Source organism: Acinetobacter amyesii (assembly GCF_023499985.1).
GTDB classification, from domain to species: Bacteria; Pseudomonadota; Gammaproteobacteria; order Pseudomonadales; family Moraxellaceae; genus Acinetobacter; species Acinetobacter amyesii.
This window is the reverse complement of the sequence record NZ_JAMCOU010000039.1, coordinates 54,982-112,652: the sequence shown is the minus strand read 5'-3', so window position 1 is coordinate 112,652 and position 57,671 is coordinate 54,982. Positions and strand designations below refer to the sequence as shown.

General features: G+C 42.1%; 56 protein-coding genes and 2 pseudogenes (2 of these 58 only partly in view). 28 read left to right on the top strand and 30 right to left on the bottom strand.

The window, feature by feature from the left end:
* Window positions 1–1,224, top strand: partial view of a chloramphenicol efflux MFS transporter CraA gene (craA, locus tag M5F03_RS15745; protein WP_180077089.1) — the 3' portion only. It extends 6 nt beyond the left edge of the window; the window shows 1,224 of its 1,230 coding nt (coding positions 7–1,230); the start codon falls outside the window, past its left edge; it ends in the stop codon at window positions 1,222–1,224.
* A 79-nt stretch (window positions 1,225–1,303) separates the two neighbouring features.
* Here craA and M5F03_RS15740 read toward each other — a convergent pair whose 3' ends face one another.
* The 6 genes from M5F03_RS15740 to M5F03_RS15715 form a co-directional block, all read right to left on the bottom strand.
* Complete coding sequence (locus tag M5F03_RS15740; RefSeq protein WP_078189335.1) at window positions 1,304–1,603, bottom strand: DUF3817 domain-containing protein; 300 nt, start codon at window positions 1,601–1,603, stop codon at window positions 1,304–1,306.
* A gap of 142 nt (window positions 1,604–1,745) precedes the next feature.
* Window positions 1,746–2,315: a hypothetical protein gene (locus tag M5F03_RS15735; RefSeq protein WP_249708851.1), complete on the bottom strand. Its 570-nt coding sequence runs from the start codon at window positions 2,313–2,315 to the stop codon at window positions 1,746–1,748.
* A gap of 15 nt (window positions 2,316–2,330) precedes the next feature.
* Window positions 2,331–4,481, bottom strand: coding sequence for a YccS family putative transporter (gene yccS / locus M5F03_RS15730; protein ID WP_372491159.1), 2,151 nt, complete (start codon window positions 4,479–4,481; stop codon window positions 2,331–2,333).
* Between the two features lie 124 nt (window positions 4,482–4,605).
* Complete coding sequence (sodC, locus tag M5F03_RS15725) at window positions 4,606–5,154, bottom strand: superoxide dismutase [Cu-Zn] SodC (RefSeq protein WP_249708849.1); 549 nt, start codon at window positions 5,152–5,154, stop codon at window positions 4,606–4,608.
* 116 nt (window positions 5,155–5,270) lie between these two features.
* A complete protein-coding gene (locus M5F03_RS15720) occupies window positions 5,271–6,392 on the bottom strand; it encodes an AI-2E family transporter (protein WP_180175907.1) in 1,122 nt (373 codons plus the stop codon).
* Window positions 6,393–6,542: 150 nt separating this feature from the next.
* On the bottom strand, window positions 6,543–7,187 hold the full coding sequence (locus tag M5F03_RS15715; RefSeq protein WP_078192493.1) for a ParA family protein: 645 nt from the start codon (window positions 7,185–7,187) through the stop codon (window positions 6,543–6,545).
* A gap of 132 nt (window positions 7,188–7,319) precedes the next feature.
* Here M5F03_RS15715 and M5F03_RS15710 point away from each other — a divergent pair, with 132 nt between their 5' ends.
* Both M5F03_RS15710 and M5F03_RS15705 read left to right on the top strand, forming a co-directional pair.
* On the top strand, window positions 7,320–7,790 hold the full coding sequence (locus tag M5F03_RS15710) for a Holliday junction resolvase-like protein (RefSeq protein ID WP_078192492.1): 471 nt from the start codon (window positions 7,320–7,322) through the stop codon (window positions 7,788–7,790).
* A gap of 55 nt (window positions 7,791–7,845) precedes the next feature.
* Window positions 7,846–8,439, top strand: a complete 594-nt coding sequence (locus M5F03_RS15705) for a hypothetical protein (RefSeq protein ID WP_180116001.1) — start codon at window positions 7,846–7,848, stop codon at window positions 8,437–8,439.
* A 47-nt stretch (window positions 8,440–8,486) separates the two neighbouring features.
* Here the strand turns inward: M5F03_RS15705 and M5F03_RS15700 are convergent, their stop codons facing one another.
* Window positions 8,487–9,113 (bottom strand): class I SAM-dependent methyltransferase, encoded by a 627-nt coding sequence (locus M5F03_RS15700; protein WP_180161334.1) that lies wholly within the window; start codon window positions 9,111–9,113, stop codon window positions 8,487–8,489.
* 304 nt (window positions 9,114–9,417) lie between these two features.
* Here M5F03_RS15700 and M5F03_RS15695 point away from each other — a divergent pair, with 304 nt between their 5' ends.
* Window positions 9,418–9,978 (top strand): hypothetical protein, encoded by a 561-nt coding sequence (locus M5F03_RS15695; protein WP_078189325.1) that lies wholly within the window; start codon window positions 9,418–9,420, stop codon window positions 9,976–9,978.
* Window positions 9,979–10,041: 63 nt separating this feature from the next.
* Window positions 10,042–10,482, top strand: coding sequence for a protease inhibitor I42 family protein (locus M5F03_RS15690; RefSeq protein ID WP_249708847.1), 441 nt, complete (start codon window positions 10,042–10,044; stop codon window positions 10,480–10,482).
* A gap of 89 nt (window positions 10,483–10,571) precedes the next feature.
* On the opposite strand, the gene M5F03_RS15685 is transcribed toward M5F03_RS15690, so the two are convergent.
* Entirely contained in the window at window positions 10,572–10,904 is a 333-nt protein-coding gene (locus M5F03_RS15685) for a HopJ type III effector protein (RefSeq protein ID WP_078192490.1), read from the bottom strand.
* Between the two features lie 169 nt (window positions 10,905–11,073).
* Between M5F03_RS15685 and crcB the strand changes: the two genes are divergently transcribed.
* Window positions 11,074–11,457, top strand: a complete 384-nt coding sequence (crcB, locus tag M5F03_RS15680; RefSeq protein ID WP_180126876.1) for a fluoride efflux transporter CrcB — start codon at window positions 11,074–11,076, stop codon at window positions 11,455–11,457.
* Between the two features lie 120 nt (window positions 11,458–11,577).
* On the opposite strand, the gene M5F03_RS15675 is transcribed toward crcB, so the two are convergent.
* Together M5F03_RS15675 and M5F03_RS15670 are read right to left on the bottom strand one after the other, a co-directional pair.
* A complete protein-coding gene (locus M5F03_RS15675) occupies window positions 11,578–11,832 on the bottom strand; it encodes a type B 50S ribosomal protein L31 (RefSeq protein ID WP_078189321.1) in 255 nt (84 codons plus the stop codon).
* Window positions 11,833–11,939: 107 nt separating this feature from the next.
* Window positions 11,940–13,238 carry an ABC1 kinase family protein gene (locus tag M5F03_RS15670; RefSeq protein WP_078192488.1) on the bottom strand — a complete coding sequence of 433 codons (1,299 nt, stop codon included), beginning with the start codon at window positions 13,236–13,238 and terminating at the stop codon, window positions 11,940–11,942.
* A gap of 201 nt (window positions 13,239–13,439) precedes the next feature.
* On the opposite strand from M5F03_RS15670, the gene M5F03_RS15665 reads away from it, so the two are divergent.
* Window positions 13,440–13,652 carry a DUF1737 domain-containing protein gene (locus M5F03_RS15665; protein WP_078189319.1) on the top strand — a complete coding sequence of 71 codons (213 nt, stop codon included), beginning with the start codon at window positions 13,440–13,442 and terminating at the stop codon, window positions 13,650–13,652.
* On the opposite strand, the gene M5F03_RS15660 is transcribed toward M5F03_RS15665, so the two are convergent.
* The 3 genes from M5F03_RS15660 to M5F03_RS15650 all read right to left on the bottom strand — a co-directional run bounded on the left by M5F03_RS15660 (window position 13,649) and on the right by M5F03_RS15650 (window position 16,063).
* Complete coding sequence (locus M5F03_RS15660) at window positions 13,649–14,080, bottom strand: hypothetical protein (protein WP_249708845.1); 432 nt, start codon at window positions 14,078–14,080, stop codon at window positions 13,649–13,651. The genes M5F03_RS15665 and M5F03_RS15660 overlap by 4 nt on opposite strands.
* Before the next feature lie 124 nt (window positions 14,081–14,204).
* Window positions 14,205–15,563, bottom strand: a complete 1,359-nt coding sequence (locus tag M5F03_RS15655; protein WP_306670494.1) for an MATE family efflux transporter — start codon at window positions 15,561–15,563, stop codon at window positions 14,205–14,207.
* 41 nt (window positions 15,564–15,604) lie between these two features.
* Window positions 15,605–16,063, bottom strand: coding sequence for a DMT family transporter (locus M5F03_RS15650; protein ID WP_180084595.1), 459 nt, complete (start codon window positions 16,061–16,063; stop codon window positions 15,605–15,607).
* A gap of 124 nt (window positions 16,064–16,187) precedes the next feature.
* Between M5F03_RS15650 and hemW the strand changes: the two genes are divergently transcribed.
* Window positions 16,188–17,342, top strand: coding sequence for a radical SAM family heme chaperone HemW (gene hemW, locus M5F03_RS15645; protein ID WP_249708843.1), 1,155 nt, complete (start codon window positions 16,188–16,190; stop codon window positions 17,340–17,342).
* A gap of 133 nt (window positions 17,343–17,475) precedes the next feature.
* Window positions 17,476–17,883 (top strand): hypothetical protein, encoded by a 408-nt coding sequence (locus tag M5F03_RS15640; protein WP_111884191.1) that lies wholly within the window; start codon window positions 17,476–17,478, stop codon window positions 17,881–17,883.
* 43 nt (window positions 17,884–17,926) lie between these two features.
* Here M5F03_RS15640 and M5F03_RS15635 read toward each other — a convergent pair whose 3' ends face one another.
* Together M5F03_RS15635 and M5F03_RS15630 are read right to left on the bottom strand one after the other, a co-directional pair.
* Window positions 17,927–18,229, bottom strand: coding sequence for a hypothetical protein (locus M5F03_RS15635; RefSeq protein WP_249708841.1), 303 nt, complete (start codon window positions 18,227–18,229; stop codon window positions 17,927–17,929).
* Window positions 18,230–18,546: 317 nt separating this feature from the next.
* Window positions 18,547–20,370 carry an acyl-CoA dehydrogenase C-terminal domain-containing protein gene (locus tag M5F03_RS15630; protein ID WP_180077081.1) on the bottom strand — a complete coding sequence of 608 codons (1,824 nt, stop codon included), beginning with the start codon at window positions 20,368–20,370 and terminating at the stop codon, window positions 18,547–18,549.
* A 230-nt stretch (window positions 20,371–20,600) separates the two neighbouring features.
* Between M5F03_RS15630 and M5F03_RS15625 the strand changes: the two genes are divergently transcribed.
* Complete coding sequence (locus M5F03_RS15625) at window positions 20,601–23,108, top strand: hypothetical protein (RefSeq protein ID WP_249708840.1); 2,508 nt, start codon at window positions 20,601–20,603, stop codon at window positions 23,106–23,108.
* A gap of 86 nt (window positions 23,109–23,194) precedes the next feature.
* On the opposite strand, the gene aroE is transcribed toward M5F03_RS15625, so the two are convergent.
* From aroE to hemF, 3 genes are all read right to left on the bottom strand, one after another.
* Window positions 23,195–23,983, bottom strand: a complete 789-nt coding sequence (aroE, locus tag M5F03_RS15620; protein WP_249708839.1) for a shikimate dehydrogenase — start codon at window positions 23,981–23,983, stop codon at window positions 23,195–23,197.
* Window positions 23,984–24,085: 102 nt separating this feature from the next.
* Window positions 24,086–24,307: a hypothetical protein gene (locus M5F03_RS15615; protein WP_078189308.1), complete on the bottom strand. Its 222-nt coding sequence runs from the start codon at window positions 24,305–24,307 to the stop codon at window positions 24,086–24,088.
* Window positions 24,308–24,556: 249 nt separating this feature from the next.
* Window positions 24,557–25,498 carry an oxygen-dependent coproporphyrinogen oxidase gene (hemF, locus tag M5F03_RS15610; RefSeq protein WP_249708838.1) on the bottom strand — a complete coding sequence of 314 codons (942 nt, stop codon included), beginning with the start codon at window positions 25,496–25,498 and terminating at the stop codon, window positions 24,557–24,559.
* Window positions 25,499–25,775: 277 nt separating this feature from the next.
* Here hemF and hemN point away from each other — a divergent pair, with 277 nt between their 5' ends.
* Window positions 25,776–27,149 (top strand): oxygen-independent coproporphyrinogen III oxidase, encoded by a 1,374-nt coding sequence (gene hemN / locus M5F03_RS15605; RefSeq protein WP_249708837.1) that lies wholly within the window; start codon window positions 25,776–25,778, stop codon window positions 27,147–27,149.
* Between the two features lie 95 nt (window positions 27,150–27,244).
* Here the strand turns inward: hemN and ribA are convergent, their stop codons facing one another.
* Window positions 27,245–27,847 carry a GTP cyclohydrolase II gene (gene ribA, locus M5F03_RS15600; protein WP_168379100.1) on the bottom strand — a complete coding sequence of 201 codons (603 nt, stop codon included), beginning with the start codon at window positions 27,845–27,847 and terminating at the stop codon, window positions 27,245–27,247.
* Between the two features lie 311 nt (window positions 27,848–28,158).
* Between ribA and dxs the strand changes: the two genes are divergently transcribed.
* From dxs to M5F03_RS15560, 8 genes are all read left to right on the top strand, one after another.
* Window positions 28,159–30,069, top strand: a complete 1,911-nt coding sequence (dxs, locus tag M5F03_RS15595) for a 1-deoxy-D-xylulose-5-phosphate synthase (RefSeq protein ID WP_180121430.1) — start codon at window positions 28,159–28,161, stop codon at window positions 30,067–30,069.
* Window positions 30,070–30,181: 112 nt separating this feature from the next.
* A complete protein-coding gene (locus M5F03_RS15590) occupies window positions 30,182–31,012 on the top strand; it encodes an inositol monophosphatase family protein (RefSeq protein WP_078189303.1) in 831 nt (276 codons plus the stop codon).
* A 456-nt stretch (window positions 31,013–31,468) separates the two neighbouring features.
* On the top strand, window positions 31,469–33,280 hold the full coding sequence (locus tag M5F03_RS15585; protein WP_078189302.1) for a DEAD/DEAH box helicase: 1,812 nt from the start codon (window positions 31,469–31,471) through the stop codon (window positions 33,278–33,280).
* A 407-nt stretch (window positions 33,281–33,687) separates the two neighbouring features.
* Window positions 33,688–34,506, top strand: a complete 819-nt coding sequence (locus M5F03_RS15580) for an ABC transporter ATP-binding protein (protein WP_078192847.1) — start codon at window positions 33,688–33,690, stop codon at window positions 34,504–34,506.
* Window positions 34,503–35,282: a lipid asymmetry maintenance ABC transporter permease subunit MlaE gene (mlaE, locus tag M5F03_RS15575; protein ID WP_078189301.1), complete on the top strand. Its 780-nt coding sequence runs from the start codon at window positions 34,503–34,505 to the stop codon at window positions 35,280–35,282. Before M5F03_RS15580 ends, mlaE begins: the two co-directional genes overlap by 4 nt.
* On the top strand, window positions 35,282–35,962 hold the full coding sequence (gene mlaD, locus M5F03_RS15570; protein WP_249708836.1) for an outer membrane lipid asymmetry maintenance protein MlaD: 681 nt from the start codon (window positions 35,282–35,284) through the stop codon (window positions 35,960–35,962). The genes mlaE and mlaD overlap by 1 nt, the downstream gene beginning before the upstream one ends.
* A gap of 17 nt (window positions 35,963–35,979) precedes the next feature.
* Window positions 35,980–36,615, top strand: a complete 636-nt coding sequence (locus M5F03_RS15565) for an MlaC/ttg2D family ABC transporter substrate-binding protein (protein ID WP_078189299.1) — start codon at window positions 35,980–35,982, stop codon at window positions 36,613–36,615.
* 12 nt (window positions 36,616–36,627) lie between these two features.
* The gene (locus M5F03_RS15560) at window positions 36,628–36,915 is read left to right on the top strand and encodes an STAS domain-containing protein (RefSeq protein ID WP_249708835.1); all 288 of its coding nucleotides are present in this window, start codon (window positions 36,628–36,630) and stop codon (window positions 36,913–36,915) included.
* A 76-nt stretch (window positions 36,916–36,991) separates the two neighbouring features.
* Here M5F03_RS15560 and M5F03_RS15555 read toward each other — a convergent pair whose 3' ends face one another.
* Window positions 36,992–38,005: a CorA family divalent cation transporter gene (locus M5F03_RS15555; protein WP_078189297.1), complete on the bottom strand. Its 1,014-nt coding sequence runs from the start codon at window positions 38,003–38,005 to the stop codon at window positions 36,992–36,994.
* A gap of 155 nt (window positions 38,006–38,160) precedes the next feature.
* Between M5F03_RS15555 and M5F03_RS15550 the strand changes: the two genes are divergently transcribed.
* Together M5F03_RS15550 and M5F03_RS15545 are read left to right on the top strand one after the other, a co-directional pair.
* Window positions 38,161–38,769: an LOG family protein gene (locus M5F03_RS15550; protein WP_249708834.1), complete on the top strand. Its 609-nt coding sequence runs from the start codon at window positions 38,161–38,163 to the stop codon at window positions 38,767–38,769.
* On the top strand, window positions 38,766–39,173 hold the full coding sequence (locus M5F03_RS15545; protein ID WP_078192470.1) for an NUDIX hydrolase: 408 nt from the start codon (window positions 38,766–38,768) through the stop codon (window positions 39,171–39,173). Before M5F03_RS15550 ends, M5F03_RS15545 begins: the two co-directional genes overlap by 4 nt.
* Before the next feature lie 46 nt (window positions 39,174–39,219).
* Here M5F03_RS15545 and M5F03_RS15540 read toward each other — a convergent pair whose 3' ends face one another.
* Together M5F03_RS15540 and recG are read right to left on the bottom strand one after the other, a co-directional pair.
* Window positions 39,220–39,852, bottom strand: a complete 633-nt coding sequence (locus M5F03_RS15540; protein ID WP_249708833.1) for a ComF family protein — start codon at window positions 39,850–39,852, stop codon at window positions 39,220–39,222.
* A gap of 140 nt (window positions 39,853–39,992) precedes the next feature.
* The gene (gene recG, locus M5F03_RS15535) at window positions 39,993–42,038 is read right to left on the bottom strand and encodes an ATP-dependent DNA helicase RecG (RefSeq protein ID WP_111885404.1); all 2,046 of its coding nucleotides are present in this window, start codon (window positions 42,036–42,038) and stop codon (window positions 39,993–39,995) included.
* A 59-nt stretch (window positions 42,039–42,097) separates the two neighbouring features.
* Here recG and M5F03_RS15530 point away from each other — a divergent pair, with 59 nt between their 5' ends.
* Window positions 42,098–42,877 carry an NAD-dependent epimerase/dehydratase family protein gene (locus tag M5F03_RS15530; RefSeq protein WP_249708831.1) on the top strand — a complete coding sequence of 260 codons (780 nt, stop codon included), beginning with the start codon at window positions 42,098–42,100 and terminating at the stop codon, window positions 42,875–42,877.
* Between the two features lie 151 nt (window positions 42,878–43,028).
* A pseudogene (locus tag M5F03_RS15525) lies at window positions 43,029–43,624 on the top strand (class I SAM-dependent methyltransferase).
* A gap of 86 nt (window positions 43,625–43,710) precedes the next feature.
* On the opposite strand, the gene plsB reads toward M5F03_RS15525, so the two are convergent.
* Window positions 43,711–46,284 (bottom strand): glycerol-3-phosphate 1-O-acyltransferase PlsB, encoded by a 2,574-nt coding sequence (plsB, locus tag M5F03_RS15520; RefSeq protein ID WP_180092998.1) that lies wholly within the window; start codon window positions 46,282–46,284, stop codon window positions 43,711–43,713.
* Between the two features lie 287 nt (window positions 46,285–46,571).
* Between plsB and M5F03_RS15515 the strand changes: the two genes are divergently transcribed.
* Window positions 46,572–47,444, top strand: coding sequence for an acyl-CoA thioesterase (locus tag M5F03_RS15515; RefSeq protein WP_078189289.1), 873 nt, complete (start codon window positions 46,572–46,574; stop codon window positions 47,442–47,444).
* 248 nt (window positions 47,445–47,692) lie between these two features.
* A complete protein-coding gene (locus M5F03_RS15510) occupies window positions 47,693–48,952 on the top strand; it encodes a dicarboxylate/amino acid:cation symporter (RefSeq protein ID WP_249708829.1) in 1,260 nt (419 codons plus the stop codon).
* Here M5F03_RS15510 and M5F03_RS15505 read toward each other — a convergent pair.
* The 7 genes and pseudogenes from M5F03_RS15505 to M5F03_RS15475 all read right to left on the bottom strand — a co-directional run bounded on the left by M5F03_RS15505 (window position 48,949) and on the right by M5F03_RS15475 (window position 55,909).
* Window positions 48,949–49,374: pseudogene (locus tag M5F03_RS15505) on the bottom strand (VOC family protein). The gene M5F03_RS15510 and the pseudogene M5F03_RS15505 sit on opposite strands and share 4 nt — an antisense overlap.
* Before the next feature lie 220 nt (window positions 49,375–49,594).
* Window positions 49,595–50,539: a metal-dependent hydrolase gene (locus tag M5F03_RS15500; RefSeq protein ID WP_180021608.1), complete on the bottom strand. Its 945-nt coding sequence runs from the start codon at window positions 50,537–50,539 to the stop codon at window positions 49,595–49,597.
* 157 nt (window positions 50,540–50,696) lie between these two features.
* Window positions 50,697–51,557 carry a ribosome biogenesis GTP-binding protein YihA/YsxC gene (gene yihA / locus M5F03_RS15495; RefSeq protein WP_180103010.1) on the bottom strand — a complete coding sequence of 287 codons (861 nt, stop codon included), beginning with the start codon at window positions 51,555–51,557 and terminating at the stop codon, window positions 50,697–50,699.
* 85 nt (window positions 51,558–51,642) lie between these two features.
* On the bottom strand, window positions 51,643–52,086 hold the full coding sequence (locus M5F03_RS15490) for an RrF2 family transcriptional regulator (RefSeq protein WP_078192461.1): 444 nt from the start codon (window positions 52,084–52,086) through the stop codon (window positions 51,643–51,645).
* Window positions 52,087–52,203: 117 nt separating this feature from the next.
* A complete protein-coding gene (locus M5F03_RS15485; protein ID WP_249708828.1) occupies window positions 52,204–52,962 on the bottom strand; it encodes a globin domain-containing protein in 759 nt (252 codons plus the stop codon).
* Window positions 52,963–53,108: 146 nt separating this feature from the next.
* On the bottom strand, window positions 53,109–54,692 hold the full coding sequence (locus M5F03_RS15480; protein WP_249708827.1) for a helicase HerA-like domain-containing protein: 1,584 nt from the start codon (window positions 54,690–54,692) through the stop codon (window positions 53,109–53,111).
* A gap of 14 nt (window positions 54,693–54,706) precedes the next feature.
* Window positions 54,707–55,909, bottom strand: coding sequence for a PLP-dependent transferase (locus M5F03_RS15475; RefSeq protein WP_249708826.1), 1,203 nt, complete (start codon window positions 55,907–55,909; stop codon window positions 54,707–54,709).
* Window positions 55,910–56,067: 158 nt separating this feature from the next.
* On the opposite strand from M5F03_RS15475, the gene M5F03_RS15470 reads away from it, so the two are divergent.
* The 3 genes from M5F03_RS15470 to rplC form a co-directional block, all read left to right on the top strand.
* The gene (locus tag M5F03_RS15470) at window positions 56,068–56,805 is read left to right on the top strand and encodes a type 1 glutamine amidotransferase (protein ID WP_249708825.1); all 738 of its coding nucleotides are present in this window, start codon (window positions 56,068–56,070) and stop codon (window positions 56,803–56,805) included.
* Window positions 56,806–57,073: 268 nt separating this feature from the next.
* Window positions 57,074–57,385, top strand: coding sequence for a 30S ribosomal protein S10 (rpsJ, locus tag M5F03_RS15465; RefSeq protein WP_000070912.1), 312 nt, complete (start codon window positions 57,074–57,076; stop codon window positions 57,383–57,385).
* A gap of 59 nt (window positions 57,386–57,444) precedes the next feature.
* Window positions 57,445–57,671: the start of a 50S ribosomal protein L3 gene (gene rplC, locus M5F03_RS15460; RefSeq protein WP_078189280.1), read on the top strand. Its footprint extends 412 nt past the window's final position; the window shows 227 of its 639 coding nt (coding positions 1–227); it begins with the start codon at window positions 57,445–57,447; its stop codon lies off the right edge, out of view.

Below are 57,671 nucleotides of genomic sequence, written 5' to 3'. Positions count from 1 at the left end.
AACGTACAAACCACAAAATTAAGTCGTGCTACCTTAATGTTTCCCTTGGCACTGGTTTTATTTGAATTTTCTGTCTATATCGGAAACGACTTAGTCCAACCCGCCATGCTTGCGATTACCCAAGAGTTTGGCGTGAGTAGTGCATGGGCACCCTCGTCGATGTCATTTTACTTATTGGGAGGTGCCTGTGTCGCTGCGATATTAGGCCCCTTGTCAGACCGATTAGGCCGTAAAAAAGTCTTGTTGGGTGGTGTGGCATTCTTTAGCTTATGCTGTTTAGCGATATTGCTCACGCATAATATCGAAAGCTTTTTAACTTTGCGTTTTTTACAAGGTTTTGGTTTATCGGTCATTTCAGCTGTGGGCTATGCTGCTGTTCAGGAAACTTTTGAAGAGCGAGATGCCATCAAAGTCATGGCGATCATGGCGAATATTTCATTACTAGCGCCACTGATCGGACCCGTCCTCGGTGCTTTTATGATTGATCATGTGTCATGGCATTGGGGCTTTATTGGAATCGCATTTTTATCTTTTCTGAGTTGGTTTGGTTTAAAGGCCAAGATGCCGACTCAACACATCAGCATCCCCAAGCAACCGGTGGGTTATATCATTGATGACTTTAAACAGGTGTTAAAAAACAAGCGCTTTTTGGCACTGACACTGGGTCTACCGATGGTGGCAATGCCACTGATGCTGTGGATTGCGCTATCTCCAGTCATATTGGTGGAGCAGCTAGGACTGAGTAGCATGCAATATGGCATGGCACAGTTTCCCGTTTTGGGCGGTCTGATCATCGGTAATATTGTCCTGATTAAAATCATCGATAAATTGCCTCTAGGTCAGTCTGTGATGATCGGGCTACCGCTGATGTTACTCGGGACGAGCCTCGTGGTGATTGGGACGATGACTGAAAGTTATTTTCTGACATTGCTCATTCTTGGTATGAGTTTGGTCAGTTTTGGTGAAGGGATTAGCTTTTCTGTGCTCTATCGTTTTGCCTTAATGTCGTCTGAAATGTCGAAGGGCACAGTGGCTGCGGCAGTGTCTGTGATCATGATGCTGACGTTCTTTGCTGTGATCGAAATCGTGCGCGTGCTATATGAAAACTTTGGACTTTGGGCCTATAGTTTGGCGGGTTTTACCCTCATTATCTTGTGGTTCAGCCTACCACGCTTGGTGGTACGAGATATTATGCGACAGCGTAAATTGACGGGTGAATTTTAAATTCGAGTCCATGCCATTATAGAAAAAGCCCAATGCTGTGTAGAACAACATTGGGCTTTTTTATTTGTTGTATACCGTCTTAATTTGATGTTGCAGGTTGTTCTGCATTTTTTAATTTACGATCGAAAATAAATGGACCAAAAGGCAAAATCGATGCAATTAAGCCCATTAGAAATACGCTAAGCGACCATTTTTGCTTTTCACAGACCACAAATAGCACCACCAAGAAGGCAATAAACAAGACGCCATGTCCCATACCGACGTATTTGACCAATATTGGATTATCCATCAGGTACTTCATTGGCATAGCAATGAACAACAATAATAAAAAGGAGATGCCTTCGAGTAGGCCCACAAAGCGTAAGGTCTTGATATTCATGCGAAGTCTAAATTCAAAGTGATTTCAGCCTTGAGTCTACCTGAAAGCACTGCAGGAACGAAGCATTCCCGTTGAAATAATTGATCCGCATATTGAATCTAAGTTGATGTTTTCAAAGTTAATTCTGAGTCGTCTGCTCGGATTAATTTTCTAGATCCGCTAAGGCATCCTCAATTGAACCCTGATCAAATTCATAGTTACAGCCGAATAAAATCATCGGGCTTTTTCCGGTCATTTCAGACAGGCTTAGTTTGTGATTGATCGCATGCAGATCATCCGTTTCAGCTTCCGTACGTAGGATTTTTTCACCACGGAAAAACGGCATATTGGCAAACATCGGATGCTGTTCAATACCATATTTTTGGGCAAGTTTTTTCACATCGGCTTGGCGATAGATCGCGAATACGGCATTGGAAGACAGGCCAATTTCTTGGGTCGGCATGCCAAAAAATTCAACAGGCTGCTTATTTTTATAGATATAAATAAACGGTTGATGTGGGTCATCATGGCGTTTCCAGCCCAATTGCCCCAGAGCCTTTTCATAATCGAGCAAAGTGTCATGATAAGTGTCGTAATCGGCCTGACATTCCAAAATACGCTTCAAATCTTGTGCTGTCGGTGCTGCAAAAACAGAAGACGCAGCTAAACATGAGGTCGCCACAATAGTAGGTAATATGAGGCGTCTAAAACCTAAACTAAGCATTTTCATCATGAGTCTCAAATGATTCTATTTTATTTCTGCCTGAATCAGCTGTGTTCGAAGCTGAATCAGTTCGGCTAATGTTTCTAATAATAAACTGATCTGCTTGAGCACCAGTTGTAGGTGATTAGACCGCATTTCTTCAGTGCTGAGTGTTTGAATTTCGAAAAGTTTTTGCTGAATTTTCTCAGGGTTGAGCGGTTTTTGCTGAATTAAGACGTCGTCTAGGGTGCTTTGACACCATTGCAGCAGTTCAAGGACTTGTTGGTCTTGTACTTGTTCACGGTGGCTCCCCAGTGCCGAAATATAACTGAGCTGACTATGGCTATACACCAAATAGCGAAAGGCGTGTTGTATTAGGTTCTGGTCAGGATCAGGTTCCGTACTTAAACTTGAAATCATGCTCGATAGTTCAGTTTGAGCATTATGGGCTGAACGACGGGCACGCCGATAATCAATGCTATTGGTTTTCCCATGGAGATATTGCTCAACTACGGCATCAAAATAATGCAAGGTCGCAGCAGAGCTTTTTTGAATGGTCTTGGAAATATTGCGAAAGTCCCAATCTGGCCAGATGACATTCACTGCGAACCATGCAATAAAACAGCCGAGTAGGGTATCAACGATACGCGGTAAAATAACCGCATAACCTGCGCCTTTTAAATTAAAAATCAGCAAGACCATTAAGGTTGCCATGAGGGTCGCCATGGCATATTTTTTGGCACTCAGATAGAAAAAGCATACGCCAAAAATAATTGTCAGTAGCAATTGACCTTCGACACTTGGCACAAAATACAAAATAGGAATGCCAAGTAAGACCCCTAATATGGTTCCCAAAGTCCGCATTTTTAAACGACTTTTGGTCGCAAAATAGCGCATCTGACAGACAAATAAACTGGTCAATAATATCCAGTAGCCATTTTTTGCAAAGGGCAGTAGCGAAATGGCATAGCCCATAGCAAAGACAAAAGCGATGCGAACAGCATGGCGAAATAAGGCAGATTCTGGACTCAAATGCTGTTTCAGTTTGAGCCATAAATCGTGCAAACCGTGAATGTCGTCGTCGAGTAAATTGAGGTTGTCGATATGCTGCTGATAGGCCTGTTGCTGTGAATGATCTAAATCCTGCACATGCGAAAAGCGTTCTTGCACACTGTCCAAATTACTCAAGATCAGCTGTAGATTTTTCACTTCTATATTTTGCGGATTATTGGCCATCCACTCCTGCAAAGAGGCATGCAAATGTGCCAGTGCTTGCGCAGTAATCGGATCAGGCTGATAGGGCTGTCGATGCAAAATGCAGTAGGCCAACTGTTGGCAAGCCTGCGCTTGTAATCGAATATTTTTTTGAAAACGGAAAATTAAATCGGTACGGCTAAAATTTTGATGAATTTGTTCATAGTGTAAATAATTCGCACTGGCCTGTTCGTGAATATCTTGTGCTAAGAAATATAAATTCAGCCAGTAGATGGTGTTTTTATTGGCCCTTGAGGCTTTTAAACGGGTGAGTAAAGAAGCTTTAGTCGTGTTTAAACTCGGGATGACATCACTGTTTTTGAGCGATAATTCATACAGTAAGTGTTCTACATTGTTGACATTATCTGGGTCGAATAAGCGTGCTTTTGCATTCAGTACTTCGGCGATTTGTAAAAAACAACGCGAGAGATTGTCTTGTACGGGTAGGGTGGGTTTAATCAAGTAAAAGAGAATCGAGGTGAAGCCATACCATAAAGCCCCTAGAACAAAGCAACTGGGTTGAAAATACCAGGTCTCATATTCGCCCAAGCCGAACATGGTATAAATCGATAGTAAAATCGTGCCAAAAGATATCGTGGCATAGCGTTGCCCCAAAGCCCCCAATAAAATAAATCCTGCACTGGAAAGTGAAAGATACAAGATAAACAGCAGCTTATAGGGATAGAGAAAATCTAAAATACTACTGACACTAAAGAAGAGTACGCAGACATAGAGCAAATTACGCAGTCGGATGCTGAGTCGGTCATCAAAGTCGGTGAGTGCAGTGGCAATCGCACCTAAGGTGACGGGCACAATAAAACTATGAAAACCGAGAAAATATAATCCGAGCGTGGTGCCACTCAAAACAATACAAATTTGCAGGCAATACATAATGATTGCACTGGATTGAAACTGTTGAAACCAAGAGAGTCGCGTGTTCACAGAGTTATGAAGTATTCGAATGATTTTGTAAATTAGACTGAGCTTTTTTCTGTGAACTGTCAATTTTTATTCAATAGAAAAGCGGACTTAAAGTCCGCTTGTTCAAATCTATGTGCAAGGTCGATTATTGAATCACACCACAGGCAATACGGTCACCGCCACCGCCTAGAGGTTTAGGGTCGTCAGAGTAATTATCACCACCAGCATGGATCATGATGGCTAAGCCTTGTACATCCGCCAATTTCAAACGTGGTGCAATTAAATTCACTTTTGCTGTGCCATCGGTTTGAACTTGAAGGATCGGTAAGTCACCCAAGTGACCTGTTAGCGGCGTACCGTGGTGAGGTGCAGCTTTAGGGTTAAAGTGACCACCTGCAGCAAGAGCAGCACCTGCTTTTCCATCTTTTTCAGCTGGGGCACAAGAGCCTTTTTCATGAATATGGAAACCGTGTGGACCCGGAGGAAGCTGGGTTAAATTGGTATGAATAACCAAGCCAGCAGGGCTATCAACCAAGTTAATTTGACCGATGCTTTGACTAATACCTTGAGCAGTCACGGCATTGACCGTCACGGTTTTTGCATTCAGACCTGTTGAAGTCGAGGTACTCGCACAGCCTGTAAACATCAGGGCACTGACCGCAGCAAGCGCACCGAATTTAAATAGTGAAGACATGTTTGGCATCCTGTCTGTTTTTATGGAGTTTCAACCATTGAAACAGATGCGGATACAGGATGACAGATAATTTAAGTATTTGATTGTAATATTTGTTTAATGAATTCAAGCCTGAATTAAGGTTGTTCAGGCTTATCATCTATATTGTCTAAGTCATGTGCCAATGTTGCTTTGGGCATCATGACGGCTTCAATTTGGGTTTCATGCAACCATTCACGCCAAATGGCTAACAATACTGCCAAAATCACTGGGCCGATAAATAAACCGACAAGACCGAAACTGGCGATCCCACCCAAAACACCAAACATGATTAATAAGAATGGAATCTGCGTTGCCCCTGAAATCACTAAAGGACGAATCACGTTATCGGCCGTACTCACCACACAAACACCCCAAGCCATGACGCCAATGGCTTCAATGGTTTGACCTTGTGAAAATAACCACAACGACACAGCGGTATATGAAATTGGTGGTCCAAACGGAATCAGTGCCAACATGAAGGTAATGATGGTTAATAACATCGGGTTAGGCACATCGGCGACAAAATAGCTCACACCGGCAAGTAAAGCTTGGGCAATGGCGGTAAGACCGATGCCATATACTACGGCACGTGTGGTATCCGAGATGGTGGCAAGATAATGATGAATACGTGGCCCGATCACCATTTCGAGGGCTTTACTGACCTGACTTAAAATGGTTTGACCATCACGATAAAAGAAAAATAAAGACATCACGGCAAAACACAGCTTAAAGATATTTTTACTGACTTCGCCGACCAAAACTTTACCGTAGTTCAAATGCCCCTGAATCCAAATTTGTACCGATTGAATAATACTGTTTGGGTCATTGTTCAGTTCATGCAGGGTACGACTGACTTCTTTACCAATAAACGGCAGTTGGCGAATAAAATCAGGCACATTGACATGACCTGAGAAGACCTGCTTTTGTAATTCAAAATACAAGTTACGGCCTTCATGTTGTAGCAAGAAGATCGCAAAAATCACCGGCAGACCCACCACGAGCACCACCAGTAAGATCATCAGCGCCGCACTTAGATTTGCACGATTGCCACAAAAACGATGCACCGATTGATACAGCGGCCAAGTCATATAAGCAATAATCGCTGCCCAAACAACGGGCACAATAAAGTATTTGAGTACGCTAAAGCTCAAAAAAATCAGGATAAAAAATAATCCGAACAATAAGACTTTTTGTAATGTAGGTGCGAACGTTGGCAATGCGTGCTCTGATTTTTTCATCATGTTGTGTTCAATCTTAACCGAAAAAAAAGCTCCCGAAAACGAGAGCTTGTTAACTTATGGTGAATATCTTTCAGGCTAGATCCTTGCAAGATTGGCCTTTATATCAACAAAATGTGGAATGATGGGTTAAAACCACTCGGCTTCGTCTTCAATAATGGCATTGAGCACAGGTTGCCATTGTTGTTGCATACCGAGGTACAATTTTTGCGTTTTGTCAAAAACCGAAAGACCTTGCATGGCAAGTTGACCATAAGCAGTGCGTTCAGAAATCCAAGCAACAGGCTGTTGTTCCACTTTATTGAAAAAATCTTGAATTTCTTTGGAATGAGCAGAATTGGGTTTGACACGATTGGCCAACAATAGGATTTGGACTTTACCTTTACGAATCCGCTTAATTTCTTGCAAATGCTTTAAAAAACGACGGGTCGAGTCGATGTCGAAGAAAGATGGTTGTAGCGGGGTAATGATGGCATGAGCTTCACTGACCAACTGATCTGCATGTTCACCCGATAACGCACCCGGTGCATCGATAATCAGATATTCAATCCCTTTTGGCACATCACCAATCGACTTTTCATGACGCCAATCTAGGCTCTGAATTGGGGCGGCAGTCTCTGGGCGCTGTTTGAGCCATTGACGTGCAGACTTTTGATTGTCAGCATCTGCCAAGGCCACTTTATAACCTTTTTGCGCAAGTGCAGAGGCTAAACTGATTGCTGTGATGGTTTTGCCACAACCACCTTTTTGATTGGCAATTAATATCGTTTTCATCGACCTAAATAGATTTTATTCTGCTCATCCCTAGCATATCATTGTTTAATGCGGGGAATATGACAAAGAACCAAAGTCTAAGTTTTTTCTATACGTTTCGCTGTAATATATTAAAAAGATTAGGAATTTTAAATGTCTGTCTGGATGGCCATGCTCATTGGCGCGTGTATTGGGATTGTACTGACCACCTTAATTTTAAGTGGCAGTCGCAATGGAAGGATTAAGGCAGAATACGAGCAATATATTGCAGAACTAGAATTGGAACATCAGCAGGCATTGGCCCATGCACAAAAACGCAGTGTAAATACCAGTCGTGCTGTTTTAAAAGGCAAAATGGCCGAACAAATGGCGCCGATCATGCCCGAATTTCAATATTTACCTAGCGATGCAAAGTTTCTCGGTGACCCGATCGATTATGTGGTTTTTGATGGCTATACCGACTTTCGTGATGGCGATGGACTCGCTGAAGACATCGAAGTGGTGCTGATTGATATTAAAAGTGGTGGGGCACGTTTGACCAAAGGGCAACAAGCGATTGCTCAAGCCATTGCCGAAGGGCGAGTGCGTTTTGAAACCATCCGAATTGATTTTGAGCACATTTAAGCTCGCGTGACTCAGCCTCAGAACCGTCGAAAAGTAATAAGGACAGAATATCCACATGGAAAAACTCTTAGCGACTGCAGCCGTTTTTGCGCTCATGCTGTGGATATGGTCTGAATATTTTCGTGCCATTCCACATTTAGAGCAAACTGGTGTGCTGAAAAATTTTCAGGTCACACCGACTCAGGCATTTTCCGGTGAATATTTGCTGTTGGATAAACGCTACTACAGTGCGAGTAGTCGTACATTACATCCGGCCGCACCGACCGTGGTGGGTGGCTTTCAAGACTTGGCCTATGTCAGCAATATTGATCTGCTACTGGGTTCAGGCGCAAATGATTTCCAGTCTTTAAAATATCATCTTGAATGGTCGCAGCAGAACCGCTGTTTTAACGTACAAGCGAAAAATGTACCCTCGACACAAGTTGAACAGCTCAAGTCTGAATTGCAAAATGTCAGTGTGATTGCTCAATCCGAAGACGTTGCAAATCGTATTCGTCGTTTAAAATCAGGGGATCGTGTGGAGATTTTGGGTGCATGGGTGGATGTACATTCCATCAAAACAGGGAAGTCGTATAACACCTATAATGTGTTGAATAAAAAGCCCTGTCATATCCTAAAAATTAATGCCATTCGATTAATCAAAGACTAGGTATTTTTATCTAGATTTGATTGTGCTTAAACATGGCCTTGGACGCTTTAACTCAACTTCCGTGCGCGGGCGAGCAACATGCGCTGACCAATTTTTGGAATGCCTTCAGCATCAAAATACTGCGTTTCAAAACATTCAAACTGGGCATCTTCAAGCAACTTTTGCATATTACGATCCAAATGACAGCCATCCGCGACTTTCTTTTGAATGGGCGTCAGTAGGTGTTGTAACTGCTTAATTTTCCCATTTTCATTGTGTTGTACATGCTCAACCAAATGAAATGTCCCTGTTGGTTTAAGGACGCGGTAGATTTCTTCAAGCGCAGTTTCAATATCGGCAATGCTGCATAAGGTCCATGTACTCACGACATGATCTAGACTTTCATCTGCAAAGGGTAATTTTTCAGCACCGGCTAAAATATGCTGTACCTCAAAGGGCGCTGCATGTACACGTTCAGCAGCTAAATGAAAAATATCAGGATTGGGTTCTAGGGCAAAAACCGTATCGACATTTTGATAAAACGCTAAATTTAAACCTGTACCAAAGCCAATTTCGAGCACCTCACCAGATACGGCTAACAGGAGTTCGCGTCGTTTATCCATCAAGCTTGGTACTTGCATGACTTGATTTAAAAGATGAGGAAAAATGTGTTGTTGATAAAATTTATAAATCATAGCGAGTATTGTTGTTGGCTTTTTTTAAAGTGTAAATCATGTCTTTTTAATTTTAAATCATGTGGTAGGGCGTGGATATGGACCAATTGACTGAATAACAGCATTTTGTTACCAAGTTCATAAGGTTTATGCAGACTGTGTGCGTAATATAGAGTTACAACTAGTGAAAACGACATTCATCATGCTCAACTGACGTGATTTTAAGCTCATGTTCAGGTTGGGGCATTATGAATAGATGAAGTCGGCTCAATTGCAGAATTAAAATTGAGTAATGTGAAGTATTACAGGGTAAGAGGATAACGCGATGATCAAGCGAATTGCATTAAGTACTGTGCTTGCAGGCTTTTTATTGAATGTCGGTGTCCAAGCGTCTTCAGATTATAATATTGCCAAAGGCTTAGCACCTGCTGCCAAAGGCCAGTCGATTTCTACCTTGAAAGAATTTAAAGGTGATTTCCGAATTTTAGGTTCTAAAACCTATCAAACAGATGAACAAGCAAAATTTTCTCCGATCGATTATGCGGTCAGTTGGGGTTTATTTGCAGAGCCAGAAATTGCCCGCACGATCTCAGTCAATCAATATGACCGTTTCTTAAATTGGAAAATGGATCGCGTTCCTGTACCGCAAAAGCAAGCCATGATGATGGTGTCGAATATGCACATCATTCCTGCAAACCCGCAAATTGCGAAACAAATTACTCAAGTGAAACGTGGCGATCTTGTGCGTTTAAAAGGGGATTTGGTTGAGGTGAAAGACAAAGATTTGGTTTGGACTTCATCTTTGACCCCAACAGACACGGGTGATGGGGCTTGTGAGGTTTTTCGTGTAAGTTCGATTCAGTGGATTGAAAAAGTCAAAGGCTAAACTTCGATTGCATCGAGATCGTATTGAAATCGGTGTGCATTAGATTCAAGGTAAAATAATTTGATGATGAAAATGACGATAAAGAAAAAGCTTATTTTGAGTCTAATGATGGCGAGTGGTTTGGCGCTTGGTGGATGTACCAGTATGAGTTCAACTGTAGATGGGAAAACCCATGTATTTACTGAACAGCAAAGTTGTCCGACCTTGCTTGAGATGGATCGTGGACAAACTTTAGAAGTACTGTTAAACGAAAATCCAAGTACCGGATATGTATGGTCTTTGGCTGAGCAACCGAAACTTTTTAAAGTTGAAGAAGTGTTTCAATCAGCTCAACAACAACAAGCTGCTGCTGCAGATGCGACACCAGTGCTAGGTGCCGGTGGTCAAAAAACTTATCGTTTTACCGCATTGACTGCCGGTGAAGAATTACTACATTTGAAGCATGCACGAGCTTGGGAAAAAACCGCGATGGCTGAATGGACTTGCAGAGTTCGAGTATCTTGATTTGAACCAATGATGAAAAGATAAAAAAGCCAGTATTTATACTGGCTTTTTTATGGCAGACGAACTGATTTAAAACGTCCACGTATGTATTATTTCGCGCTCAGCGCTTGACCGTCAAATTGAATACCTTCCCAACCATTTTGCATAAATTGGCGAATGTTTTGGTGGTCAGTTGCGTCTGGTGTCGCCAAAACAGCAGCATAATGTTCAGCAAAAAGACTTAAGGTTTCAGCTTGGTTTAGACCATTCAATTGGGCAAAAGAAAATACTTTGGCACTGCCTTGGTTTTCAGTCGCTGCATTGGCTTGTTTGCCATTGGTAAAAGCAGTTGGTGTGTGGTTATAACGCGCTTCAATAAATGCAATCACATCTGAAAATTTCGCAGTCCCTGCTTGGAGTTGATCTAATAATTCCTGAGCCATAATGTCCTCTTTCAATAAAAAAATACCGCAAAGTGTTGCAGACTATAGCAAGCTTTGGCCCAAACATTTAACACTATTTGCGTAAATTAAATGCGTGTATATTGAAGGGCGACCTTAGGCAGTCTGTTGCCTAAATTGTAGATACCAATGATGTTGAAGTAGGACAAATATGAACTGGCTTTTGGTCGCATGTGGCGGCGCAATTGGGGCAACACTTCGCTATGCAGCAGGACTGTTATTGGCCAAGCCAACCGTGCTCTTTCCGTGGGCAACATGGTGGGTGAATATTTTAGGTTGCTTTTGTGCAGGTGTGTTTTTTGCATTTAGCCAAAAATATCCCGTTCTACAAAATGAAGCACGCTTATTGCTTATGGTCGGGATCTTAGGTGGCTTTACCACATTTTCGAGTTTCGGCTTAGAAACCTTTCAACTACTTAGACAAGGGCAAAGTGGGCTGGCATTTAGTTATGCCATTTCCAGTGTGGTGATTGGTGTCATCGTATTGGGGCTGGGATATTACTTATTTCATTCGATTTTAAAAATAGATGTTTAAAACAACGCTTGAAAACCACAAAATTTCAGACATAAAAAAAGAAGCTCAGGCTGGAGGAGGGGAACCCTGAACTTCTTTAATGTTTTAATTTTAAAAGAAAAAACTTAATCTAAACTGAACTTATTGTGAGCGTTTGAAACGCGCAAAGCGTTTATTAAAGTTCGCAATACGTCCTTCGTTATTCACTTGACGTTGTTCACCTGTATAAAAAGGATGTGATGCACTTGAAATATCGAGTGTCACATACGGATAAGTTTTGCCTTCAAACTCTTTGGTTTGATTGGTACTTAAAGTACTGCCAATCACAAAAAAGGCATTGGCATTGGTGTCATGAAAGAGCACTTCACGGTATTCGGGATGGATGTTGGCACGCATTCTTCTGTTCCTTAAATTTATTGATTAAAGAAATGTTATAACATAACAATTAAAAATGCAAATATTGCCCGAAATTCATCGGGCAATCATCAGCGCTTTACGCTCCCTTAAGCGCTAGGTGGGACCAACTCATCAAAGAGATCATTGAGATTGTCATTCACTTTCAAATGAATCAAATTCCAATAATGCCCTGAAACAGTCCGGTTCACCATCAGGGTGTCTGGCGACGGTTTAAACACATCCCAGTATTTAAGAGATGGCTTAATTAATTCTACCCCGTCATGGTGCGCTGAATTTTCAGCAAAGTCGTATTGTGTGGTCAGCGGACGCATCAGTACTTCAAGCCATTGCTCATACAACTCTGTAGGGAATTTACCGAGTTCATTGAGGGAATGTAGGGCATCCAGTTGCTGTTCCATCAGTGGAATATCGTGCTTGCGTGCAGCATTGATCAATTGCTTAAAGTGCGACACGATTTCAGGAGATAGGGTTTTCACACCGCCGTAGTCATATACGATGACTGAACCATCTTCACGAAAGGCGAAGTTGCCCGGATGCGGGTCACAGTGGAAACGTTTAAGGAAGAAAATTTCACGGCCTATAGCACGGAATAAGCGTCTTCCCAAGGCATTTCGGGTTTCTTGTGACCACGTACTGGCAGTTTCTATACTGTCGCCAAGCTCTAGACTTAGAGTCAAAATATGACGTGAAGAATAATCTTTATAGACCTGTGGAATAATGATTTTGTCATCCAGCGCACTATGAAAAGCACGGGCTACATCTAAGTTTTGCGCTTCAATTTCATAGTTCAATTCGTTGTCTAAACTGTCCTGAATTTCACGAAATAGCTTGTCTTGTAACTTCCGATCAATTTTTAATACGCCCATCAGACGAAGTGCAAGGCGAACTTGTTTTAAGTCACTTTCACAGGCTTCTTCGACACCCGGATATTGCACTTTCACCACCACCTGCTGACCATTAGGTAACACGGCTTTATGCACCTGCCCAATGGATGCAGCGGCAAAAGGTTGTTCTTCAAAACTTTTAAAAATTTGCGCGAGGGGTTTGCCGAGTTCTTGTTCTACTTGGGCCTTAATTTCAGCAAAGGGCATTGCTGGCGCTTGGCGTTGTAATTTACTAATGGCTTTTGCGACTTCAGGTGGAAAAATGTCTTTGTACTGCGAGGCAATTTGTCCGACTTTCATCACCGCACCCTTCATTTCACCCAAAGTGTCTGCAATTTGCAGACCGATGTCCTGAAAAAGTTTACTGCGAGATGCATTTTTCTGTTCTTCATCGGCAGTGATATTGCGGATGGAATTGGAAACGGTTTTAGTAGCAATGCTTGCCGTCATACTGGCAAGTTTCATAAAGCGACGACCCGGTGTGCTAGCCGTTTTTGCCATGTGATGTTCCTCAAGATCATCATTTATTATCTAATACCGATCATAGGCGACAAAACACAAACTGCCTACTTTAAATTGTTAAGACTTTATTTGCATTGATAAAATGATGGGCAAAAATGTAAATACTGAAAATAATTCAGGCAAATTTAAGCCACGCGCTGAATGGTTTAAAATATCGCGTCGCTAGAAGAGAACTGAACGATGAAAGTGTATCGCTATTTAACCGGTAAAGATGATGTCAATTTCTGTGCTCGTGTGACCAAAGCTTTAAATGAAGGCTATGAATTGTATGGCTCACCAACCATGAGTTTTAATGGGACAGATGTGATCGTCGGGCAGGCGATCGTGAAAGACGTAGAAGACGACAGCCAAGTGCCACAAGGTTTAAAAAATGCCATCGAGGCGCTTAATTAGTTGGCTTTTGCTGCTTCGCTAGATTCAGTTTTTTCCAGTTCTAAATGTGGACCGAGATATTTACTGCATTGGTTATGGTGTAAATTTTCATTCAATGTGATGAGGTTTTGCGTCACGATAAAATCCTGATCGTCCGCAGAGGCAAACTTTTGATTGGCCTTGATGAAGTCTTGATAGGTATACGCCATACCAGACTGCTGACAACTTAATTTTAAACGTGCGGTATATGAGTCCGCCTGTTGTTCATGATAAAAGCGAAAGGCTGTCCAAAGTGCTTGATTGATGTAATCAAATTCGGGTTGTGATTGAACTTTGATGGGTGCGTAATATAAAGGAAATTCATGTCGGTTGATTGACTGTTCAGCCTGTAGTGACATGGAAAAGCCTAAGCTCAGACAGAGACTGATCAAGCGAAATACATGGGACATGTTTATTTTCCTCTTCTTCGTGCTTTTTATTTATGGCGTTGCTATGCAGCGTGTTAATTTGCATTAATCTTCTGCATAGCCTAGCCGTCTTTTTTAAGTAACTTTTTAGATGATTTTTAAGGGCTTATCCCGCTTGAGCTAAACGTTTATTCATCATAAATAAACGTGTAAGTAGCAGTATACAGGCGACAGTCAGACCCACAATTAGGCCAATCCAAACGCCTGCAGCACCAGTCGTGGTGAAGCGTGCAAGATAGATCCCGACAGGGAAGGCAATGATCCAATACGCGATCATAGTGATCCACATTGGTCCTTTGGTATCTTGCATACCACGTAAGCACCCTGCGGCACTCACTTGCCATGCATCCATCAATTGATAGGCAATCGCGAACAACACCAAGTACACCGCAAGCTGAGTCACATCATAGTCATTGGTATACAGTGACACAATTTCATTACGTAAAAGCCAAAGCAGCAACATGGTAATTAGGGCAAATACCGTCCCTGTCAACATACCGACTTTCTGGACTTTTCGCATAGCTAGCCAGTTTTTTTCCCCATAATAGGTACCGACCCGAATGGTCAGCGCAATCGCCAGTGACATGGGAATCATAAACAATTGCGAGGTAATCGAAATGGCGACTTGATGCGCTGCAATGGTGACTTCGCCCAAGGGACTCAACACAATAGCGGCTGTACTAAAAATACTGACTTCAAAGAAAATAGCTAAGCCAATGGGAAAGCCGAGTTTTAAAATACGTTTGATCCATTCACTGTTCATTTTTTCAAAAGCAGCGAAAGGTTGGGTTTTTTGATAGGCCGATCCTTTGAAAACGTACATCGCCAAAGCAAAGAACATTAACCATTGCAAAATCGCGGTGGCAAAACCACATCCAGCAGAACCCAATTCAGGGACTGGGCCTAAACCATACATAAAAATAAAGTTCAGTGGAATTAACACCAATAAGGCCAGCAGACTCAGCACAGTGACTGGACGTGGATGCCCCAATGCTTCTGAGTAACCACGTAAAGCTGCGTACATGGTGACAGCAGGCATACCTAAACTAATGGCGTGTAAGAATAAGCTCGCCTTCGGAAGTAATACTTCAGGGACACCCAATAACGGTAAAAGCAGCGGCATTGCCTGTAAAACCAGTGCAGCGATAATGCCAAGAAACAACGCAACCCACAAAGACTGACGGGCGATGGTGGCAATTTTTTCAGGCGTGCGAGCACCATTGGCTTCTGCCACTAATGGGGTGGTTGCAATCATAATGCCGCTGAACAGCAGCATGACCGGTATCCATAAACCGACCCCGACCGCAATGGCTGCAAGGTCATTGGCGGACATGTGTCCAGCCATGATGGTATCAATGAGACCAAATCCCGCTTGCGCAAACTGCGTAATCAATATCGGGATCATTAAATGAAACAGTTGTTTTAATTCATACTTGCTGCTTGTTACAGCCGTGACAGTAGACACAGAATGTACTCATTTCTTGTGAGGTGCTTAGGAATGAGGTCTTAGCGTTGGAAAGTGAGAAGCACACCAATAAAAATCACCACGCCACCCAATAAGCGTTGCCAGTTAATCGGGGTTTTTTCAGTGCCGAGCAAGCCAAAATGGTCAAATACCATCGACATTAAGATCTGTCCAAAAATAATCAGACCGGAGAGGGATAAAAAACCCAGTTTCGGTGCGGTATAAATACTGATACTGATGGCATAAACACCCAAACATCCCCCCAGCCATAAATACCAAGGGATTTGAGCAAAACTTGCAAAGTCCGGTTTTTCGGCCGATTGAAAAAACACCATAAAGGCGAGGACTATTGTACCAATCAAAAAAGAAAAAAGGGCAGCTTGCAGCGGTGAATATAAATATTCACGCAATTGGCTGTTGATCGCTGTTTGAATGGTCATAGCGATACCAACACCCATCGCGAGCGGCAGTAAGTACAATAAATGGCTACTTATTTTCATCTTCTAATCATCTAATTCTTCTTAAATTTATTAGTCTACTGTATTGTGGATGAGATTTCATAAGCGCTCTGATGCAGTCATGTTAAAATGTGCTTACTTCTTTTGTTCCTTTTGAGCATTTTCCTTGGTTGAATTAAATCCTGCAGTTGTTCCGTTATCTTTATACATTCACATGCCGTGGTGTGTGCGCAAATGTCCATACTGTGACTTTAATTCGCATGCAGTGCCGAATGGTGAATTGTCTTTAGACTTAGAACAAGAATATTTACAGGCGTTGGTTGAAGACTTTAAAACGCAAGTCGATTTTGCTCAGGGTCGCCTGATTCATAGTGTATTTATTGGTGGGGGTACACCATCGCTCATTTCATCCAAAGGCTATCAATGGTTATTTGCTCAACTCAAAGCGTTAGTGCCATTTGAAGCGGACTGTGAAATTACCTTAGAAGCCAATCCGGGCACGGTTGAGCACGATCCTTTTGCGGGTTATTTAGACGCAGGCATTAACCGACTTTCAATTGGTGTACAAAGTTTTAATCCAGAGCATTTACAAAAACTGGGTCGTATTCATTCCAATGATGATGCGATTCAAGCCATTCAGCATGCGCGAGAAGCAGGCTTTGAGCGAGTGAATGTTGATTTAATGCATGGCCTTCCTGAGCAAAGTCTAGAACAAGCACTGTTGGATTTAAAACTTGCTGTTGAAAATGGGGCAACCCATGTGTCGTGGTATCAATTGACGATTGAGCCGAATACGGTTTTTTTCCGCACCCAGCCGATTTTACCTGTCGATGATGTGCTTGAAGATATTCAAGAACAGGGCGAAGCCTATTTAACAGCGCAAGGCTTTATCAATTATGAAGTATCGGCATGGCGTAAAGAAAAGCCGTCGGCACATAATTTAAATTATTGGCAGTTTGGCGATTATTTGGCGATTGGCGCAGGCGCACATGGCAAAGTGACCATGCCAGACGGGGTGTATCGTTTCCAAAAAACCCGATTGCCGAAAGACTATTTAGCCAAAGTACCTGCTGAACATCTTCAGTTTAAGCGCATCGAAGCAGCCGACATGCCTTTTGAATTTATGATGAATGCACTTCGTTTAAATCATGGGGTGGAAGCCAAGCTATATAGCGAGCGTACAGGGGAAAGTTTAGAGCCGATTGCCGAGTTATTGAACTCATTACGTGAACGTAAATTGATGGTCAGTGATCCAACACTTTTGTCTTGTACCGAGCAGGGACATATCTTTTTAAATTCAGTATTGGAAGAATTCCTGTAATGAAAGCTATGTCAAACTTGTTTTAAAATTTGAGCGACAAGTAATTTTTCATATTTCGAATGTAATTTGCAGAATGTGTATGAAATTATTCAGTTGATAATTGAATTTACATGGCATAAAGGAACTTCAGAAAATGAAATATATTTTAACTGCGACGTTATTAACTATAGCTTTGGTGGGTTGCACCGATAAAAAAGCACCATCAGAACAAAATGTTGCAACAGAGGCAACGGCCACAACTGCACAAACAAACGATGTTGCAGTAGCTCAAGATGAGCAAGTGATTCACTTTACAGGGCCACAAGATCTAAGCCTTGAGTTAAAAACCAAAGATAATTTTGAAACCGCACAATTGACTGATAATTCTGATCGTGTGTATGAATTGAAACGAGGAGTTTCAGGAAGTGGTGTACGACTTGCCAACGACCAAGGTGTTTCAATTCACTTTAAGAACTTTAATGGTGTGAATGAAGGCACAGTTGAGTTGGTAAAAGATAAACCCATAGAGATTAAAGAATTTATTGCTGATAAAGCAAAGTAAATATTAAAAAAAGACCGCATGAGCGGTCTTTTTTTAATTTAGCTTAACGATGTTTCGGTGGCATTGGCGGTAATTTATGCTGCGAAACAGGTTTGTGTTGATTGCCTTTAAAAGCTACGGCCTTATGATTTTGTTTGGCAAATTTTGCATGAGCTTGTTGATGCTCTTTTTTCACTATTTGCGGCCCAGCAGGTTTGTGATGTGTTGTTTTAGGCGGTACAGGTTTTTTATCGAAGTGTGCAGCAGGTGGCGGATTTTTATGATCGAATGCAGGCGCTGCCATTGCAGACATTGTCGCAGTTGTTGCAATTAGACCAATCATTAATGAAGACATCAGTTTTTTCATGGTTACGCTCTTTATGAATCAATGAATTCATCATAGGGGGAGGCTATGGAGAAGATATGAAGTTGTATGAGATACAAATGTAAAGCTAAAATCATCGAGTGAAATTTAATTTAAGTATTTAATATTTATTAAATAAAATTATTTTTTTGAAAAATACAACAATATTTCTCCATATAAAGTTCATCTTTATACATTGTTATTACCTCATGAAGAAATTAAGAATGCTGCTCATTATCGCTATAGATGAAAATTAAAAGAGAAGACAAAAAGACCGCCGAAGCGGTCTTTTTATAGAGTCATTTAACTCGGTTTAAAGCTTAGTAGTCAAAGCTAAAGTGTTCAGGAGCCAAAGAAGTCATGGTCTTCGATGGGTTAACCATTGCTTCAGCGTGACCTTGTGAGCGTGGTAATAGGCGTTCAAAGTAGAAGTCTGCCACTTTGATTTTTGCTTTATAGAACTCAGGAACTTCTGCACCATTGCCTTCTGCTAATTTTTCAGAAGCTACGGCAGCTTGTTGTGCCCAGAAATAAGCCATCATCACGTAGCCAGAGAACATTAAGAAATCGACAGAAGCAGAAGATACGATGTCACGGTCTTTACGTGCTGCAAGCATGATACGAACCGTTAATGCATTCCACTGTGCGCAAAGCTTCGTTAAGTCCCACGCAAAACGACGCATGTATTTGTTACGTGCATGTTGACCACAGAACTTCAAGATTTCAGCTGTGTAGTCACGAATCACTTTACCTTTAGAGGTCAACAGAACTTTACGACCAATCAAGTCTAGTGCTTGAACACCAGTTGTGCCTTCGTAGAGAGTAGAGATACGTGAGTCACGAACAATTTGTTCCATGCCCCATTCTTTAATATAACCATGACCACCGTATACTTGCATACCATGGTTTGCAGCTTCATAACCCATTTCGGTTAAGAAACCTTTGAGAATCGGGGTGTAGAAGCCTAAGTGGTCATCATGTGCTTCAAACGCTGCTGTATCACCGCGGGTTAAAGCATCAGTCATTTTGTCCGCAATTTGAGCTGCATAGTAAATCATTGAACGGCCGCCTTCAGCGATCGCTTTTTGAGTTAAAAGCATACGACGTACGTCTGCATGGTGAATAATCGCATCGGCTACTTTTTCAGGATCTTTTTTACCTGAAAGTGCGCGCATAGACATACGTTCTTTCGCGTATGGAAGTGCGCCTTGGAATGCCAATTCAGCATGTGCAATACCTTGAATTGCTGTACCAATACGTGCAGTGTTCATAAAGGTGAACATTGCATGTAGGCCTTTGTGTTTTTCACCGATCAAGTAACCAATGGCATTGTCAAAGTTCAGCACAGCTGTTGCCGAAGCACGGATCCCCATTTTGTGTTCAATCGAACCACAAGTCACTGGGTTGCGTTCGCCCACTGAACCGTCTGCTTTCACAAGGAATTTTGGAACGATGAACAATGAAATCCCTTTAGTACCTGCAGGAGCATCTGGAAGACGAGCAAGTACGATATGCACGATGTTATCTGTTAAATCATGCTCACCCGCAGAGATGAAGATTTTTGTACCAGAAATTGCATAGCTACCGTCAGCTTGAGGTTCCGCTTTGGTTTTTACCTGACCTAAGTCGGTACCGCATTGAGGTTCAGTTAAGCACATGGTGCCTGACCAAGTTCCAGCAACAAGGTTCGGTAAATATTGGTTTTTCTGTTCTTCTGAACCAAATTGTAAAATGGTGTTGATACAACCTACGCTGAGACCCGGATACATTTGGAATGACCAGTTTGCTGTACCCATCATTTCAGATTTGATGAGATTCAACGACTGTGGCAAGTTTTGACCGCCAAATTCTTCAGGGAAAGACAGACCTTGCCAGCCACCCTGTACAAATTGGTCATAGGCTTCTTTAAACCCTTTTGGTGTTTTCACATCACCATTTTCAAAATGACAGCCTTCTTCATCACCCGTTTGGTTTAAAGGTGAAAGGATGTTTTCACAAAAATCCGCTGCACCTTCTAAAATCATGTCGACAGTATCTGCATCAGCAGCTTCACCATTAGACAAAGTTTTGTAGTGTGCTGGGTAATCGAGCACTTCATTCATTAAGAAACGAATATCGTGTAAAGGCGCTTTATATGCAGGCATAGTCTTAATCCTAATATCTAAATTTTTTTGGATTATCTGTATTGATGATTTGATTATTCATAATTTCATCCAAAAAACATTGATGAATACGCCCTTAAAAAATGTCAGAAAGGCGAATTGTAATATTTAACCAACATGTGAAAAGTAAACTTCTGATAGACTGGGTGTTGATCTTTTGATCATTTTTTTCTTTTAATAAATCATAAAGAACTTAGGTCTTTCGTACAATTATGCGATTAAAATATATAACACTTTGTTTACTGGGTTTGAGTATTACTGGGTGTGCTCAACATGTCATAAAAACCAATTCAACAGAGCAGTCTCTCGGGCAACAAGCCACTCAAGGCTTAAACGCAATGTTTGAAAATGCCAGTTATGACATGAAAGGGCAATTTTCAATTCAGACCGATATTCAGTTTGATGAAAAAAAGCCTGAAACCAAGTCAAAGCCTGCAACTATTACACAGCCAGAGCTGGATCCTAAACTTAAAAAACAACTGGATCAGTTGATTAAAACCCAAAATATTCCATTTAGCCAAAAAGAAAAGAAACAGCTCTATCAAGCTATTGCCAATGAATCGATCCCACCATCAGCGCGCTATAGCGATGAAGATGATGGCGTTTCTCCGCAATCTAAAATTGCTCAATCACTGCTGAATGTGTTGAATGATTTACAGTTTAGCTATAGTGGTTCAGTACATTTTAGAGAAAAACTTGCTGCCTTAACCTTGCAATTGAGTTATCAAAAACCGACTTTGCAGGTGAATGCACAGTTGCCGATGATCATTGATTTTAATCAACATAAATTTTATACCAACTACTTTGCGTTCATGCCGTTTATGGTAAATCGTGAAAGCCAAAGCAGCTTGGCTTATGTGGATTTTTCAAAACATAAAGAGACGATTGCTCAGTACGATTTGAAAAAATTTGCTGACTATTTAAAACAAATGAATGCTTTGCCCTATGTCTTGGCAGAGCCAAATCAAGTGCAAAATATTGCTTTAACACGTGATGAAAAAAATGCAGGGCTGACTAAAAAAATCCGCTATGTGGGTGATCTTAATGCGCTATACACCCAGCTTGAACTTTTCGATTTTGTGAATGCCAACTATTACACCACGCAAATCAAAGGTCAGCGTAATAGTGACGCCGAGCAAGATGAATCTGTGGACGCTGCTGTGCATCACAGTGCTTCCGAAGAGGCGATGGCTGCGGCTGAAGCGGCGGGAGGTGCAGTAGCGGCAGCAGCTGAGGATGAAGACTATGATGCGGCTTATGCATCTGTAGAACGTGTGAATGAGCTGCTCAATGCGAAAATGCATGGCCTGATGTATCACCAACATGAAACGGAAGAAGAACAAACGTCTTCTGCCGCTGAATCTGCTGAATACGCGATCGATACTGCAAGTGCATATGCGGAGGCGACCGCGGGTGATGATGAAGAAGCCTATAGTTCGGATACTGAAGTAACCGAAGCTTATGCGGCTTCAGAAGAAGATGATGAAACAGCGAATTTATCTGAGGAAGTCTGTCAGGCCTTGATGAACACCAAACAGGTGCCGATTGGTAAAGTCACACTGTGTCAGGATTATCAAGATGTTCGGGTGATACCGCTGCAAGAAGATGCTGTACCATCGGCCTCTGCTGCGGACGCATCCAATACAGATTCAGAGATTTCGGATGCTGTTGAGCAATTAAAACCAGTATTCCAGCAATATCAAAGTGAACAACTTATCGATGTAAAACAATTTCAGCAATTATGGCAAAAGCATCAAGCTGAAATTGCGCAGGTGCTGAATACACAGGATAAATCATCTTCGAATGTCGTGATGGATGTAGGCTTAGATCATAAAGGCCGAGTCAAAGTAATGGACTATCAATTGGCCTTTAATGAGCCACGTTTAGGTCAATTAAAGCTGAAAAGTAGCAACCAAATCTTGAATTATGGCAATGCGACTAAAATTGATCGTCAAGCCATGAAACAGGCAAAATCCATTGAGGAAGTCAGTAAAGATTCACTCTTTGAAAATATGTTGAAAGGCCTGCTTGCGCCGATCACAGGAAATGATCCTCTGCTTGCTGAAGCAGAAACTGCATCGGTTGATGATGTCCGTGCTGCAAATGAAGAAATCGAACTTCCTGAATATCTCAGTACTGTGGCATTGCAAAGTTATAAACGTCATCAATCTGAAGTGAAAGCCTATCAAGCGGCATTTGTCGTGGCATTTGCTAACTATCGCGCTCAGTATGTGCGTTATTACTCAGCCAATGATTTGAATGAAATTGCAGAAGTTTATGCATATCGATTTGTTGATGGCTTAAAAGAGCCAACAGGCAATGCGCTGAAACGTTTAAATCAATTACGTGATAAGCATGCTTTGCATCGCTATCAAGACTTTGATGACTTAGGTTCTTCGGTCAATCATTATGTGCAGTCGGGGATTGGTGAGTACAAAGCTCAGGTTGAGTGGAAACAATTGCAAAAAAACTATAAGACTGATCAGGCGATATTTGCACATTTATATCAACAAAACTTTTTAGCCAGTTATGAACTGGAAGGAACTGAAAAAGCGCATTTGGTGAAAGCATCAAAAATCTATGCGCAAGCCTTTGCTGATGATATCAAAGGAAAATTATCAGAAGCGTCATTGCAAGGCCTAGCAGCAGAACACGAAGAGTTGTTCAGCCAATCGGCTTATTATGAGACCTATAAAGCCATACAAAAACATAAGAAGTAAGTTGGATCAAAAAAAGAACCTCAATTGAGGTTCTTTTTTTAGGTGTTTCGACTGCTCAGAAAGTGAATTGAGCAAATCATTTTGAATTATAGAAAGTCTTTTAGATCAGGTTTGACGCCATTCCAAATGGAAAAAGATTCAATCGCTTGACCAACCAACATGCCAAAACCTTCTGAGGTTGGAACATGGCGTGCTTTGGCTAGATCCAAAAATGTCGATGGTTTGCCATAGGCCATTTCATAGGCGTGCGTGAATTGTAAAGCTTCAGGCAAAATTAGCGGATCACCCGTTAAGCTTGCCGATGTGGCATTAATCACCAGATCAAATTGACCTGCTAATTCGGCGAGGGCAATGGCTGCAAGTTCGGCATTGGGGACGGCAGTTTTTAAATCAGCGACCAATTGCTCAGCACGCGCTAAAGTACGGTTGGCAATGACGATTTTTTTGGCCCCGGCTTGTACCAGTGGGTAAATCACGCCACGTGTCGCACCACCTGCACCAATAATTAAAATATCGCTCTGTTCTAAATTCCAATCTAAGGCACGGATGGCATCAACTAGGCCTTGTCCATCGGTATTATCGCCATGGAGTACGCCATCTTGCATCCAAAGTGTATTGACCGCACCTGCAATTTTGGCACGTTCAGTAAGCACGCTACATTGTGCATAGGCTTGTTCTTTAAACGGAACAGTGACATTCATACCGATGCCACCTTCGGCAAAGAAGGATTCGACACTGTGCTGAAAACCATCGAGTGGCGCAAGTCGTTTGCTGTACTGAATGTCGAGGCCTGTTTTTTCAGCGAAGGCATGATGAAGTTCAGGTGAGCGTGATTGTTCAATCGGGTTGCCAATCACGGCAAATTGTTTGCTCATTGCACAGCGTCCATGTAGATGTGAAAGAGCAGACAATATACGCCAAATGTGATGATGGCTAAAGTTCGGGCAGTCTTAAAATCGTGAAATAAGGGCGGAAAATTAAGGATTACAAATATCTAAGACGCTTTGAATCAAGATGCTGGCAGCACTGATGACTAAACCAATCAAGGCAACCACCATGAAGCCAATAGCCAAATTGTCATTCAAAGACGTTTCGGAAAAAATATTAGTACTGATAGCGCTGATCAGCACAACAGCAAAGCTCCAAAACACCAAGGCAGTAAGACTGACTGCTTTTTTATTGAGTGTTTGATGTGTCATGTGCGTTGTACTCCGTACAAGAAAGTTACAGCCATGAGTTTATTGACACATTGTGCAATGACATAGCGTAAAGCTGTTTAAAAGATGTGTCATTGTTGAGCAATATGATTACAAAGTAAATGCTTAAAAAATTTATTTATGCATCAAGATATTACCTAGAAATATAAATACTTTAATTAATATAAATACTTTAATTAAAAGGCAATGAAAAGCCCCTGATGGACAGAGGCAAATACATGTCTATCTATTTTATTTCAATATATTAAGCCAATCATGCGGTTTTAAATAAAAGTCGGTGAGCTTTTTCTCTGGAGAATTTTCTTCCCATTCAGGACGATACGACCAGCCCGCCAAAGGTGGCATACTTACTAAAATGGATTCAATACGCCCACCAGTTTGTAAACCAAATAAGGTGCCACGGTCATACACTAGGTTATATTCAACGTAACGACCACGACGGTAAAGTTGGAAGTCTCGTTGTGCTTCGGTATAGGCTTTGTCTTGGTTTCTTTGGAAGATTGGTAAAATCGCCTCTAAATAACCATTACCCACGGCCTGCATATATTTGAAACAGGTTTCAAAGTCCCATTGGTTGAGGTCATCAAAGAATAAACCGCCCACACCACGTTGTTCATCACGGTGTTTGAGATAGAAATAGTCATCACACCATTTCTTATGTTCATCATAGAGTGTATCGCTAAATGGGGCACAAAGATCATGGGCAGTTTGATGCCAAGACAAGACATCTTCATCATTTGGATAAAATGGAGTGAGGTCAAAACCACCGCCAAACCACCAAATCGGATCTTGTCCTTCTTTTTCGGCGACAAATAAACGCACATTGGCATGTGAGGTTGGGACGTTGGGGTTTTTCGGGTGAATTACCAACGACACGCCCATGGCTTGTGCTTTTGCACCTGCAATAGCGGGATGGCGTTCAGTCGCAGAGGCGGGTAATTTTGAAATATTGATGTGCGAGAACATCACACCGCCTTTTTCAATCACCGTTCCATTTTGAAGAACACGTGAGCGACCACCACCACCTTCAAGGCGTTCCCAGTCATCGATCGCAAATTCGGCACTTCCGCCACCAGCACGTTCTTGCTGTTCCAATGCGGCACAAATCCGTGCCTGTAAATCGCGAAGGAATTCATCTACACGTTGAATATCGGCTGAAGTTGGATTCTGCATGGTGACCTTTATTAAAATAATTTAAAGATAAGTGTCATCAAAGCATAAATTACGTGAAAACTTAAGGCATTTTTCCCGATACTCAGCATCGGATCTTTGCTTTAAATTTAGATATCTAGTGATTAAACCAAAAGATCATGCAAAGTTAGCAGCAATTGCTCTGGCTGAAATTGGGCCTATTCCGACAAATTTGCTAGGTTGAATTCACTTCTGAAGCTCAGCACAATAATCATAAGGTAGATTTAAATTGAATCTCATTGATTGAAATGGTGCATCGATGTCTCAGCGGGCGAGTTCTTTAATTCAAAAATATAATGTACCAGGTCCACGCTATACCAGTTATCCAACCGTGCCGTATTGGGAGGAAGCTGAGTTTTCATTGCAACAGTGGAAACAGGGATTGAAGCGTTCATTTGATGAGACCAATCACAGCGAAGGCATCAGTCTGTACATCCATTTACCATTTTGTGAAAGCTTATGTACGTTTTGTGGCTGCCATAAAAAAGTCACAAAAAAACATGAGATGGAGCTGCCTTATATTCAGGCGGTGCTGAAAGAATGGGGCTTATATTGTCAGCTCTTGGTCGACCGGCCAATAATTAAAGAAATTCATTTGGGCGGGGGAACGCCTACTTTCTTTTCTCCTGAGCATCTCACCCAGTTGATTCAAGGCATTCTAGTGCATGCTGATATTGCCGATACACATGAATTTAGCTTTGAAGGGCATCCGAACAATACCACACGTGAGCATTTACAAGCTTTGTATGATGTTGGTTTTCGACGCGTAAGTTATGGAGTGCAGGATTATAATGAGAAGGTGCAAAAAGCCATCCACCGTATTCAGCCCTTTGCACATGTTGAACAAGTGACACAGTGGGCACGTGATATTGGCTATACCTCTATTTCGCATGACTTGGTTTTTGGTTTGCCATTTCAGGATTTAAACGACGTGTTGCATACCATTGAACAGACCAATCGTTTGATGCCAGATCGTCTAGCCTTTTATAGCTATGCACATGTACCATGGATTAAGGGCAATGGTCAGCGTGGTTTTAAAGATGCCGATGTCCCGAAAGATGATTTAAAGCGTCAATGCTATGAAGAAGGTAAAAAACAGCTACTGGCGCAAGGCTATCATGAAATTGGGATGGATCATTTTGCATTAACCCAAGATCCGATGTATCAAGCTTTTCAGCAGGGCAGTTTGCACCGTAATTTTATGGGCTATACCGCATCGAAAACCCAACTGATGATTGGTCTCGGCTTATCTTCGATCAGTGATAGTTGGTACAGCTTTGCACAAAATGAAAAGAAAATTGAAGACTATTATTCACGTTTAGAGCAAAACCAAATTCCTGTTTATCGAGGTCATGTGCTGACTGAAGAAGACTTGATTATCCGTAAACATATTCTGAATTTGATGTGTACATTCCATACTTCGTGGGCAAATACAGACATGCAATTTCCAGAAATTGATGAAGTGGTGGCACAATTAACAGAAATGCAGGCGGATGGATTATTAGAGTTGGGTGATCAGAGCATCCAAATTACCGAAAAAGGCAAACCTTTTGTACGTAATATCTGCATGGCTTTTGACTTAAGGTTAAAACGCCGTGTGCCGGAAAATCGTATTTTTTCGATGACGATTTGAATTTCCCCTAACCCCTCTTTATTTAAAGAGGGGAAAGCCTCCCTTTTGTAAAGGGAGGTTTGGAGGGATTTATAGATGGAGAATTTAAAGGACTTTTAAAAATCGTCCTTTTGATACATATGCGACATACGATCATGTTTGGTTTTTAAATATTGTTCGTTGAATGGATTTAAACCCACAGTCAGCGGAACACGATCAACGACATTCACGCCTTGCTCTTGGAGCGCTTCAATTTTTAATGGGTTATTGGTAATGAGACGCACAGCCGTAATGTTGAGATGATTCAACATGATAGGGCACATATCATAACGACGTGCATCGGCAGGAAGATCCAATAATAAATTGGCATCCACTGTGTCATGGCCTTGGTCTTGTAGGGCATAAGCACGGATTTTATTGGTTAAACCAATACCACGACCTTCTTGGCGCAAATATAAAATCACCCCTTGACCCGCTTCATTAATTAATTTTTGGGTGGCTTGAAGTTGTGGGCCGCAGTCACATTTGAGTGAAGCGAAGGCATCACCAGTCAGGCATTCGGAGTGGATGCGAACTAAAACAGGTTCAGTGGGAGCTTGTTCTAGTCCTTTAGAGAGTGCGACGTGTTCTTCACCGGTTTCAGGATCCTGAAAAACCGTAATATTGAATTCACCAAAAGCGGTCGGTAATCTTGACGTTGCGACAAATTCTATAGGCACTGCTTAACCCGTTTATTCGATTATAAATTGGCTAAAGTATAGCGTAATGCTTGGACATTGGTAGAATTGCAACGACGAATTTATGCAGAACATTTTCTTTTTTGTATAAAGCGAACGATAATAGTTGATAAATAGGAAGATTATTCAGGATAATCTGACTCATTCAAAATCTCCCCAACGAGATCATTGCTAAAAATTACATCGCTACAAGTTTGGCTGATTGTAAGGTGATACAATTCGACGATATGATCGAGTTACCCATTTAGACCGAGCTTAGGAATTTGCCAGGCTTTAGAAGGCTTTGCCACATTATGCTGTATAAAGAAATACCATTTCAACGCCCTGTAACACCGTTGCTGGATACGATTAACCATCCTCAACAACTTCGTTTACTCGAGCGCAGCCAATTAGAGCAAGTGGCGGATGAGTTACGTCAATTTATTTTGTATGCGGCCGGACAAAGTGGTGGGCATTTTGGTGCCAATCTTGGGGTGATCGAATTAACCGTGGCATTGCATTACTGTTTTGATACACCACGTGATCGTCTGATTTGGGATGTGGGTCATCAAGCCTACCCGCATAAAGCCTTAACGGGTCGTCGTGAACAATTAGTGACGATTCGTGCTAAAGATGGTTTGGCAGCGTTTCCTGCCCGTGAAGAATCTGAATTTGACACCTTTGGCGTAGGCCATTCATCAACAGCGATTTCTGCTGGTCTTGGGATGTCATTGGCACGTCGCTTCAAGCAAGATCCCTGTCATGTGGTGGCAATCGTGGGTGATGGCGCGATGACAGCGGGCATGGCTTTTGAAGCCATGAACGATGCGGTGGCACACAATGCTGACCTCATGGTGGTATTGAACGACAACGATATGTCGATCTCATGCAGTACCGGTGGTTTTGCTAAGCATTTGGCTGCGATTTGGGAAAGTGGTCAATCGGTGAATATTTCTGAAAATGGCGAAGCTTATATTCAACCTCATCCTGAATGGGCGTATAACTCACGCCTACATTGTGCTGCTACCGATGCTGCAGACAACCTATTTAAAGCCATTGGCTTTGACTACTTTGGTCCTTTTGATGGGCACGATGTTGAACAATTAACACACGTGTTTGAAGCCTTAAAAAAACGCAAAGGCCCACGTTTAATGCATGTCTATACCAAAAAAGGTAAAGGCTTTGCACCTGCCGAAGCAGATCAAATTAAATACCATGCCATCAGTAAACTGAATGCACCTGCTGCTGTGGCAACTGCACCGAAATATTCAGATGTTTTTGGTCAGTGGTTATGTGATGAAGCTGTACAGGATGATCGTTTATTAGCGATTACTCCTGCGATGTGCGAAGGCTCAGGCATGGTGCAATTTGCAAAGCAGTTCCCTGAGCGTTTTTTTGATGTTGCCATTGCAGAACAACATGCGGTGACTTTGGCTGCGGGTATGGCCTGTGAAGGGGTAAAACCGGTTGTTGCAATCTATTCAACCTTTTTACAACGTGGTTATGACCAACTGATTCATGACGTCGCTTTGCAAAATCTTGATGTGACATTTGGTATCGACCGTGCAGGTTTGGTTGGTGAAGATGGCCCAACGCATGCCGGTGCATATGATTATGCCTTTATGCGTACCGTGCCGAACATGGTGATCATGGCGCCGAAAGACGAAAATGAATGTCGTCAAATGTTGCATACGGCTTATTTGTATAAAGGCCCAGCGGCAGTACGTTACCCACGAGGTAATGGACTAGGTGTTGAGATTCAGCAAGAGATGACCGAGCTTGAAATTGGCCGTGGTGAAGTTCTTGCAAACTTCAATGTTCAGCAAGATGCAACAATTTCGATTTTAGCATTTGGTAGCCGTGTTCAGGCAGCGGTTGAGGCGGCTGAAGTATTGGCTGAAAAACTGGATGTTGCAGTTCGTGTGCTAAATATGCGTTTTGTAAAACCATTAGATACACAGTTGATCGATCAAATCGCGGCAAGCACGCAACTATTTGTGACAGTTGAAGAGCATGCAGTGATGGCGGGTGCGGGTAGTGCGGTAAATGAATATTTAGCGCAGGCTAGTATTGTTAAACCGATGCTGAATTTAGGTTTGTCAGATGAATTTATGCATCAGGCGACACATGCTCAAATGCTACAACAAGCTGGACTAGATGCTGAAGGCATTATCACTTCTGTGACACAAAGCTGGATAAAGCATAAGTCAACTGTAGTTTGCTGAATTTCTAATTTTTAGAAACATTTTTTCCCTAAAAGCCCTTATATTTGATAAGATATAAGGGCTTTTATGCATTATTCTTTATCAGTATCTTCAAATTTGTAGTGGGTGTTCAATGGAACCTATGGTGGTTATGGCTGCGCGTGCGGCTCAATTAGTTGGTCAAGAGCTTTTAAAAGCGCATCAAAATCGTCATAAACTCGATCTACAAGTCGAAGAAAAAGGAATTGATGGTCCAGTAACGCGTGTAGACCGTTATTTGGAACAATTGACTATCGATACCCTACGTAAAAGCTATAAAAATCACAGTTTCCTAGGCGAAGAGTTTGGTCTTCAAGAAGGTAAAGGTCATGACGCTGATTGGTGTTGGATCATCGACCCACTTGATGGCACATTAAACTTCGTTAATGGTGTTCCACATTTCTGCATCTCTATCGCAGTTCAACATAAAGGTGTAACTCAGCACGGTGTTATTTATGACCCTGTGAAAGATGAGTTGTTCTCTGCAAGCCGTGGTCGCGGTGCGATGATGAACCAACGCCGTATTCGTGTAAATGTAAAAGACAGCTTAGAAAACACTTTCCTTTCAGTGGGTCATGCGTATCGTAAAATTCGTAATGGCGAAGTGGTTTCTTATGCGAAAAACCATTTCAACTCATTGTTAAATGTGACTGAAGCCGGTGCTCAATACCGTCGTTCAGGTTCTGCTGCTCTTGATCTAGCATATGTTGCTGCAGGTCGTTTCGATGGTTATTTCGAACTTGGTTTGAAACCATGGGACATCGCTGCAGGTGAACTTATTGTGAAAGAAGCGGGTGGTACTGTGGTTGATGCTCGTGGTGGTAACGACTCAATGGACAATGGTCAAGTACTTGCATGTTCTATGAAAATGCTTAAACCACTTATGCAAGCTGTTGTTCCAGCTTGGGGTGAAGCTGCTAAATAATAGAACACTTAGTTCGAGTTTATTGACAGAATAATGAAATAAAGCCCTCTTTATGAGGGCTTTATTTTTGTCTAATCGGTCAAAAATAAAGGCTTAAACACCTATAATTTAAAGCTTCTTACAAAAATATTCAGAAGTTGACTAAAACAGGTGACATTTAAAAACTTTCTGCTATAATCCCCGCACGCACTAAATTTCGTTCATTACCTGAACATTCTCTTCTATCATTGTGTATGCGCGTTCCGGTCCAAAGAGAGGACGATATTTCGCGCCCCACCCAATCGCTAAGCGATTCCTTCAGGTTGCGGCTGTAATCATGTGTGCGTTATACACATCGTCGTTCTCGGATCGCCGCTGATTCTATATTTTCAGCGTTTTTTGCTGTGCCGCTTTTTGCCGATGTCCATCTGAATTTATATTTTTAATGGAGCACCCATTTTTGGGGTGAAATACTCTATGAGCAAAACTTTTGCTGATTTTCCTTTACATGAGTCGTTACAACTAGCATTACAAGGTCTAGGTTTTACTACTCCGACTCCAGTGCAAGAACAATCAATTCCAGCTGCATTAGAAGGTAAAGACCTTCTTGTATCAAGCCAAACTGGTTCTGGTAAAACTGCTGCATTCTTACTCCCAACTGTGAATGCTTTGGCTGGTCAAGACACTTTGATGTCTTTCAAAGAGCGCATGAAAGCGGTAACTGCACCGTCTATTCTTGTACTTTGCCCTACACGTGAATTGGCTCAACAGGTTAGCCAAGACGCAATTGCTTTAGTACGTCATATGAAAGGTGTTCGTATTGCTGCAATTATGGGTGGTATGCCTTTCGGTAAACAAATTCAACAGCTTAAAGGTGCACAAGTTGTCGTAGCGACTCCAGGTCGTTTACTTGACTTGGTGAACCGTCGTCAAATTAAACTAGACAACGTTGATGCGTTAATCGTTGACGAAGCTGATCGTATGCTTGACTTAGGTTTCTCTGAAGACCTAGAAGCGATCAGCGACTTGGCTGCTAACCGTAAACAAACATTAATGTTCTCTGCAACATTTGCGCCGCGTATCATTACACTTGCAGAACGCATGATGAATGATCCACAGCGTATTGCGATTGAAACTGGTCACTCTACAAATACTGACATTACTCAGACTCTTCACTGGACTGACGGCTTCGAACACAAGAAAAAACTTTTGACTCACTGGTTATCTGATGAGTCTGTAGATCAAGCAGTTGTATTCGCATCTACTCAAGAAGATACAGATATGTTGGCTGAAGAACTTGCAGAAGCAGGTCACTCAGTTGTCGCTCTTCACGGTGCAATGCCACAAACTGTACGTAACCGTCGTTTACGTAGCATTCGTGAAGGTCGTGCAAAAATCTTAGTTGCGACTGACGTTGCTGCACGTGGTCTAGACGTACCAACAATCTCTCACGTAATTAACTTCGGTCTTCCAATGAAGAACGAAGACTATGTACACCGTATCGGTCGTACAGGTCGTGCGGGCCGTACTGGTAACGCGATTACTTTAGCGACTTACCGTGAACGCGGTAAAATCCGTGCTTTAGAAGACTTCTTAGACGCACGTTTAAATGTATCTGAAATTGAAGGTCTTGAGCCATCTCCACCTCCTGCACGCGGTAGCCGTGATGGCGGTCGTGGTCGTCGTGATGGCGGTCGTGGTGGTCGTGGTGGTTTCGGTGGCGGTCGTCGTTTTGAAGGTGAATCAAACTTCAAACGTCGAGAAGGCAACCGTGATGGCGAACGTCGTTCATTCGGTGGCGAAGATCGTCCACGTCGCGAATATAACAACGATCGTCCACGTCGTGAAGGTGGTTTTGAAGATCGTCCACGTCGCGAATTTAACAATGATCGTCCACGTCGTGAAGGCGGTTTCGAAGATCGTCCACGTCGCGAATTTAACAACGATCGTCCACGTCGTGAAGGTGGTTTTGAAGATCGTCCACGTCGCGAATTTAACAGCGATCGTCCACGTCGTGAAGGTGGTTTTGACCGTCGTTCTAACGATGACAACCGTGGTAACCGTGTAGATTACAAACCAGCTCGTGAAGGTTATGGCGATCGTCCAAAACGTTCATTTGGTGAGGATCGTCCACGTCGTGAATTCAACGGTGACCGTCCTCAACGTTCATTTGGTGAAGATCGTCCAAAACGTTTCGGCGATGACCGTCCAAAACGTTTCGGTGATGATAAACCGCGTGGCGAACGCACTTTCGGTGAAGACCGTCCACGTCGTAAATTCAATGACTAATTGAATTTCGAAAGAAATATCGAAAAAACCGGTGGAAACACCGGTTTTTTTTATGGTTTTAAATTAGCTTTTTAATCAGAAAAATGTATACTTGATCAAACTTTATGTGTTTAATGATAATTAATATGAACGGAAACGCGTTGGCAAATATGCGTACAGTGATGATCGAGGTACTTATGCCTTATATCGGTTTGACACTCTTATTGTGTAATATCGTTTACTATATATACAATTATTTTAACTAAATTCTTCTATTGGGTTGAAAACACCCTCTATAAAATCGCATTAATAATAAAAAACAATTTACCTGATGGAATGCAGGGATATGCGCTCATGCAATGGTAACATTTTAAACTTCAATCCTTTATAGTATGCATGCTGAAAAAAATGCAGGAAAATCCTCAGCTATGAATAATCAAACGTCTTCTCAGACTCAGGCACTGATCGAAGTGAAAAACCTGAGTTTTAAGCGAGGAGAGCGCGTCATTTATGACAATGTCAGTTTAAAAATTCGTCGTGGTCAGATCACTGCAATTATGGGTCCATCTGGTACAGGTAAAACGACTTTACTCCGTTTAATTGGTGGTCAATTGACTCCCGATAATGGAGAGGTGTTGCTTGATGGGCAAAACATTGCACAAATGTCACGTCAGGAGCTCTTCACTGCGCGTGCACGTATGGGGATGTTGTTCCAGAGCGGCGCATTATTTACCGATATGTCGGTATATGAAAACGTAGCCTTTCCAATTCGTGCCCATACCAAGTTGCCAGAGCATTTGATCGCTGAAATTGTTGCGTTGAAATTAGAGTCTGTTGGTTTACGTGGCGCGGAACAAATGATGCCCTCTGAACTATCGGGTGGTATGAATCGTCGTGTGGCTTTGGCCCGTGCAATTGCACTGGATCCTGAGTTAATCATGTATGACGAACCTTTTGCAGGGCAAGACCCGATTGTGATGGGGGTTTTAACCCGCTTGATTCGTTCGCTACGTGAAGCTTTAGATTTAACCACGATTATTGTCTCGCATGATGTGGCTGAAACATTATCAATTGCAGATTACATCTATGTGGTGGCTGAAGGGAAAGTGCAGGGCGAGGGAACACCTGAGCAATTAAAAGCACATGCTTCGCCTTTTGTGAAGCAGTTCTTGACGGGTTCGGTAGAAGGTCCAGTCGATTATCAATTCAGTCATCAGCCCTATTTAAATCATGAGGTTCGTTCATGAATGCTATTGCCGCATTAGGTAGACGCGTCATTGAACGTGTTCGAGGAATCGGCGTAGCAACCATTATGTTGCTGCAGATTCTTTTTTCCATGCCGACTTTACTTGGCGTGAAATTGTTTATTTATCAGATGTACCGTGTTGGTGTGCTTTCATTACTGATTATTGTGGTATCTGGCTTATTTATTGGCTCGGTACTGGGTTTGCAGATGTATAGTATTCTGTCGACCTTTGGTAGTGAAGCGATGCTCGGCACCGCCGTTGCACTGACGTTACTGCGTGAACTTGCACCTGTGGTTGCGGCTTTACTCTTTGCAGGTCGTGCAGGTTCAGCTTTAACGGCTGAAATTGGTTTGATGAAAGCTACTGAGCAGTTGTCGAGTATGGAAATGATCGGGGTCGATCCATTAAAACGGGTGATCTCGCCTCGACTTTGGGCCGGTATTTTTAGCTTGCCAATGTTGTCGGTGATTTTCGCTGCAGTCGGCATCATGGGCGGTAAATTGGTGGGTGTTGATTTTCTGGGTGCAGATGAAGGCTCTTATTGGAGTGGCATCGAGAACAGTGTGCAATTCTTTAAAGACGTCTTTAATGGCACCATCATCAAAAGTTTTGTTTTTGCATTAATTTGTACTTGGATTGCGGTCTATCAGGGTTATGCCTGTGTCCCAACTTCAGAAGGTATTGCAACGTCGACCACACGTACTGTCGTGTATTCTTCGTTGTGTGTTTTAGGTTCAGATTTCGTGTTGACTGCGGTCATGTTCGGAGGTATTTAATGAAATCACGTACGATTGAACTGGCCGTCGGTTTTTTTGTCATTCTGTTTGCTATCGCTATTTTCTTCTTGGCGATGCGTGTGAGTGGTTTGGTCGGCAATAACATCGAAGACAGTTATGAATTGACCGCGACATTTGAAAATGTAAACGGGATTAAACCCCGTGCCAAAGTTACCTTAAGCGGTGTTAAAGTTGGTCAAGTGGAATCGTTGAAACTCGATCCTGTGACGCGTTTAGTGACAGCACATCTCATTATGGATGGCTCATTAACTTCTTACAATGCAGAACAATTAAAAGAAGTGCAAAAGAATGCACTCGAAGAACTGCGTTACACATCAGACTATGAAGCAGCAACACCTGCGAAACAAAAAGAAATGGAACAGCAACTGATTGCTAACATGAAATCCATCACCAATATCGATGAAGATGCTTACATTATGGTGGCAACCAATGGTTTATTGGGCGAGAAATATTTGAAAATTGTACCGGGTGGTGGTGTCAACTTCTTAAAACGTGGTGACCAAATTGGTAATACCCAAGGTACGATGGAAATCGAAGATTTGGTGTCTAAATTTGTGACCGGTGGTGCAGGGAACAAATCTGACAACACAGCAGATGCTGAACAAAAAACAGAAGCTGCTGACACAACAACGGCAGAAGAACCTGCATTTGTTGAATAATTTTTAGGAGAAATTAAGTGAACACATTGTTAAAACATACGCTTACAGCAAGTATCTTATCAACTATGATGGCAGGTACAGCTTTTGCTGCTCCAAGCGAAGCACCACCTGCATTTGTAAAAAAAGTGGCTGATGGCCTCATTACACGTTTAAAAGCAGACCACGCAAAACTACAAAATAACCCTGCGGCTGTGAAAACGATTGTTCGTCAAAACTTAGACCCGTATATCGATTCACAAGCGTTCACACGTATCGTGATGGGTACGTATGCAACGAATCAATACAGCTCAGCGGCTCAACGTGCGCAGTTTGAACGTAACTTCCGTGCAACACTGATCGAAAACTATGGTTCAGCTTTTGCCAAGTTTAGTAACCAAACATATAGCATGCGTCCATATAAAGCATCGAACAGTAAGAACCCTGTTGTAACGATTGATTTCCATAACAACGGTGAAAAAATTCCAGTCTCTTTCCAGTTGGCGGATAAAGGTTCACAATGGAAAATCCGTAATATCAACGTTTCGGGTATCGACCTAGGCTTACAATTCCGTAATCAGTTTGCGGCGACTGTAAAACGTAATGGCGGTAACATTGATAAAGCAATTGCGAACTTCAAACCTGATGCTGATGCTGCATTAGACAAGAAAAAATAAGATAGGTGATGTGTGATTAAACTTCATCAACAAGAATTGATGGTTTCAGGCAAAATCCATTACAACAATGCCGAATTGTATTATCAAGACGGCTTGAAATTGATTCAACAACAGCAAGCTTTTCCCTTGGTGGTCAATCTTGCTGAGCTTGAGCATGGCAGTACTTTGGCTTTAGCTGTTTTGGTCCGTTGGTTACGTCAAACGCCAAAAGCGCAAGGTTTACAGTTTAAAGCAGTCCCTGAAAAAATGATGAAGATTATTCAAGCCTGTCATCTTGAGCATGACTTGCAATTGATCTAAAAAAAAGCACCGTAAGGTGCTTTTTTTTATTTTAGCGGGACAAGAAACTCTCGCAAGTCTACGCAATAGGAACGGATTAAATCCATTTCTTCCAGCGGAAGTACATCAATGGGCCAATAAAGAATGCCACGATGATTAAGCTGACCACGATAAAACTGGTTGTACCATGCGCGAAGGGCAGTACATCGGTGTTCATTCCATAGACGCTAGCTACTAACATCGGTGGCGCAAGCATACTTGGTAAAATCGAGAATCGACGAATTGTATCGTTCTGTTCGGTGTTAATGAACCCAGAAGTAGTATCCAGTAAGAATCGAACCTTTTGGAACAAGAAGGCATCATGCTCAACAAGAGAGCGCACGTCTTCACTGAGTTCTCGGATGTCGGCATCATAAATATGACTGCCCAAGGCGCGAGGACGTGACAGGAATGTGAGAACACGACGTAAGTCGATCAGACACAGCTGAGCTTTCCCGAGCATATCTTCTAAATGCGCAAGTCGGGTAATCATGTCATCTAAGTCTAAAATCATCTCACGATGACGGTTATTCAGCACTTCTGTGGAATACTTTTCTAAATCCTTGTGGATATCTTCCAAGATATCCGCAAGCTCATCGAGTTTGGCTTCTAAAAGACCCAATAAAATCCAAGTTGGATCTTTATAGTCAATTTCATAGTCATTACGACGCGCACGGGCACGAAAGGCACGGAAAGCCACCAGCTTTTCACCCCGTAAAGTGAATAAGCGCTCTTTATGCAAAATAAAGGCAACTGTCTGCACGGTAGCTAAGGTGCTGGCATTTTCTTCGGGTTCGCCATCGACCTGAAAATTTTTATTTTTCGTTAAAAAATAGGTGCTGATGTGCAAAATACCATCGTCATCACGGTAGAATCGTGCACTCGACGAAATATCTTCTAATGATTTTAATGTAGGTAAATTCTGATCATAGGCATCCATAATCCATTGCTGCTCTTCCTGAGACGGGGCAATGAGATCGAGCCAGACTAAATCCTGATGTAAATCGAAGTCACCATTGATGGTGACATCTTCTAAGCTACCGCGCTCTGTGGCGTAAAAGGCTTCAAGCATGTTGTCTTTTCCCCTTACGCAGTAAGTTAAAAATGAATGGGTGTATTTTAGACAAGGATTTGCTTAAAAACACTGTTCTAATGATTATTTTATGAAAAAATCTGTTTAAAGTTGATTTTTCCAGCATAGTACTCCTGATCTGATGGTGATTATAAATGAAATCTATCGCAATTTTCTGTGGTTCCGCCCTTGGTAACAATCCTATCTATTTACAGGTTGCTGAAAAAGTCGGTCGTCATTTAGCGGCCCAAGGTATTACATTAGTCTATGGTGGTGGCCGTTCAGGTTTGATGGGTGTCGTGGCAGATAGTGCTTTGCGTGCAGGTGGGCAAGTCATTGGGGTGATTCCAAAAGTCTTGGTCGATAAAGAATTGGCACATCCAGATTTAACCGAATTGCATGTGGTAGAAAATATGCAACAACGGAAAACCAAAATGTCTGAACTCTCGGATGGTTTTGTGGCGATTCCAGGTGGAGCAGGGACTTTAGAGGAAATTTTTGAGCAGTGGACGTGGGCTCAATTGGGCATTCATTTAAAGCCATGTGCCTTTCTCAATGTAGATGGTTTTTATGACGATTTATTGAATTTTCTAAAAACAACTGCAGAAAAAGGCTTTACCCATCCGCGTTTTATCGAAGGCTTAATTGCAGAAGATAATATTGAAACGATTGTTGAGCAGTTTCAACATTTCACTGCGCCAGAGCCGAAATGGGGCATGGTTGAACGTACAGCCTTTATCGCCGATTTGGAACAAGATAGATGAAAATTATCACTGTTGCCGCAGCCATTATTTTAAATGAACAGCATGAACTTTTAGTGGTTCGTAAAAAACACACGGCATTCTTTATGCAAGTAGGTGGAAAATTAGAACCCCATGAAGCTCCTGAAATCACCATGCTACGTGAAATTCAGGAAGAAATTGGCTGCGCTGCGCAGATTGAACAATTCATTGGCCGTTTTGAAACGGCCGCTGCGAACGAAGCAGATCATCTACTGGTGAGTTATGTCTATCTTGTTCAGTTGCAAGGTGAACCGAAAATTGATGCGGAAATTGCAGCGATGCAATGGGTCAGCTTGGATGATACACAAACAAAACTTGCACCTTTAACACGTGAGGTGGTAATTCCTTGGGTGAAGCAGCAGGCGCGATCTCTTGCTGAAAGCTAAACCGCTTCGCTTGCTCAGTTTCTTTATTAGTGGTTGATGTTTGAAACTAAGTCTGTGCCGCAGCAATGCATGCGGCATATACCTGCGTGCAATGTAGCTGATGTAACAGCTTACTTAATGCATGGATTGAACTCCCCGTGGTCACCACATCATCGATAATGAGGACTTTACGGAAACGGCGTTTTTCAGTTGGGTCGATAATAAATTGCTGTTCGATATTTTCTAAGCGTTCTAGCCGACTCAAGCCTTTTTGAGCGTGCTGTGCTTGACGAATCACTGGTTGCCAAACAGGGATGCGCAATTGCTTTGCCATCATGTGTGCAACGAGCAGCATTTGGTTGTATCCACGGTCTTTGAGGCGTTCTACTGAAATAGGCATGGGAACAATGGCCTGAACTCGAGCTAAGCGCATGCTTAAAAGGCTCTGTGCCAGTAAATTTTGATAGTGCAATTGTTGCTCATACTTATAGCTTTGGATGATGCGATCTATTGGGAAATCATAGTGAAAGGCACAAGAGATGCTGTGTTCATGGCGATCAACTACTTGTTTAAACCAAGGCAATTGTTCCCAACAATCGGTACAAAGCGAATGATGTTGTTGTCGATCGATACCACAGAGCAAGCAAGGGGAAACGCTCTGCATCCCTTTTTGGATGTAGTGTTGGATAGATTGGAGCATGTTTTTATTCTAATCATTCTTTTTTGTGTATTTTGCACAGTTTGTGGTGAAGTGCAATCACGACACCACAGAAACCTGTTCGACAAGCTTATTCGTTAAAGCCAATCTGTATAATTAGGATGATCGAACCATCATCCTAATTATACATAGGCATAACGGGGTGCTTCAGGCAGCCATCGTTTTAAAAGCGCTTGAGCCTGTGCAGGATAGTCGTTCAGGACTTGTTGAGCCACATAGTGTGCCTGATTGAGTAAATGATCATCTCGCTCTAATTTGGCTACACGAAAGCCCATATCACCCGTTTGTTTAGTGCCGAGGAGCTCACCGGGGCCGCGAATTTCCAAATCTTTTTCAGCAATGATAAAGCCATCATTGGTCTCGCGCATGATGCGTAAACGCTCTTGCCCATTTTGCGATAAGGGATTTTTATACAGCAAGGCACAGAAACTGGCTTTGGCACCACGTCCTACACGACCACGTAGCTGATGCAATTGTGAAAGCCCTAAACGCTCTGCATTTTCAATTACCATGATTGAGGCATTTGGGACGTCAACACCGACTTCAATCACTGTGGTTGCAATCAGTAATTGCAATTCATTATTTTTAAATTGCTGCATCACTGCTTGTTTTTCATCGGCCTTCATTTTGCCGTGAACAAGACCAATATTGAGGTCTGGAAAGCGTTCTTTAATTTCATTAAAAGTCGCTTCAGCGGCCTGAGCATCTAAAGTTTCTGATTGTTCCACTAGGGTGCAGACCCAATAGGCTTGTTTACCTTCAGCACAATTGCTGGCAATCCGCTGTAGCACTTCTTCACGACGGTCAAGTGGAATAGTGACTGTTTGAATCGGTGTACGACCGGGTGGCAGTTCATCAATGACGGAGGTATCTAAATCGCCATAAGCCGACATGGCCAAGGTACGAGGAATAGGGGTTGCTGTCATCACCAGTTGATGCGGTGTCATGCCATTGAGACCTTTGTTTCGTAGCGCCAAACGTTGATCGACGCCAAAACGGTGTTGTTCATCAATAATCACTAAACCCAATTTGGCAAATTGAACATTGTCCTGAAATAAAGCATGCGTGCCGACCACTAAATTGGCTGAACCATCTTGAATACTTTGTTCTGCCGCAGCTCGAGCCTTACCTTTTTGTTTACCGGAAAGCCAAGACACGGTCAGTCCCATAGGCTCAAACCATTTTTTGAAATTTAGATAATGTTGTTCGGCCAAAATTTCTGTCGGTGCCATCATGGCCACTTGCCAACCTTCCTCAAGAGCATGACAGGCTGCAACGCCTGCAACCAAAGTTTTACCTGCACCTACATCACCTTGTACGAGTCGCAGCATAGGTTTGTTTTTTTTCAGATCGACTGCAATTTCTTTGGACACACGTTTTTGTGCGCCGGTCATTTCAAATGGCAGCGTACTTAAAAGTTGTTTGGTGAAGTTCTTACTTGTAGAGAATGACGGTGCTTCGATTTGTTGAATATAAGCACGGCGGCTGAGCAAACTGACCTGATGGGCAACCAATTCTTCGAAAATTAAACGTTGCTGTGCAGGATGAGAACCTTGGCTGAGTTGCAACATATTGGCATCGACAGGGGGGTGATGAATATAGTCCAGTGCTTGTTTTAGGGCATAGCCATTGGTGAATTTTTCCGGCAATAATTCAGGTAAGTCATCACTATATAACTGTAGGGCTTGTTTGACATATTCACGCAGTTTGGACTGCGTTAAGCCTTCGGTTGCGGGGTAAATCGCAGTGAGTTGGGTTTGTGGTAAAGGTGTGTGTTCAGTAATCACCTGTAGTTCAGGATGATACATTTCTAAGCCACGAGCACCAACACGGACTTCACCAAAAATCCGTAAACGATTCCCTGGTTTCACCCGATCAGTAATGCCTTTGTAAATATGGTAAAAACGTAAAGTAACTTTGCCACAATCGTCATCCAGTAGGGCGGCCATCGATTTGCGCTTACCGGGAGGAAAGTCGATACTTTTGACTGTGCCTTCCAGTAAATAACTGCGACCCACGGTCAATTGGTTCATGGGGATGATCGTGCTACGATCTTCATAGTCGCGTGGCAGATGAAACAAAAGATCATCTGTTGTGAAAATATTTAGTTTTTCAAGTAAAGCAGCGGCGGCATTGCCAACCCCTTGCAATTGATGGACGGCAGCCATGTCCCCTCAACTTCGGTTTATATGATCTAAATGGATCAGTTCTGAGAATAGGTCGTTTGATGCATATTCTATTTATCGGTTATGGTAAAACATCGCAACGTGTTGCTAAACAATTATTTCAGCAAGGTCACCAAATTACCACAGTGAGTCGTAGTGCGAAAGAGGATGATTTTGCAGAACATTTAATCCAAGATGTTCACCAACTGGATTTATCGCAGGTTCAACCGATTGATGCTGTCTATGTTCTTTTGGCTCCTGCACGTCATGCTCAATTCAATGCTGTGGATGCTTATCGATACACTTATGTCGATTCTGTACAGCCGATTGTTCAAGCATTAGCAAGTCATCCAATACAACGTTTAATCGTGGTGTCGTCCACTCGTGTTTATGGTGAACATGCGGGGGAGCGCATTGATGATGACACTGTGCCACAACCGATTGATGAGCAGGGGATGTTGCTACTTGAAATGGAGCATCACTACTCACAAGCATTTCCTACCGAATGCGTGATCGTACGTCCATCTGGGATTTATGGCACATCGACAACACGAATGCATAAACTGGCAGAAACGACTCATCACTATCCCAATATCCATTGGTCAAATCGAATACATATCGATGATTTGGCAAAATTTCTGTGTCATCTACTTCACGTGGAACATCATGAAAAATCATATATTTGTACTAATAACCAACCTCAACCTTTGCATGAGCGAATCTTGGAATTACAAAGAGCTATGCATTTACCCGAATTGGTTTTAGAGAGCGAAGTAGAAACAGGTAAAAAGATTTATGCAACGCGGATGATGGAGAGTGGTTTTAAGTTAGCGCACGATTGATTGTGATGTGCAGTGTAAAATTGGCGTGACGTATAAAATTCAGTGCAGCTTTGTGAGTATTAAAAGAAATTCTATAAATGAATAAAATAGGTCTTTTACAACATGTATTGTTCAAATTTTCGAATGGATCTCAAAGGCTAAGGATTAAATAATGACAAAATCATTTGCTGAACTTACTCAGAATTTACCCCATAGACCGATTTTGGAAAAAGCTTTGAGTTATTTTTAGAATTTACCAAAGATCGCGATTGATTGTGGTTGTGGTGCAGGAAATGAATCATCATTTCTACTCCGTCATAATTTTAAAGTATATGCATTTGATCCATCTGTTGACGCTAAAAATGTCTGTCTAAGTAAATTTAAAGACAATAAGAATTTTTTATTTTCTAATCAGGCCTTTGAAGACTATAGCTTTCCTAAAGCTAGTTTAATTATTGCTTTATTCAGTTTATTTTTTTGTTCTACGGATTCGCTTGAAAGTGTTTTAAAAAAATGCAGGAATCCTTAAGTGAGCAAGGCATCTTACTCATACAACTGTTAGGGAAAGATGATGATTGGGTAAATAATTTTTCTGAAAAATTTATAGGTTTTGAACAGGAAGAACTTAAACAATTGTTTGATGCGGACTTTGATATTATTTATATCAATGAATTTAAAGGCAATAAACCGCTAGCCAATGGAACTCCAAAATTTTGGAATGTACATACCTTAATTTTAAAAAAGAAAATATTAAATACTTTTGTATAGTCCAAAAAAAAGAGACAAGCTTTTTACAACTTGTCCCTGATTTTGCTCATCTTCTTCCGCTTTTATGGCGAAAAAATCAGAACTGTTTATTTTTTCTTGCGTTTCAAGCGCTTTTTAGCTTGTTCCGCAGCAACTTTATCAAGTGCTTCTTTTAACTCTTCATCACTAAAGGTTGTAATGTGCTGCAACATTTGCAGGGTCACATCATCCAAAACGAGGTTGGCATATTGCGCAACATTTTGGAAATTTTCATCAAACACAATGGCGTTGTTTTCATTGGTGCTGATATAACCTTGTTGTGTTAAGACTTTAATAAAGCTTTGGAACAATGCCTTATCAAAGAACTCTGGCGAGTTAAATTCATACAACACAGATAGACGTTGACCAACCAAGTGACTGAGTTCTTCAACCTGACGCGTAGAGATATTGCCCGAACCACGTTGTGTGATTAAAGCCAAAGTCATGTAGTAACGCTCAAGACTTTGCATTACAGGTGCAGCCAAGACCACTAACTGATTGTGCTGCTCTGAGTTAGGCGCAGGGGAGATCAGGTTGCCTTCTGCATCTTCAGAAATCAGTTTAGCTTTGATCAGTACTTCTGCATACGCACAGATCTGATCTTTAAGCTCTTCATTATTCCATTTGAGGAATAACTCAGCTTTTAAGAATGGATACAGTGTACGAATGACATTAATCAAATCACCACGGCGAATAGAACCATTATGTTCAACCAAAGCGGCAATGAGTGATGGCAAAATAAATGCGTGCAGGATGTTGTTACGGAAGTAGGTTAACAGCACCGCTTGATTATCAGCAATGGCAATAATATCGCCAAGGACATGATTAACACGTTTGATCAGCTTGAGTTTTAAACCATAAGCAATGATTTCTTTACCTGACAGCGGTGTTACTTGCATGCGCTCATCGTAAGGTAAGGCATTTAAAAGATCGCGATAGGTATCTAACTGCTTAATGCAAATCTCTTCATCTAAAGTGTGTTTAGATGTTGCCAATAAAATCAGTGAAAGCAATGAAACTGGGTTCACCACTGCTGCACGGTTAATATTTTCTAAAATCACGTGTGCAGAACTGTTAATGGCATCCGAAACTTCTGGCGGAATTGGGTCGTCATTTTTCTCGATTTTGATGTTGCTTGCATTATGCTGTTTCAACATATCATCAAGGAAAACCGGCTCACCAAAGTTCAAATGAACTTTACCGAAAATACGTTCGATCTTACGCAGTGTTTTCATAATCCCGATGATTGATTCGCCTTCTTTTGGCTTACCATTCATTTCACCAACGTAGGTCGCACCTTCCATTAAACGCTCATAACCAATATAGGTCGGTAAGAACACGATCGGTTTGGCTGGATTACGTAAATGACCATGGACAGTCATGGCGAGCATGCCGGTCTTCGGTGGTAATAAACGACCAGTACGTGAACGCCCACCTTCGATGAAGTATTCCAGCGGCGTATTACGCGCCAAAATACTGTAGAGGTATTCTTTAAATACGGTGGTGTAGAGACCATTGCCACGGAATGAACGACGAATAAAGAACGCGCCGCCGCCACGTAAAATTTGCCCGACAAATGGCATGTTCAAGTTATCACCCGCAGCAATGTACGGCACCATCAAGCCACGTTTATAGATCACATATGACAATAATAAATAGTCGATATGACTACGATGGCATGGGGTGTAAATGATCTCGTAGTCTTTGGCCAGTTCACGAACGGTACTGAAGTTATGCACTTCGACGCCATCATAAAGCTGTGTCCACAGACGAGTCAGTGCTAAGTCAGCAAAACGTACTGTTGATGCAGAATAGTCAGAAACGATTTCATTTAAATAACCAATCGCACGACGTTCAGCTTCAACCATACTGATTTTACTGCGAATGCTTTCACGACGAATCGCATCTTGCACATCCGTAGATTTGATCAGGCCGTGCATCACATTACGACGGTCAGATAAATCCGGCCCCAAAACCACTTCACGCTGTGCATCTAAATAATCATTCAGTGTGCTGACAATATAAGTCGCAGGTGACAGGTTCGGATGTGTAGTTTTGGCATATTCAACCAAACGACGCAAAGACTGTGGTTCATGGAATTCAAGGTACGATTGACGACCGTGCAAACCAATATTGACCAGCTGCTTCACTTTGCTTGGTGTAGACCATGTATCGGTAAATAATAATTTAAACCAAGAATCTTCTTTATCGGGTTCACGACCCCACAGCACGGTTACAGGAACGAGCTCAACATCCGCATCAGGATTTTTTTCCAAAACCTCAATTAAACGCAATAAACGAGGTGGAAAGGCATGTGGCGGTGGATTGAGTAAGTTGTCTTCATCATGATGTTGTAAAAACACCACAGATGCTTTTTCTGTTTGCGTACCCACTGTCATTGGGTCGAGTGCAGGGTGTAGCTTTAAACGACGGGTTTCACCATCGACAATTAAAGCATTACTCCGTGAATGATTTTGCAGAACGTAGCAGGTAATTTTCGTTGTCTGTACGCCGGTATCTGTATCGGTTTCAGTCACTACAGGTTCTACAGGGACTTCACCTAAAACATGCGGTGTTACCACAAGGTCAAGCAGTTTACTCGAAAGCTTTCGATACATCTGACCAAAGCCGCTCTTGGACATACAAACTCCTACTTTTCATGACCAAACCACAGAGATTCTGAGGGGAATCTATTCTGCGTAATTGTACTTAAAAACTGTATGTCATTTTCTGACAAATTGCATAGATATTGTAAGATTTTATCGTTAAAAAACGTATTTTTAGCAGTTATATTGCATCAGCAAGGTGACAGATCAGTCAGCGAATCTTTAGGGTTTTAGTCTGGATTTATGGCAAAATGGAAAATATATTTAAACATCTGTTGATGTTGCCTGCGTTAGCTTAATCCCGAATGATAGATAGGTTTGTTATGAATGCCTTAACACAAGAGTTGGTTGATTTACTCAGCCTTGAAAAATTAGAAGAAAATATTTTTCGTGGGCAAAGCCGAAATTTGGTCGGGAAACGTGTCTTTGGCGGACAGGTTTTAGGTCAGGCGCTACGTGCGGCATCTTATACGACAGATCGACCTGCTCATTCTTTACATGCCTATTTCTTATTTGGCGGTGATATCAATGCACCAATCATTTATGAAGTGGATCGTATTCGCGATGGACGCAGTTTTGTGAGTCGTCAGGTTCGTGCGATTCAACATGGTAAAACCATTTTTATGTGTATGGTGTCATTTGCAGAGCAAGAAGAAGGGTTGAACTACCAAGTTGCAGAGCCAGAATATCCAGCCGTGGAAGATTTAAAATCTGAAGCTGAGCTAAAACGAATGATGGTGGAGTTTGTTCCTGAAAACGTCCGTGCATCTTTTATGCGCGACCGCCATGTAGAAATTCGCCCGATTGATCCACAAAACCCGTACCAACCGCAGCCTGCTGCGCCATCGTATGCACACTATATTCGTACCCATGACAAAATAGCTGCTGACGTTGATGACATCTCTTTACATCAGGCTATTGCGGCATTCTATTCAGACTTTACGCTGATGACGACTGCACTTCGTCCACATGGTTTAAGTTATTTATCACCTAGTTTGCAGTGTGCGAGTATTGATCATGCCATGTATTTCCATAAGCCATTCCGTGTGGATGAATGGATGCTTTATGACATGGATGCCACAGTCAGTGCTAGTTCACGTGGTCTAAATTTTGGTCGCATGTGGCAAAACGGTGAGTTGGTCTGTAGTACGACACAAGAAGGCTTGATTCGTTTACGTGAAATTGAAACCCAATAAGCTTTGAGCAATATGTGTTAATAGTAAAAGTTGAATACTGAAAAAACCGAATCTTCTGATTCGGTTTTTTTATCTCCGACAATTTTGGGTTATGCAACTACTCACGGAATCGAGTTATCTTATTAGGGTGCAGTACTAATTGAATTGGGTTGAATACATGCTTTGCAGAATTGTAGCAGTACATGTGACAAAAAATTCCTCGATTCCCGGTGGGTCGCATGGCATAGTGCCTGAATAAAGGATGATAAATGCAAGGCACAATGAGCTTAAATACGCAGATTTTAATTGCCGCAATATTGGGTGTGGCATTTGGCTTTTTATTAATTCAGTTTCCAGAGACGCATTTTTTGTCTGCCAGCCTGTATGGCTTGGGGATTGCCAGTAGTATTTTTATTGGTTTGCTGAAAATGATCTTGGTTCCGCTGATCTTTAGTTCGATCGTGGTGGGGGTATCGAATTTACAGGCAGGTGGTCAGCTGAGTCGTACGTGGAAAATTACCTTAGCGTGCTGTGTCACTACCACAACTTTGGCACTGATCTTGGGTCTAGCATGCGCGCATATTTTTAAAGTCGGGCAGGGCGTGGACATCGTCATGTTCCAAGATGCAATGCAACAGCATCAAAGTCCTGACACCCTCACAGCAGGTTCATTCTTTACCAATTTTATTCAAAATACACTGATTAATCCGTTTAAAGCCTTTAGTGATGGCAATGTACTCGCAGTCGTGGTGTTTTCACTATTTCTAGGTGTGGCCTTGGTCAAAGGCGGTGAAAAGTTCCGAAGCGTGAGAAAGCTCAGTCAGCAATTTTTCGACATCATGATGATGATCATCGGCTGGGTGATGAAGCTTGCACCGATTGGTATTTTTGCATTATTGGCTAAATTGATTGCTACAGAAGATATTTCGGTGTTGAGTCGCCTCGCGGAGTTTGCTGCCGTAGTCACAGGGACGACGATTTTCCATGGGGCAGTGGTGTTACCTCTGCTGCTATGGATTTTTGGGAAAATGAGCCCACTGACATTTTTTAGAGGAACACGAGCTGCCTTAATCACTGCTTTTGCAACCAGTTCAAGTTCAGCAACGATGCCACTCTCGATGAAATGTGCGCAGGAAAATTTAGGTGTCCGTCCTCAAACAGCAGGTTTTGTGATTCCATTGGGTACGCAATTGAATATGGATGGTACGGCGCTGTATGAAGCTGCTGCGGCATTATTTATTGCCAACTTGATGGGCTTAGATTTAACCTTGGGGCAGCAGTTAATTGTCTGTGCAACCGCCATGATTGCTTCACTCGGTGCGCCGGGTATTCCAAGTGCTGGAATGGTGACGATGATTATGGTTTTACAATCGGTCGGGCTCCCTGCGGAAGCCATTGCGATTTTACTGCCGATTGACCGCTTATTAGATACGGTACGGACTGTGGTGAACGTACAGGGCGATATGATGATTAGTGTGGTGGTGGATCGTCATACGCGAGATGTAGATGAACCAGCGTTGTCGAATTAAGCAGATAAAGAACTAAAATGTGGGTTGTAGACGATCTCCCACAGATGTCCATCTAAGTCTTGAAAATAGCCTGCATAACCACCGTAAAACGTGGGCTGTGCGGGCTTAATAGTTTTTGCACCTGCGCGTTGGGTTTGTTGCATGATTTGATCGACGGCTGCGGGACTGTTAACGTTATGTCCCAGAGACATTTAAGTTGGACAAAACGCTGATGCACTAATTCTGGTGTCATGACTAAGGCTGTCTTGTGGCCAGAGTGCGAGCTTTAAACCGTGTTGTAAATCAAAAAATGCCACAGCGCCATGTTTAAATTCAGTCCCAATAATCCCCGCGCTATTCAGACCTAAACCCTCCTGATAAAACGCGAATGCAGCATGTAAATCTTTCACGGCCAGTGTAATGACGGAGATGTGAGCGTGCATGGAGATGCTCTTGAATGGCTTATTTTTATTTTAGGATGAGGCTGAGTATAAATGCATTTTAAAGAGAATAGGGAGTTCGGAAGAACTGTACTTTAAACCTCGAACTTATGAGCCTATCCATCTTGAGTTTGTTGATTGCTCAATAAAAAACGGAGCGTAATGGATGTGAGCACAAAAAAAAGCAGGGCGAACCCTGCTTAATACAGATTTTAAATGGTGTTTATGCAACTTTCAGTGCGGCACGTTTTGCAGCAGGAGAGTTGTCGAGGTATGCAATCGCATCTTCCGTTTTTGCTTCATGCACAGGATCGTACCAAGGCATTAAATACCCCAATTGCTGCGACACTAACCAAAGTGGATGTGGCAATAAGCGATTGTCTTTTTGCGCGATACGCGCCCATTCACGCCAAATCCACGGTTTATATACGGCAGGTTTAATCGATGCATAGCGCGAGTCTTGCTGCATGATATGTGCTGCACCATCGACCCATAGACCAAGTACGGCTGCAATCACGATCACACTTTGATAATAGCGAGAAATATAGCCCCCACCGAGATGACGATACAAATCAAAGGCCACGGTACGATGCTCTATTTCTTCTGCACCATGCCATTTTACTAGATCGAGCATATTCGGATCGGCACCGAGGCGTTCCCACTCTTTATTATATAAAGCATATTTGCCTAGTACACAGGTCATGTGTTCAACCGTTGCAATCACCCCTAAACGAAAGAGATCCCATTGATGATCTAAAGCTTTGGGTACGTTGAGCCCTAAAGGTTGGTCTGCAAGCAGTTTGCCAAAGAGAAAGTCCATGATTTCGAGGTTGCGTTGAATACTGATATTGCGCTGAGACAGATATTCTTTATTGGCAGAGTTATGCGCCTGAGCATGCATAGCTTCTTGGCGGATAAATGCTTTAACGTCCTCGGCTAGTTTTTCATCTCTAATTTGTGGCAATACTTTGTTATACAGACGGCAAAACCAAAACTCACCAGCCGGTAAGATCATGTTAATTTCATTAATAAAATAGCTGACAAAAGGTTGGTTGGGCACCCAGTCAACTTGGGTATCTTGCCACTCAAATTTCACTTTACGTGGTTTAATTTTATATTCGATTGATGATCCAAGTTTTGTGTTTTTCAAGCGGGAGAGTAATTTCATGACCTATCCTTGTTTTTATGTGATCGAGTGCACATCTGATGTATTCAGTATCCAAAAAAAATCCTGCATTGTGATTAGCAATACAGGACATTTCATTATCTTCAGATGATACTTTTTGTCAGACAATCATCCTTGCGCTGACTTTAAAATTACTGGATTAGTGGTCTGAATTTTTGCCTTCAGCTTGGGGTAAATCTTCAGATGTTGTATCGACGTCATCGAATGTTTCCGCATCTGCATCGATTTCAATATCATCTTCGGATGCTTCAGGAATGCTATCGAGATCAAACTCTGTTGATTGTTCTAAAGTGAAGTTAAGACGACCCGCCATGACACTCGCTAACTCTTCTAAACCTTGTTTATTCAATGATGAGAACAATTGGATAGAGAAGTTCAGCTTCATTTTTTTCAATGCTGCTTTCACTTCTTGTAGTGCTTTAGAGGCTGGGCCACGGTTTAGTTTATCTGATTTGGTGAGCAGTACATGCACGAACAATTTACGTGAATGTGCCCATTCCAACATCATGACATCAAAGTGTTGTAGTGGATGACGGATGTCCATCAACAGCACAAGACCTTGTAAACTTTCACGGTGTATTAGATAGTTTTCTAGCTCTTTTTGCCACACGATTTTCATCGCTTCAGGTACAGCAGCATAGCCATAACCCGGTAAGTCGACCAAACGCTGATCAGGATTTCCTAAACTGAAAAAGTTGATCATTTGGGTACGACCCGGTTTTTTCGATGCACGAGCCAATTGTTTCTGGTTAGTGAGCGCATTAATGGCACTCGACTTACCTGCATTAGAGCGACCTGCAAAGGCAATTTCATAGCCGGTATCTTCAACGCAGAGGTTGAGTTTAGGTGCACTCATTAAGAACTCAGCTTTGCGTAGCCAGTTGAGCGAGCGCACAGCATATTCAGTAATCGCAGAGTCTACTTTTTTCTCATAAGTAATCTTTTGCTTCGGCGCATTGGCCGCTTTACTGTTTCGTGATTTTCCTCTGTGCTGATGCATAACCCAACTTCAATAACTGATTTAACAACACGCATTATAAAGGAAGTCGGGCAGGCAAGCGAATTTTGTCGCAGGCAAAGTAAAATTAGAGATTGATCATTTGAATTGGAGATTGTGTTGTAAATTTAGATGCGCTACTTGGTTGCAAGACATCGGCAAGTTTGTACTGATCGAGACTTTGATAAAACTGTTCTAAAGCTTGGTCTAAGATGCTTTTTAAACCACACTGACTGCGCAGTACGCAGGGTGGGTCATTGCATTCAACAATCTGGTGATTACCTTGCAAAATCCGTACGATTTGACCGAGCTGAGCCTCAAGTGCTTCAGGGTTAAGGCGGATGCCGCCACCTTTGCCGCGGCTGGTGATTAACCAGTTTTGCTTTGCCATAAAATGCACAATTTTCACCAAGTGATTACGCGAAACGTGCAGGTCTTCTGCAATTTCAGCAATGTTATAAGGCACATCACGAGGACGTGCGATATAGAGCAAAATGCGTAATGCATAATCGGTGAATTTATTGAGTTGCATACAGGTCTGAATTTAACTTGAACGCTGTTAGTGTAGCTTGAAAGTCCCCCGAAAGGAACTTTCATTAAAAAACATTCATTTAGCTTTAATTTAAACTCAAAATTGAATTTAAAAAATTTAAAGTGGTGCAGAAACTTGAACGAGATCACCCGCTTTATAGTGGTTAAGCAAAATATTAGAGACCGAATACTCTGTGTGGTTTTCTTCAGGTTTAACTTCAAATACAAATTGGTTGCCACTTTGGTCTGCATCAAATTTATATTGTTGTGGCTGCTCAATGTCATGGCCTGGTACTTTTACTTTGACTGAAATGTACTGACCTGCTTTGGCTGCGACAACTGCTTGTCCATCTTGTGCAGCAATCGTAAAACGCTGCCCCGCTTCAGTGGTTTCAACTTGGCGAATGACGAATGCACGCCAGCCAGCCCAACCACCATTTTTGGCAGCCAACGCTTCGTATTTAGATTTTTCGACACCAATAAGAATATCAGCCAATTGTAAATACGCAGCTTTCCATGCAGCGATTAAGTCTGATTCCATTGGAACATCAAGCACTTCGCTGATTGAATGTAAAAGGTTTTCACCCACAATCGAATATTGTTCAGGCTTGATATCTAAACTCACATGTTTCGTGGTGATGTGTTCAATGGCTTTTGCTAATACGCTTGGATTTTCAATATGTTCTGCATATGCCAACACTGCTGCAGCAAGGGCACGAGGCTGACGACCGGTACTTTGGTGGTCAAGGTTGAACACATTTTTCAGATCGGGATTGTTGTTCAACATGCGTTTATAGAAATAGCTCGTAAGCGCTACACCATTTTCACGCAGTACAGGAACAGTCGCTTTTACAAGTTCAATGTGTTGTGGAGTCATGTTGAAACTTCTATGAGAGTTATAAGATGTATTTAAAATACATATTTAAAAATGCATTTGCAATACGTCTTATCTATAAAACCATAAAAAAAATATGGGATATTAAAATATCCCATAAATTCAGCATAGATAATCGTAATGGCGAATTATTTTTTACCAAACAGTGAACCTAGCAAACCGCGTACGATTTTCTGACCTGTCGACCCACCCAAGCTGCGTGCCGCACTTTTTGCAAAAGTTCCTACCGTGTCTTGAATCAGTTTTTCACGTTGTTTGGCTGAACGCTCAGCTTCTTTTTGTTGTTCGCGCGCAAGGCGTTCTTGTTCACGTGCTTGCTGTTTGGCGAGTGCATCTGCTTCTTTTGCTTGTTGTTTGGCCAATGCTTCTTGTTCTTTGGCTTCTATTTTATCTTGTTCCGCTTGGACGGCTTGTTGTTGGCGCTCCGCCACTTTATTTTGTAAAAGTTCATAGGCACTTTCACGGTCTGCTTCGGTGTCATACACACCTGCAACAACGCTATTTGCCATGAGTGCTTTGCGTTCTTCTACAGCAATTGGGCTAAATGAAGAGTAGGGTGGCATCACCCAAGCACGTTCAACGATTTGTGGTGTGCCTTGTTCATCTAAACAGCTAATTAATGCTTCACCTACAGCCAGTTCCGTAATTACTTGATCGACTTTAAACGCAGGATTGGCTCGGAAAGTATCTGCTGCCGTCTTAACAGCTTTCTGATCTTTCTGGGTAAATGCACGTAGCGCATGCTGAACGCGGTTACCCAGTTGGCCTAAAACACTTTCAGGTAAGTCAAGTGGATTTTGCGTTACAAAGTAAATGCCGACCCCTTTAGAGCGAATCAGACGAACCACTTGTTCAATCTTTTCTTGTAAAGCAGGGCTGGCATTATCAAATAATAAATGCGCTTCATCGAAGAAGAACACCAGTTTGGGTTTATCCATATCTCCAACTTCGGGCAATTGTTCAAATAGTTCTGACAGCATCCAAAGTAAGAAAGTCGCATAGAGCTTAGGGGTATTCATTAACTTGTCGGCTGCGAGCAGGTTGATGTTGCCACGACCTTGCTCATCCGTTTGAATGAAATCCATGATATTGAGCGCAGGCTCACCAAAAAACTTGTCACCACCTTGATCTGCCAATGCGAGCAAATTACGTTGAATTGCACCTAAGCTTGCAGGTGATAAATTGCCATATTCATTTTTAAATTCTGCTGCATGTTCACTGACGTAGCTGATCATGGCTTTTAAGTCTTTAAAGTCGATGAGCAATAAGCCCTGATCATCGGCAATACGAAAGACCGCAGATAACACACCTTCTTGCGTGTCATTTAAGTTGAGAATTCGGGCAAGGAGCAGTGGGCCAATTTCAGAAATGGTGGTGCGAATGGGATGTCCTTGTTCACCGAACAAATCCCAAAACACCACTGGGGAGGCAGCAAAAGGAATGCTCTCGATATTTAAACTTTTAATTCGTTCGTCAAACTTAGGATTGCTTTCACCTGCTTTGGCAAGGCTAGAAACATCCCCTTTGGCATCAGCTAAAAATACAGGTACACCCAGCCGAGAAAAACTTTCTGCCAACACCTTCAACGTCACCGTCTTACCAGTACCTGTGGCCCCAGCAATCAAACCATGGCGGTTTGCAAATTGTGAATGAAGCACCACATCCTGTGTGGTGTCTTGTGTTTTTTTGCCAATAATTATTGGTGTACCCATAGATGTTCCTGTATTTATTCGAGTTGCTGTTTATTTAAATGTTGTAGTGCGTTTTCTATATCTTGTATTAAATCTGCAGGATGTTCTAGTCCTATACAAAAGCGAACAAGTAAGCCAGCTTGAATGTGTGAATGTTCGAGTATACGCATATCTTTTAAGTTATATAGCATGACTAAACTGACTGGACCACCCCAGCTAAAACCGAGCTTAAATAGTTTCAGCGCATCGCAAAAGCGGCGTACATCTTGCAACCTATATTTTTCATTAAATACCACGCTGACCAAGCCGGCACTGTGTTGTTCTGTACAAATTTCTTTCCAATACTGATGTCCTGCGGAAGCTTCATCAGCAGGATGTAAAACCTGTACAAAGGTTGGTTGCTGTTTTAGCCAATTTAATAAAGTTAAAGCACTTTGTGACTGGTGTTCATAGCGCAGGCGCATAGAAGCCAGACTGCGTTGTACTTGCGCGGCGTCATCACCAGAGATACTAATGCCTTGAATGGCGTGCGCACGAAACAGTTTGTGATGAAGCTTTTTATCTCGTGTAATTACCGAACCCATCAAAATATCCCCGCCGCCACTTGGGTATTTGGTCAAGGCATGCACACTGATATCGACACCCAGGTGCTCAGCACTAAAATCAAAAGCATTAAAGGCAAGTCCTGCGCCCCACGTATTGTCCAGCGCAGTGAGAATGTTCTGCGCTTGAGCTTTTTTGACCAAGCCGACTAAATCTGGAAACTCTAAAGTGACAGAACCCGCCGCTTCTAACCAGATAAGCTTGGCTTGCGCTGAAGGGCTAAATGAATCGACATCAATCGGGTTATAAACCTTGACCACGATGCCATAGCGGGTTTCTAGGTTACGCAGATGTTCCATATTTGGGCCATAGATATTATCTGCGACCCACACTTCATCCCCTTGACTTAAAAAACATGAATTGACCAAATTAATTGCAGACAAACCGCTTGGTGCGAGTAAGTGATACAAGCCACCTTCAATCTGAGCAATCTGATCGCCTAGGGTAAATGTCGTGGGGGTACCATGTGTGCCATAGCTATAGTCATAATCATCAGTCCAATGGCGATTAAATAGCGCATCTGTATTTTCGAAAATTATAGTGGATGCACGAAACAGGGGAGGTTGAACACTATTGATGTATTGCGGTGCCTTTCTTGGTGCATGAATGAGTTCAGTTTGAGGATTCTTTTTCACGTGGCGCTCTGAAATGATCAAAATAATAATGAATGTTCAAAAGAATACGACTAAAAAGCATGGATTTACGATGCTTTTGTATAGAAAATTAAGTGAAAAGCAAAGTTGGCTTCATTCTTGCAAAACCGATATCAGAGCAACAACAATAGGTTTAGCGCATGAAGTCGCATTTAAAAGTACATTATTTTCAGCATATTGCTGGCGAAGGGTTCGGCAGTTGTTATGAATTTTTAAAACAGCATCAGGCCAAAATTACGGCCACAGAATTCTTTGCATTACCTGTCGATCAAGCCTTAGATCTCGAGGCTTTGCCGCATGTTGAAGATGTCGATTTACTTATCATTATGGGTGGAACCATGAGCGTAAATGATGAGGCCAATTTCCCATGGTTAAAAATAGAAAAGCGTTGGCTGCGACGCTATTTAGCCCTCGGTAAACCCGCAATCGGGCTTTGTTTAGGTGGGCAATTGATTGCTAATGCTTTGGGTGGTGCGGTGAGTCGAAATGTACAACAAGAATTGGGGTGGACGACCATCCGTAAGGTCGATAACGTACCGCATGACTGTTTCAAACTACCTGAAGAGTTTAAAGTCATGCAGTGGCACAGTGAAACATTTGAAATTCCCAAAGGAGCGGTATTACTGGCGGAAAATGATGCATGTCGTAATCAAATGTATCAAATCGGACAAAATGTTTTGGGCTTCCAATTTCATCCTGAAATTACTCCTGAAGTACTCGATTTATTTTTGGAAAATGATGAAGAAGTGGCATATTTTTCAGGAACACATGTACAGCCAGTACATGATTTACGGAAAAGCGCAAAAAACAAATTTATTGAGGGAAATCAAATACTAAACCAAGCAATAGAGTATGTGTTAAGAAAAAATGCCTATTGATTAAAAGTTAAGCAATTGATCTTGCATAAAAAATGAAAAATATAAGAAAAACAGCAAAAGGGATTTGCTTATGCATTAAACAATAGCTATAATGGGCGACCCTTTGATGAAGGGGGTTAGCTACGAATAAAGTAGTTAACATCGTGACAGTCACGGCATCGATCGTGACCTTAGTGATATTTCACTGCTCTTGACACTTGCCTCTTTTAAAGTGGGGTGAGATGCGTCAAGGGTGATTCTTTATATATTTGGCTTGGAGTTAACTGGTATGTCTAACCAGAGAATTCGTATCCGTCTTAAGTCTTTTGATCACCGTTTAATTGATCAATCAGCTCAAGAAATCGTAGAAACAGCAAAACGTACTGGTGCACAAGTTTGTGGTCCAATCCCGATGCCTACACGTATCGAACGTTTTAACGTTTTAACATCACCACACGTTAACAAAGATGCGCGTGACCAATACGAGATCCGCACTTACAAACGTTTGATCGACATCGTTCAACCTACAGATAAAACTGTTGATGCATTGATGAAGTTAGATCTTGCAGCTGGTGTTGATGTTCAGATCGCTTTGGGTTAAGGCTTTCGGTTAATTAACGCTCTAAGTTAATTAGGCCGCTTTTTTAGAGGTTTATGCACATGGCTATTGGTTTAGTCGGTCGCAAGTGCGGTATGACACGTATCTTTACAGATGCTGGTGTTTCTGTACCTGTAACAGTGATTGAGGTTGATCCTAACCGCATCACACAAATCAAAACGCTTGAAACTGATGGTTATCAAGCGATTCAAATCACTACTGGTGAACGTCGCGAATCTCGCGTAACTAACGCTCAGAAAGGTCACTTTGCGAAAGCTGGTGTTGCTGC

Coding starts and splice junctions, on each gene's coding strand:
- plsB (WP_180092998.1), bottom strand. CDS start 46,284: ATGTCCAAGAGCGGCTTTGGTCAGATGTATCGAAAGCTTTCGAGTAAA.
- M5F03_RS15510 (WP_249708829.1), top strand. CDS start 47,693: ATGCAAGGCACAATGAGCTTAAATACGCAGATTTTAATTGCCGCAATA.
- M5F03_RS15650 (WP_180084595.1), bottom strand. CDS start 16,063: ATGAAAATAAGTAGCCATTTATTGTACTTACTGCCGCTCGCGATGGGT.
- M5F03_RS15640 (WP_111884191.1), top strand. CDS start 17,476: ATGAAATATATTTTAACTGCGACGTTATTAACTATAGCTTTGGTGGGT.
- hemF (WP_249708838.1), bottom strand. CDS start 25,498: ATGCAGAATCCAACTTCAGCCGATATTCAACGTGTAGATGAATTCCTT.
- M5F03_RS15580 (WP_078192847.1), top strand. CDS start 33,688: ATGAATAATCAAACGTCTTCTCAGACTCAGGCACTGATCGAAGTGAAA.
- M5F03_RS15735 (WP_249708851.1), bottom strand. CDS start 2,315: ATGATGAAAATGCTTAGTTTAGGTTTTAGACGCCTCATATTACCTACT.
- M5F03_RS15480 (WP_249708827.1), bottom strand. CDS start 54,692: ATGGGTACACCAATAATTATTGGCAAAAAAACACAAGACACCACACAG.
- M5F03_RS15470 (WP_249708825.1), top strand. CDS start 56,068: ATGAAGTCGCATTTAAAAGTACATTATTTTCAGCATATTGCTGGCGAA.
- M5F03_RS15585 (WP_078189302.1), top strand. CDS start 31,469: ATGAGCAAAACTTTTGCTGATTTTCCTTTACATGAGTCGTTACAACTA.
- M5F03_RS15485 (WP_249708828.1), bottom strand. CDS start 52,962: ATGACTCCACAACACATTGAACTTGTAAAAGCGACTGTTCCTGTACTG.
- mlaE (WP_078189301.1), top strand. CDS start 34,503: ATGAATGCTATTGCCGCATTAGGTAGACGCGTCATTGAACGTGTTCGA.
- dxs (WP_180121430.1), top strand. CDS start 28,159: ATGCTGTATAAAGAAATACCATTTCAACGCCCTGTAACACCGTTGCTG.
- M5F03_RS15685 (WP_078192490.1), bottom strand. CDS start 10,904: ATGGCTCAGGAATTATTAGATCAACTCCAAGCAGGGACTGCGAAATTT.
- M5F03_RS15700 (WP_180161334.1), bottom strand. CDS start 9,113: ATGATTTATAAATTTTATCAACAACACATTTTTCCTCATCTTTTAAAT.
- M5F03_RS15490 (WP_078192461.1), bottom strand. CDS start 52,086: ATGCAACTCAATAAATTCACCGATTATGCATTACGCATTTTGCTCTAT.
- sodC (WP_249708849.1), bottom strand. CDS start 5,154: ATGTCTTCACTATTTAAATTCGGTGCGCTTGCTGCGGTCAGTGCCCTG.
- M5F03_RS15590 (WP_078189303.1), top strand. CDS start 30,182: ATGGAACCTATGGTGGTTATGGCTGCGCGTGCGGCTCAATTAGTTGGT.
- M5F03_RS15690 (WP_249708847.1), top strand. CDS start 10,042: ATGATGAAAATGACGATAAAGAAAAAGCTTATTTTGAGTCTAATGATG.
- hemN (WP_249708837.1), top strand. CDS start 25,776: ATGTCTCAGCGGGCGAGTTCTTTAATTCAAAAATATAATGTACCAGGT.
- M5F03_RS15625 (WP_249708840.1), top strand. CDS start 20,601: ATGCGATTAAAATATATAACACTTTGTTTACTGGGTTTGAGTATTACT.
- M5F03_RS15670 (WP_078192488.1), bottom strand. CDS start 13,238: ATGGCAAAAACGGCTAGCACACCGGGTCGTCGCTTTATGAAACTTGCC.
- aroE (WP_249708839.1), bottom strand. CDS start 23,983: ATGAGCAAACAATTTGCCGTGATTGGCAACCCGATTGAACAATCACGC.
- M5F03_RS15715 (WP_078192493.1), bottom strand. CDS start 7,187: ATGAAAACGATATTAATTGCCAATCAAAAAGGTGGTTGTGGCAAAACC.
- rpsJ (WP_000070912.1), top strand. CDS start 57,074: ATGTCTAACCAGAGAATTCGTATCCGTCTTAAGTCTTTTGATCACCGT.
- M5F03_RS15545 (WP_078192470.1), top strand. CDS start 38,766: ATGAAAATTATCACTGTTGCCGCAGCCATTATTTTAAATGAACAGCAT.
- M5F03_RS15540 (WP_249708833.1), bottom strand. CDS start 39,852: ATGCTCCAATCTATCCAACACTACATCCAAAAAGGGATGCAGAGCGTT.
- M5F03_RS15555 (WP_078189297.1), bottom strand. CDS start 38,005: ATGCTTGAAGCCTTTTACGCCACAGAGCGCGGTAGCTTAGAAGATGTC.
- M5F03_RS15515 (WP_078189289.1), top strand. CDS start 46,572: ATGAATGCCTTAACACAAGAGTTGGTTGATTTACTCAGCCTTGAAAAA.
- M5F03_RS15630 (WP_180077081.1), bottom strand. CDS start 20,370: ATGCCTGCATATAAAGCGCCTTTACACGATATTCGTTTCTTAATGAAT.
- M5F03_RS15615 (WP_078189308.1), bottom strand. CDS start 24,307: ATGACACATCAAACACTCAATAAAAAAGCAGTCAGTCTTACTGCCTTG.
- M5F03_RS15740 (WP_078189335.1), bottom strand. CDS start 1,603: ATGAATATCAAGACCTTACGCTTTGTGGGCCTACTCGAAGGCATCTCC.
- M5F03_RS15665 (WP_078189319.1), top strand. CDS start 13,440: ATGAAAGTGTATCGCTATTTAACCGGTAAAGATGATGTCAATTTCTGT.
- M5F03_RS15705 (WP_180116001.1), top strand. CDS start 7,846: ATGGAAAAACTCTTAGCGACTGCAGCCGTTTTTGCGCTCATGCTGTGG.
- M5F03_RS15675 (WP_078189321.1), bottom strand. CDS start 11,832: ATGCGTGCCAACATCCATCCCGAATACCGTGAAGTGCTCTTTCATGAC.
- mlaD (WP_249708836.1), top strand. CDS start 35,282: ATGAAATCACGTACGATTGAACTGGCCGTCGGTTTTTTTGTCATTCTG.
- yihA (WP_180103010.1), bottom strand. CDS start 51,557: ATGCATCAGCACAGAGGAAAATCACGAAACAGTAAAGCGGCCAATGCG.
- recG (WP_111885404.1), bottom strand. CDS start 42,038: ATGGCTGCCGTCCATCAATTGCAAGGGGTTGGCAATGCCGCCGCTGCT.
- crcB (WP_180126876.1), top strand. CDS start 11,074: ATGAACTGGCTTTTGGTCGCATGTGGCGGCGCAATTGGGGCAACACTT.
- M5F03_RS15695 (WP_078189325.1), top strand. CDS start 9,418: ATGATCAAGCGAATTGCATTAAGTACTGTGCTTGCAGGCTTTTTATTG.
- M5F03_RS15500 (WP_180021608.1), bottom strand. CDS start 50,539: ATGAAATTACTCTCCCGCTTGAAAAACACAAAACTTGGATCATCAATC.
- M5F03_RS15660 (WP_249708845.1), bottom strand. CDS start 14,080: ATGTCCCATGTATTTCGCTTGATCAGTCTCTGTCTGAGCTTAGGCTTT.
- M5F03_RS15710 (WP_078192492.1), top strand. CDS start 7,320: ATGTCTGTCTGGATGGCCATGCTCATTGGCGCGTGTATTGGGATTGTA.
- M5F03_RS15550 (WP_249708834.1), top strand. CDS start 38,161: ATGAAATCTATCGCAATTTTCTGTGGTTCCGCCCTTGGTAACAATCCT.
- M5F03_RS15530 (WP_249708831.1), top strand. CDS start 42,098: ATGCATATTCTATTTATCGGTTATGGTAAAACATCGCAACGTGTTGCT.
- M5F03_RS15635 (WP_249708841.1), bottom strand. CDS start 18,229: ATGAAAAAACTGATGTCTTCATTAATGATTGGTCTAATTGCAACAACT.